This is a genomic window from Gymnodinialimonas phycosphaerae (genome assembly GCF_019195455.1).
In the GTDB taxonomy this organism is placed as follows: domain Bacteria; phylum Pseudomonadota; class Alphaproteobacteria; order Rhodobacterales; family Rhodobacteraceae; genus Gymnodinialimonas; species Gymnodinialimonas phycosphaerae.
This window is the reverse complement of the sequence record NZ_JAIMBW010000001.1, coordinates 4,157,236-4,211,242: the sequence shown is the minus strand read 5'-3', so window position 1 is coordinate 4,211,242 and position 54,007 is coordinate 4,157,236. Positions and strand designations below refer to the sequence as shown.

Genomic DNA, 54,007 nt, shown 5'->3' with positions numbered 1-54,007 from the left:
CAAAAGCACGTTGGCCTCCACGTTGCCGACGCTTGGCAGCGTCATGATGCGGCGGCGCAGGACACGTTCGAAATCCGCCAGATCGCGGGCAACGACGCGGAGGCGGTAATCGTAAAGGCCAAGGACGTGTTCTACCGTCTGCACCTCGGGGATCGCAGAGATCGCGCGTTCGAAATCCTCAAGGCTGACGCGGGATTTTGTCGCCAGCTTGACGCCGAGAAACACGGTAACCCCGAAGCCCAGAGCGGCAGCATCCAGATCAAGGCGGCGCCCCGCGATGATACCCGCCTCGGTCAGTCGCTTGATCCGCCGCCACGCGGCGGGTTGGCTGAGGTCCACGCGACGCCCGACCTCAGACGCCTTCAGCGTCGCATCCGCCGCCAACAAGCGCAGGATGGCGTGGTCGGTCTGATCCAGATCCATCATATCGGGAAACTCGTGGAGTTCTTGATCTCGGCCACCTGCATCAGCGCCTCGATATCCGCCATATGGGGCAAGTTGAGGATACTGTTGCGATAGACCTGCTGATAGGCCGCGAGGTCGCGCGCAATCACCTTCAGGCGCGCATCCACGCGGCCAAGGAAGGTCTGGATCTCGATCACCTCGGGGACCTTACGGGCGGCAGCGAGGAATTCGTCAAAGGCACGCGGGTTGGTCTTGTCCAACGTGATGCGCAGGGAGACCTCAACCTCGAACCCCAAGGCGCGCCAGTCGATCACCGCGCGTTGGCCCCGCAACACGCCGCTGGATTGCAACTTTTCCAACCGTTTGTAGGCACTGGCCAGCGGCACACGGGCCGCTTCGGCCAGATCACCGACCGATTGCGCCGGATCGGCTTGCAGGTGCCGCAGAAGGCGACGGTCGATGTCGTCAAGCATGAAAATATCCAAAATCTCTTATTAGAGGAATAATTTTCTCACTTATCATCAAATTTCATCCAAGTCGAATGGCGATTTCCTCCTTAAACCTCGCCATGTTCGCCGCAATTCATACACCTCAAGGAGAGAGACATGCGCGTTTACTATGATCGCGATTGCGATGTGAACCTGATCAAAGACATGAAAGTCGCCATTCTGGGCTATGGCTCCCAGGGTCACGCCCACGCGTTGAACCTGCGGGACAGCGGTGCGAAGAACGTCGTCGTGGCGCTGCGCGACGGCTCCGCTTCGAAGGCGAAGGCCGAGGGTGAAGGCCTCAAGGTCATGGAAATCGCCGAGGCCGCCGCCTGGGCCGACCTGATCATGTTCACCATGCCCGATGAATTGCAGGCCGAGACGTACAAGAAGTACGTGAAGGACAATATCCGCGACGGTGCCGCGATTGCCTTCGCCCATGGGTTGAACGTGCATTTCGGCCTGATCGAGGCGTCCGACAAGGTCGACGTCATCATGATGGCCCCCAAGGGCCCCGGGCACACCGTGCGCGGCGAATACACCAAAGGCGGTGGCGTGCCTTGCCTTGTGGCAGTTCACAACGACGCATCGGGCCGCGCGCTGGAAATCGGCCTGTCCTATTGCTCCGCCATCGGTGGCGGGCGCTCGGGCATCATCGAGACGAACTTCCGCGAGGAATGCGAAACCGATCTGTTCGGTGAGCAGGCCGTGCTGTGCGGTGGCTTGGTTGAGCTGATCCGCATGGGCTTCGAGACGCTGGTGGAAGCCGGATACGCGCCCGAGATGGCCTATTTCGAGTGCTTGCATGAAGTGAAGCTGATTGTGGACCTGATCTACGAGGGTGGCATCGCGAACATGAATTACTCGATCTCCAACACGGCCGAGTATGGCGAGTATGTCTCTGGCCCGCGCATCCTGCCCTACGACGAGACGAAGGCGAAGATGAAAGCGGTTCTGCGCGACATCCAGACCGGCGCATTCGTCCGGGACTTCATGCAGGAAAACCAGGCGGGCCAGCCGTTCTTCAAAGGCACGCGCCGCTTGAATGACGAGCATCAGATCGAGCAGGTCGGTCAGAAACTCCGTGACATGATGCCGTGGATCTCTGCTGGCAAGATGGTCGACAAAGCCAAGAACTGATCGCCCAATAATTGCGCACGAACGAAGGGCAGGCCCACAGCGGCCTGCCTTTTTTGTGCTTTTCGGGATAAATTGGCCCCGAAAGGAGCACTCCGATGGAAATCACACGCAAGACACTCCCCGCCCAACCCTACCTCTACGTGGATCGCGAATGTCCCTTCGGCCCTGAAATCGCTGACGCGATGGGCTCCGCCTTTGGCGAATTATTCGCCTTCGTCGGGCAAGCCGGGGTAAGCCCCATGTCGATGCCGATGGCTATCTATACCGAGATGGACCCGAAGATCATGCGTTTTCGCGGGGCCGTTGCCGTGTCGACTGAAGATGCGGAGAAGGCCACCGGCACGGTCAAATCCGATACCCTGCCCGGCGGCGACGTGATGCACGTCACCCACACCGGCCCTTATGACCAGCTGCGCCAGACACATGAAACGTTGTTGGCACATATGGAAGCAGAGGGGATCAAGGGCACCATGCCCACCTGGGAGCACTACATCGACGATCCTGGCGACACCGCGCCCGAGGACTTGCGGACCGAGATCTACTACAAGATCGGATAGTTCAAAGCCCTTGGTTGACGCCCCGGACACCGCGGGCCAAGTCATCGGGTATGAATGACTTTTCCAGTTTTGGCCGTCGCGTGGTTCTTTGTAGCGCCCCGTGCCTTCGCGAAGGCCCCCTATGACGGCCCCCTCACCCACAAGTCCCGGCGTCGCCAATACGCTTTTGATCCTGCTGCTTGGCGTGATCTGGGGCACCGTGTTCATGAGCACCACGCTGGCGCTTGAGGGGATCAGCCTGTGGTGGGTCGCGGCCGGGCGGCTGGCGATCGCTGCCGCGTTCCTGCTGCCGTTGGGCGCCCTCATGGGACAAGGCCTCGGCACCCTCAACAGCGCGCGCGCGTGGGTGTTTTCAACGGTGATCGGCGTCGGGGCCTATGCGTTGCCGTTGACGTTACTGGGCTGGGGGCTGAGTTATGTGCCCTCGGCATTTGCGGGCGTCGCAATGGGGGCGATCCCACTGATGGTGCTGCCGCTTGTGGCGATCTTCTCCCGCGAGGAAGGCATCGGACCGCGTCGGATTATCGGCGTGTGTCTCGGCTTTGTCGGTCTGGTTCTATTGGTCGGGCCGGGGGCGTTGGAGGACGGAACCCTGTCCGGCCGCGTGGCCTGTATCGGCGCGGCGGCGTGCTATGCGGCGGGCTCCGTGTTGACCCGGCGCGCGCCGAAGATCCCACCCGTGGCCTTCGCCGGGGCGACGCTGTTGATGGGTGCCATTGCGATGGTGCCGCTGGCCTGGATCATCGACGGGCCACTGCAGATCACCGAAACATCTGCCATGTGGGCGCTGCTTTATACGGCGATCTTCCCCACCGCGCTGGCCGCGATCCTGCGCGTGCGCGTGATCACCACAGCGGGGTCGGTGTTCATGTCATTTACCAGCTACATGATCCCGGTCTGGGCGGTGCTGTTCGGCGTCACCCTGATGGGCGAAGCCCTGCCGCCGCAATTGTTCTGGGCGCTTGGGCTGATCCTTGCGGGCATTGCCATCAGCCAGTCGCGTACGTTGCTTCAGCAACTGCGCCCAAGGACCAGAACCGAATAGCCACCCGCGCGGGCAAACCCGAATTGCGTGGCCTCCGCCGCCAGGATGTTGCGGCGATGCCCGCCGGAGCCCATCCAATCCTCGAACACTTCGGCGGTATTGGCCTGTCCGGCGGCGATGTTTTCGGCCGCGAAACAGGCCGAATACCCGGCAGCGCGCAGGCGAGACGTCAACGTGGATCCGTTTGAGCCGGTATGGGACAGGTTGCCTGATTGCGCCATGTCATCCACGTGGGCCTGGGCCGCCGCTTGCAACGCCGCCGAGTGACCCAAGGGGCGGGCTAATCCCTGCCCCGCGCGCAATGTGGACAGGCGCGCGCCGACGGCAGCAATGTCCACGCTTTCCCCAAGGCTGAGGCGTTGAACACCGCCGACGCCTGTGGGTGCACAGGCGGCAAGCGCCAGCGACAGGGCCAAAAGCCCGCTCGCAAGATGGATCTTCATGGTCGTGATCCTTTTTCAGGTTTGCTCGATAGAACGAAGAATGCCCGAGCGTGGCGGAGGCAGCAAGAGGGCCCGACATCGCACATCACAGCCTGTGGATAAAGCTGGGGATAAAAATTCGGCACATGGGATTAGATCAATCCTTTGGTCCCATTCAACGAAAATTCCAACTTTCGCCTTCCAAAAAGGTAATTACCTCGCCTCAGCGAGGCCCCGCGCAAGGTGCCTTTGGCGGGCGAGATGCGGCGCCAAATCAAGGGTTGCCATTTCACCGTCTCGGACCACCACGCGCCCCTCCACGATCAGATCGCGCACACGGCGGGGGCCTGCCAGCAACAACGCCGCGAGGTCCCAACTGCCCGCCGCCTCTACCCCCGACATGTCCCAGATCGCCAGGTCGGCGCGGAAACCCACTGCGATCTGCCCGATCTCGGCACCCCGGCCCAGAACCTCGGCGCCGCCGCGCGTGGCGATGCGCAAAGCCTCGCGGGCAGACATGGCATCTGGCCCCCGTGCCACCCTCTGCAACAGCAGCGTCTGCCGCGCCTCGTCGATCAGGGATCCGGCATCATTGGATGCCGATCCGTCCACGCCAAGGCCCACCTTCACCCCCGCGTCCCGCATCGCCCGCACCGGCGCGATGCCCGACGCGAGCCGGCAATTGGAGCACGGACAATGGGCAACCCCGGTGCCCGAGCGGGCAAACAGATCAATCTCGGACCCATCAAGCTTGACGCAATGGGCGTGCCACACATCGTCCCCGGTCCAGCCGAGATCCTCGGCATATTGGCCGGGTCGGCAGCCGAATTTCTCCAGCGAATAGGCGATGTCCTCGTCGTTTTCGGCCAAGTGGGTGTGCAGCATCACGCCCTTGTCGCGGGCCAGGATCGCCGCGTCGCGCATCAACTCGCGGCTGACCGAGAAGGGCGAGCAGGGTGCTACGCCAACCCGACACATGGACCCCGGTGACGGGTCGTGGAACGCATCGATGACGCGCAGGCAATCTTCAAGGATCGCGGCCTCCCCTTCGACCAGCGCATCTGGCGGCAAGCCACCGTCGGACACGCCGATAGACATCGCGCCACGGGTGGGATGAAACCGCAGGCCAACCTGTGCCGCCGCCGCGATGGTGTCGTCCAATCGTGCGCCATTCGGGAACAGATACATGTGGTCAGAGGACGTCGTGCAGCCCGATAGGGCCAGTTCGGCCAATCCGATGACGGCAGAGGTCTCCATATGGTCCGGGGTGAACCGCGACCAGATCGGGTAGAGCGTTTGCAGCCAGCCAAACAGTGCCGCGTCCTGCGCGCCGGGCACCGCGCGGGTGAGCGTTTGAAACAAGTGGTGATGGGTGTTCACAAGGCCCGGGGTCACCAGACAATCGCGGCAATCAAGCGACGGCGCGCTCGACACAAGCCCTTGCCCCACCTCGACAATCTTCCCGTCACGCAACAGGATGTCGGCGTCGCGCACCTCGCTTCCCGCGTCATCCATCGTCAGGCAATGGGCCACGTTGCGCAGAACCAATTCAGACATTCAAAGCCCCCTTCACCAATGCCATCGCCTCGGCATGCAAAGCGGACGAGGACGCCGCAATGACGCGCCCGCCCCCGTGGACCGGGCCGCCTTCCCAATTCGTGATCACGCCTCCTGCCGCCTGTATCAGCGCCACCGGGGCGGCGATGTCGTAGCTTTGCAAGCCCGCCTCGATCACCAGGTCGATCTGACCCGCCGCCAGCATCGCGTAGGCGTAGCAGTCGCAGCCATAGCGGGTGAGTTGAACCCGGTCACGCACGGCATCGAACGCGCGGCGCTCGGCCAGGCTGCCCACTTCGGGGAAGGTCGTGAACAAGGTGGCCTCTGCCAACGTGGCCGCCGGTTCCACCCCCAACGCGGCCTCCCCCAAGGGACCCGCCACCAAGGCGCGCCCGAAGCCGCCCTCGAACCGTTCGCCGATGTAGGGTTGGTCGATGATGGCGTAAATCGGACCCGACGCATCACACAACGCGATCAAAACACCCCATGTGGGCGTGCCGGAGATGAACCCGCGCGTCCCGTCGATCGGGTCGAGAACCCACGTCAGGCCGCTCGTGCCCTCTTGCGTGCCTTCTTCCTCGCCCAGGATCGCATCGTCTGGTCGCTGCTCGGCCAAGACGGCGCGCATGGCGGCCTCTGCGGCGCGGTCAGCGACGGTCACCGGGTCATAGCTGTCGACTTCCTTGGAAATCGTTCCCAAACCGCCCCGCCGGAAATGCGGCAGGATCGCCGCGCGGGCGGCGTCGGCCATGGCGTGGGCCGTTTCCATCAATGCCTCTTGATCCGCCATCCCAATCCCTCGCGATCCATTCAGGGGCGGGCGTGACACGGCGGGCGCGCAGGCGTCAAGGTTCAGGCGGCGGCGTCCGACAATACCCGCGCCAGATCGAACAGGCGGCGCCGCTGGTTTTCCGGGATCGCGTAGTAGGACCGAACCAGTTCCAACGCCTCGCGGTCCCCCAGAAGATCGCCTGGCAGGACCTCTCCGGTGGCGCTGGTGGCGGCTTCTTCGGCCTGGCCCATGCCTTCGAAGAAATAGGCGACGGGCACGTCCAGCGCCGCGCCGATGTCCCAAAGCCGAGACGCCGAAACACGGTTCATCCCGGTTTCATATTTCTGGATTTGCTGGAACTTGATACCAACGGTTTCGGCCAACTGCTGCTGCGTTCGACCTACCATCCAACGGCGCTGGCGGATGCGTTTACCTACATGTACGTCCACGGGGTGTGTCACGGGCGTCTCCCTGAAAAGGGCAAGGGTCGTTGCTGTCGAAGCCTTGTTTTCCTGCGCTGCTGTCTGAAGGCGGCGCCACATCGTGACATCTAGGGTAGTTCCCGGCCTTGCCAATTCAATGGCAGGTTGTGCGAAAAACATCAGGCATCTGGCGGCGCGGGCGGCAAGCCGTTAGGACCAAGGGGAATACTCTGCGACAGGAGGCGACCATGCGCGCATTCGTGGTAAGCGATCACGGGGTGCCCCCCAAGATTAAGGATCTGCCCGAGCCCGTGCCCGGCCCCGGCCAGGTGCGCATCCGCATCCACGCCTGCGGGCTGAACTTCGCGGATCTCTTGATGGCCAAAGGCACCTACCAGGAGACGCCCGCCCCGCCCTTTACCTTGGGTATGGAGATCGCCGGCGTGGTGGAGGCCTTGGGCGAAGGCGTCACCGCGCCAGCGCTCGGCAGCCGCGTGGCGGTGTTCGAGGGCTCGGGCGGATTGGCAGAGGCGGGAGTTTTTTCCGCCGCGCGCTGCGTGGTGATCCCGGACTCCATGCCGTTCAATGAAGCGGCGGGGTTCCTTGTCGCCTATGGCACGTCACATCTGGCCCTGACGGACCGTGCACGGCTGCAAAAGGGCGAGCGTTTATTGGTTCTGGGGGCCGCAGGCGGCGTGGGCCTGACGGCGGTGGAATTGGGCGCCGCGATGGGGGCCGAGGTGATTGCGGTCGCGCGCGGCGCCGACAAGCTCGCCGTCGCGAAGGCCGCAGGCGCGACCCATGTGATCGATAGCGACACTGCCGATCTCAGGGCCGAGGTGAAAGCCCTTGGCGGCGCTGATGTGGTCTACGATGCGGTGGGCGGTGACGGCTTCAAGGCCGCGATGCGGGCGACGAACCCCGGCGGGCGGCTGATCGTCATCGGGTTCGCCAGCGGCGACGTCCCTCAGATTCCGGCCAACCACCTGTTGGTCAAGAACATCGACGCTATCGGCTTTTACTGGGGCGGCTACCTGAAATGGGCACCCGAGCGCCTGGCCGCCAGCCTTGCCGACCTGATGCAGATGTATGAGGCGGGACAGCTATTGCCCCACATCGGCGCGCAACGACCGCTAAGCGACGCCGCCGACGCGCTGGAGCTTTTGCGGTCACGCAAAGTGTCAGGCAAGGTCGTCGTGACGATTTAGGCAGCTCTAGATGGCGTGGAAGGCCTGCCGGATCAGGTTCACCAACGCGTCCACAGGCTCGGATCGCGACAACTCCGAGCGGTACATGTTGATGCGAATGCGCGGCAGCGTCGGCAGGGCACCGTGATGCGGGATTATCGCGGTATAGGGCGATTCGGTCCCTTCGATCACCGCGTGGACGGCCAGATCCGCGCTGACCGTGGCCTCTACCGTGCGGATTGAGTCGGCCTCCACGCCGACCTCCCACGGGATCCCCGCCGCGTCGAGCGCCGCCAAGGCGGGGCCGCGAAAGATGCAGGCGTCTTCCAGGGCAAGCCGCAGGGGGCGTTGCTTCCACATCTGGCCCTCTTTCGCGCCCACCCACACCATGGGCCGCTCCAGCAGGGTCTCTCCGCCGCGATCCACGTCTTCTTCTGTCGTTAGAATCACATCCGCCTCGCCACGTTCCATCGCGGCCTTGAGGTTCAGGGTTCCCATCGACAGAAGCGTCACACGCATGCGGGGATAGGCAACGTTGAACCGTTGCAGGACCTCCGGGATCGCCGGATAGACAACGTCGTGGGGCGCGCCAAGAAGGATCTCGCCCTCGAACTCCGTGGCGGTCAGGCGGCCCAGAACTTCGTCGTTCAACTCCAGCATCCGACGCGCATATCCCAACATCTGCTCTCCTGCGCCGGTGAGGTGCAGCTTGCGCGTCGTGCGGTCGAACAGCGCCACGTCCAGCGCCTCTTCCAGACGCTTGAGCTGCATCGAGACCGCCGATTGCGTCAGGTTCAGAAAGCCCGAGGCTTTCGTAACGCCCCCTGCATCCACGACCGTCACGAAGGCCCGCAAAGCTGTAAGATCAAGGTTTCGCGCCATCCATCAATTCCCGTGATAATAAACTTCAATAACATTCACTATCAAAATGTGGATCTCTCGTCTATACATCACACATCGGAATGACGGAAGCACACTTCGTCACAAAAATAAAAGGAAGCGCCGTGGCACATTTGCCCCTCTCCCGCCCGCAACAGGCCTCTCTCTCCCGTGCCGTGGCGGCCTGCGCACCCAAGGTTCAATTGACGTTGCTGCAACGCCTTCTCGGCGTCTGGCGCCAGCGTCAGCACCTTGACCGCCTCCCCGATCACCTGCGCCACGACATCGGGTTGAGCGACGCCGAGATCGCGCAAGAAGTGAAGCGCCCGATCTGGGATGTGCCGCACACCTGGCGGCGCTAAGGCATCCGCAGGCCCCACCATAGGAAAAAACTATCGACCCTTGCAGCACCTGCAGGGGTCGTTTGCTTGAAAAAAGCCGTATTCTACCCAATATGCTTTCGCGAGAGGCTCGATCACCGAGCCCGCAGTTATTTGGAGGTACCCATGGCTGACTATCAGACGATGCGTTCCCAAGGCATGGCCGGCTCCGCCGCGGAGATCGACCAGGGCCTGCGCGCCCATATGAACAAGGTCTACGGCACGATGTCGATCGGCCTGTTGATCACCTTTGCCGCCGCTTGGGCGTTCGGGTCAAACCCGGCGCTTCTGTCGATCCTGAACGATCCGGTGACGCTGCAGCCTACGATTCTAGGGTGGATCGTGATGTTTGCCCCCCTCGGCATGATCTTCGCCTTCGGCGCGATCATCACCCGCGCGTCGTCTGCGGCAGCGCAGTTGTTTTTCTACGCCTTCGCCGCCGTAATGGGCATGTCGATCAGCTACATCTTCGCCGTCTTCACCGGCGCATCGATCATCCAGTCGTTCCTTGTGACGTCAATCGCCTTCGCGGGCCTCAGCCTTTGGGGCTACGCGACCAAGAAAGACATCTCTGGTTGGGGCGCGTTCCTGATCATGGGTCTGATCGGTGGTATCGTGCTGATGCTGCTGTCCTTTGCCTTGTCGGCGTTCTGGGGCATCGTGATCCCCGGCTTTGATCTGGCGCTGTCCGCGCTGCTGCTTCTGGTGTTTGCGGGCCTCACCGCCTACCACACGCAGACGATCAAGCAGGACTACATCGATCACGCACAGCATGGCGACAGCGAGTGGCTGGCGAAGTCCGCAATCATGGGCGCGCTGAACCTCTACATGTCGTTCATCAACATGTTCTTGATCATCCTAAGCTTCCTGGGCAACCGCGAGTAAGCTGACGGAATACTCCATTGGAAAGGGCCGCATCACTGCGGCCCTTTTTCGTTTCCCGTCCGTCCGAATGGGCCCATGATGACCGCAGTTTCCCCTCCATGGGCATTTGAGTGTTGACTCCCCCCATGGCCGGGGTACAAGGCGCGCTCTACATGAACACTGCGTGAGCGGCGATAGCCCTCCGCCCCGACACTAAGGAGCCTCTCCATGGCGAAGCCAACAACGATCAAGATCCGTCTCAACTCGTCCGCCGGCACGGGTCACTTCTACGTGGCCAAGAAGAACGCGCGCACGATGACCGAGAAAATGGTCGTACGAAAGTACGACCCCGTGGTGCGCAAGCATGTCGAGTACAAAGAAGGCAAGATCAAGTAAGCCATCTTCGAAACACAAGACATCAAGGGCCGCGCCGAGCAATCGACGCGGCCCTTTTTCTTTGCCTGAACGTCTTTCGACTCCAGGCAAGCCAATGGCAAACGGGAGGAACCAGCCATGGTGCATGAGATGACGATACGCGCAACAAACACGGGCGACCTGGCCCGTGTGGATGCGCTTTTGGCAGCGAGCTATCCGGTGCTTCTGAAGCCCGACTACGCGCCGTCGACGCTTGTCACATGCCTGCCGCTGATCACCCGCGCACAACCCGAGCTGCTGCGATCGGGCACCTACTACATTGCCGAGGATGACGACGGCCCGCTGGCGGCGGGCGGCTGGACCCATGGCGCGCCGCAGGGCGGTGTCGGCCCCCGTGACGTAGGCCATATCCGCCATGTTGTGACCCACCCCAAGGCCCTGCGCCGCGGTCTGGCGCGTGCCCTGCTGGAGCGCAGCTTTCGCGCCGCGCGCATGTCGGGCGTGCGGTGGATGATGTGCCAATCAACCCGCACCGCAGAGCCGTTCTACGCCTCCATGGGGTTCCAGCGGCGGGGCGAGATCGAGATCCGCCTGCGCCCCGGAATAGGCTTCCCCGCTGTCGAAATGATCCGACCGCTGTGACATGAAATGATGATGGATCGCGGCCCTCTGCGCCCAAGACGGTCGCGAATCGATGGGCCCGACGCCTGCCGAACGGCACAGGCGGGCGGGCAATCGAGCGGACTTGAGCAAGAGAGAAGCTAGGCGTTGCCTATTCGGCCGGGTGCAAGTCCGGCCGAGGGGCGGCCTTGTCACGGGCCTGAAAAAGCAGGTTGATCACAACCGCGAGCCCGCCCGTCACGACCACGCCGATGTAAAAGTACGTCGGAAAGCTCACGCCCCAGTGCACAAGCTGCGGCAGCAGGAAGTAGTGAACGGCCAGATAGGAAGCGGTCCCGGACATCACAACACGCGAGATGTCGCGCAGATCGATTTCGGTCTTATGTATCATGAAGGGACCCAGTTCTTGGCTTCGACACCGTCGGAATGCCGTCACAATTGGACGAAACTGGGGCGCGGATGTGAAAATCGTGGACGACGCCCCGCGCCGCGCTTGCGACACCCCGCGCCCGCAGGTAAACCGCCCATGATTTCACGAGAGGATTTGGCCGATGTCCATCGATGTAGCGACCGCCGCAAAGGTCGCCAAGCTTGCCCGTATCAAGGTTGAAGACGACGCGCTGCCTGCCCTGGCGCAGGAATTCAACGCGATCCTCGGGTTCATCGAACAGCTTGAAGAAGTGGATGTGGAGGGCGTGGAGCCCATGGTCTCGGTCACGCCGATGGCCCTGCCCCGCCGCGAAGACGTGGTGACGGATGGCAACCAGCAGGCCAAGGTTCTGGCCAACGCGCCCGACGCGCGCGAAGGCTTCTTCTCGGTCCCGAAGGTAGTTGAATAATGTCTGATTTGAATGCTTTGACCATCGCCGCCGCCCGTGACGCCCTGCGCACAGGGGAGGTCACATCGGTCGACCTGACGCAGGCATGCCTGTCCGCGATCGACGCCGCAGACGCGCTTGGGGCCTTCGCGCACAAGACGCCCGAGCTGGCGCTGGAACGTGCCGCGGCTGCCGACAAGCGGATCGCAGCGGGGGATGCCCCCGACATGTGCGGCATCCCCGTGGGCATCAAAGACTTGTTTTGCACCGAAGGCGTGCCCTCCCAGGCCGCCTCCAAGATTCTTGAAGGGTTCAAGCCGGAATACGAATCCACCGTTTCGGGCAAGTTGCGCGATGCCGGTGCGGTCATGTTGGGCAAGTTGAACATGGACGAATTCGCCATGGGCTCGTCGAACGAGACCTCGGTTTACGGCAATGCGGTGAACCCCTGGCGCGCGGGCAATTCCGACGCGGCGCTGACGCCGGGCGGGTCTTCGGGCGGCTCGGCCAGCGCTGTTGCCGCGGACTTGTGCCTTGCGGCGACCGGTACGGATACCGGCGGGTCCATTCGTCAGCCTGCGGCCTTTACCGGCACGGTCGGATTGAAGCCCACGTATGGGCGGTGCTCTCGCTGGGGGATCGTGGCCTTCGCCTCGTCCCTCGACCAGGCCGGACCAATGACCAAGACGGTGCGCGATGCGGCCATCATGGGCCGGGCGATGATGGGCCATGACGCGAAGGACAGCACCTCTGCCAACCATGGCGTGCCGGATTTCGAATCCATGCTGACCGGCAACGTCAAAGGCATCGTCATTGGCATTCCCAAAGAATACCGGATGGACGGGATGCCCGCCGAGATCGAGAAATTGTGGGCCGATGGCACCGCGATGCTGAAGGACGCAGGCGCGGAGATCCGCGATATCAGCCTGCCCCACACGAAATACGCCCTACCCGCCTACTACGTGATCGCCCCCGCCGAGGCGTCGTCGAACCTTGCGCGTTATGATGGTGTGCGCTTCGGCTACCGTGCCAAACTGGCACCGGGCGACGGCATCACCGAGATGTACGAAAAGACCCGCGCCGAAGGCTTCGGGGCCGAGGTGCAGCGCCGCGTCATGGTCGGCACTTACGTGCTATCCGCTGGCTTCTACGACGCCTATTACAACCGCGCCCGCCGCGTGCGCGCGCTGATCAAGCGCGACTTCGATGAGGTTTTCGCAGCGGGCGTCGATGCGATCTTGACACCCGCCACCCCAAGCGCGGCTTTCGAATTGGGCAAACAGGTCTCCGACCCGGTGGAAATGTACCTCAACGACGTGTTCACCGTGACGGTGAACCTTGCGGGTCTGCCGGGCGTAGCCGTGCCAACGGGGCTGGATCGCGACGGCTTGCCGTTGGGTTTGCAGCTGATCGGCAAGCCCTGGGAAGAAGGCGAACTGCTGAACACCGCCTATGCCCTGGAAACCGCTGCGGGCTTTGTGGAAAAGCCGACGCGTTGGTGGTAGGCTACGCGCCAACAACAAGATTCAAGAGGCTTGAGTGATGGTTTCCTTGCGATTTCTCGCGGTAGCGTGCGTAGCCCTTTCGGGCTGCGCCACTGTGCCCAATGACGTGTCTCCGACGCAACAGACACTGGACCAGCAGGGATTGCAGGGCCGCCAAACCGCGCTGAATGGCCAGATCTCGACAGAGGTCATCGACACGCCCTCGACCGGCGTGGGCATCGAGGCCGGGGCGACGGGGGACGTGACATTCCTCGATCCCAGTAACCTTGAGGCGATGGCCGAAGGGGCCATCGCGGAATCCGAGCAGGCCGCAGGCGGCGTGTTCGACAACTTGCAGCCGCAACAGGCAGGCGACGTTCTGCCGCCGCCGCTGATCCCACGGGTGGCCGCCTTCGCGCTACGCACCACGCACCTACCCGGCCAGCGCCAGTGGCGGCGCAATCCCCTGCGCGCCGACGGGCAAGCCATGTGCGCGCAATTCGCCAGCCGCGATGAAGCCCAAGACCGATTCCTGAGGGACGGCGGGCCGGAACGGGACCCCAACGGGCTGGACCCCGATGGCGATGGCTTTGTCTGCGGCTTCGACCCCAGCGCGCTGCGTGCCTCGGCCAATGCACCGGCCGAGACCTTCGAGGCGCTACCCGCCATTGAAGGCTAGCCCCTTGAAAAGTCAAAACTTCGGGGAGCGGCGCGACGGCCTGCGCCCTGAGTTGGTGGTGATTCATTATACAGCGATGAAGGATTGTGCAGCGGCGGCGAAAGCACTGTGCGACCCGCTGCGACAGGTCTCGGCCCATTACTTGATCGGGCGGGATGGTGAGGTGTTTAACCTTGTCCCCGAAGCGATGCGCGCGTGGCATGCGGGGGCGGGGGAATGGCGCGGGCGCGGGGATGTGAATTCCCGCTCCATCGGGATCGAGTTGGACAATGACGGCCTGTCGCCCTTTTCCGAGCCTTTGCTGACAGCTTTGGAGACGCTCCTCGGCTCGCGCCTCCTCGCGGATTGGGGAATCGGGCCGGAAGGGGTGATCGGGCACTCTGACATGGCCCCGGGGCGCAAGATCGACCCGGGACGGCGGTTCGATTGGCAAAGGTTGGCGCGGCAAGGTTTGGCCGTGTGGTCGGAGGCCACGGGCAAGGCGGTGGACGCGGCGCGATTTCGGACAGATGCCTTGGCCTTCGGGTATCCGGATGTTGAGGCGGACCTGCTGTTGGAGATCGTGCGCATGCGGTTCCGGCCTTGGGCACACGGGCCGCTCGATGGTGATGATTGCGCCGTGATGGCCGATTTGGCGGCGCGATATGGGTACGGCTCCTAATTTCCTTGACCGGGACGCGCACGCGCCGTAGCCGGGGCCTTGCGTGGAGGGCTGGATGGCCGCGCTGTCGCATCTTCGATGCGATGGCGAGGAAAGTCCGGACTCCCTGAAGAGAAGGTGCCGGGTAACGCCCGGGCGGAGCAATCCGACGGAAAGCGCCACAGAAAACAAACCGCCATGCATGTCGTGGCAAGGGTGAAACGGTGGGGTAAGAGCCCACCGGGGGGCTGGCAACAGCGCCCGCATGGCAAGCCCCACCTGGGAGCAATGCCGAATAGGGATCGCATCATGGGGCACTTCACCCCTGCGGTCCGGGTTGGCAGCTAGAGCTTGCGCGCAAGCGTCGGCCGAGAGGAATGGTCATCCAACCCGCGGGGCAACCTGCAGGGGGACAAAATCCGGCTTACAGGCCCTCCACGCATTTTTTTGCCATGATCTGACGGCAGCGCCTTGGGGCGGGCGTTGGCGTGAGTCGTATTTGGCAAGATGAACGGGGGAGAGCGTTAGCGCTTGGAGGCGAAGAAGGCACGCAGAAGGGCGGCGGATTGGTCTTCGAGAAGACCGGAGTAGACCTCAGGCGCGTGGTGGGCCTGGGGGTGCGTGAAGATCCGGGGACCGTGGCAGACGCCGCCGGATTTTGGATCCGGGGCAGCGTAGTAGAGGCGTTTGAGGCGGGCCGCCGAAATGGTGGCGGCGCAAGCGGGGCAAGGTTCCAGCGTGACCCAGAGGTCGCAGTCGGGAAGACGCTCGGATTTGAGAGCTGCGCAAGCTTCGCGGATGGCGAGGGTTTCAGCGTGGGCCGTGGGGTCGTGAAGTTCGCGCGTACGGTTGCCCGCCCGCGCGATGATCTGGCCGTTCCGGGTGATGACAGCGCCCACGGGCACCTCACCACGGGCGGCGGCAGAGCGGGCCTCGGCCAAGGCCGCGTCCATGAAAGAAGTGAATTGGCTCGTCTTTTGCGTCATGGGAGCCTTGGTTGCCGCTTTCCACGGCGCTGTCAAACTTGTAGCGAGGGGCATGGTTGATGGTGAACGAATAGCAAAGCGGCTGAGCCGCGCGGGTGTGGCATCGCGGCGCGAGGCGGAGCGGATGATCGCGGCCGGACGCGTGAGCGTCAACGGCGCGGTGATCGAGAGCCCGGCGTTGAACGTTACCGAGACGGACGTGATCCTTGTCGATGACGCCCCCCTGCCCGCGTTGGAACGCCCACGTCTGTGGATGTATCACAAGCCCACGGGGCTGGTGACAAGCAATTCCGACGAGAAGGGCCGCGAGACGGTGTTCGACAAGCTGCCGGACGGGTTGCCGCGGGTGATGTCGGTGGGGCGGCTGGACATGAACTCGGAAGGGTTGCTGCTGCTGACCAACGACGGCGGGGTGAAACGGCAGTTGGAACTGCCCTCCACCGGCTGGCTCCGGAAGTATCGCGTCCGGATGAAGGGCAATCCGAAGGACGAGGATTTCGCCCCCCTGCGGCGCGGGATCGTGGCCGAGGGTGAGCGGTTTCAACCCATGGAGGTGTCACTCGATCGGGTGCAGGGAGCCAACGCCTGGATCACCGTGGGCCTGCGAGAGGGCAAGAACCGAGAGATCCGGCGCGCCATGGCCGAGTTGGGGTTTGAGGTGAACCGCTTGATCCGCGTGTCCTACGGCCCGTTCCGCCTGGGAGAGTTGAAGGCGGGCGAGGTCGAAGAGATCAAGAGCCGCGTCTTACGGGACCAACTGGGACTGGACGCCGCAACCGAAGGCCATGCGGAAGCAAAGCCCAAGCCTGCTTTCAAGGGCAAGCGCCGGAAGGCACCGCCAAAAGGCGCCGCGCCAGGGGGCGCCCACCGGGTAGGGTCCCGTTCGGAGGGCGGAAAGCCGAAAGCCGCAAAAGCTGGCCGCGCTGACCTCGGCGGGCGCGGGGCCGGAAAACGCGGGGGCAGTTCATCTAAGACGGATCGCCCGGGCTCTGGTCGTCCTCCCCGTCGGGGAGGCTGAACCGCTCGATCAATGGGGCCTGCGACATGAAGACGACAAACAGGAACGCCGGAAGCGCGAAGGTCTCGAACGTGACCCAGAATTGATCCGATTGTGTGCGCCAGACGATTTCGTTGGTGACGCCCATGGCGACAAAGGCCAGTGCAAGGCGTTTCGTCATGATCATCCAGCCCTCGTCCGCCATCGGCAGGCGGTCACCCATCAGGAATTTCAGGTAGGATTGGCCGCGCAACAAGCCGATTCCCAGGGCACCCGCGAAGAAGGCGTAGACGATGGTGGTCTTCATCTTGAAGAACCGATCGTCGTTAAACCAGATCGTGAGTGCGCCAAAGAAGACCACAAGGATCGCGGTGAAGACCTGAATCCGTGAGATGACACCCGTAAGCTTCCACAGGATCGCGGTTGAGGCCAGCAGGATCGGCACGAAGATGGCCGTGGCGAGTATGAAGCCGTCATAGTCGGTGCCCGCCACAGTGACGGTTTTGTCCTGCAAGCGCAGGTACGCGATGAAAAACAGTAGGGGCGGGCCCAGTTCCAAGCCGTTTTTCAGCCAGGGGTTGATCTGTTTTTCAGCCATTGAGCACTCCTATCCTCCGGCTTCAACTATCACCGCGCCCGCCGCGATCAAAGCCATCAAAGCGGCGCGGACGGGACCAACGGGTTCGCGCAGGAAGAGCCAGCCAATCAGCGCCGCGAAAACCGTTGAGGTTTCGCGCAGAACCGCCGCCTCGCCCACTTGGTCAAGGCGCGTGGCAAGCATGATAGAGCCGAAGGAGGCGAAAGCGATAAAGCCCCCCGCGATGCCCCTGAGTGCCAAGGGGCCAAGGGTGGGTTTGGTGGGCAGGCGCAGGTAGAAGCGCGTGGCGAGAACGGGGAAAAGCAGGCCGTCGATGAAGAAAAACCATGCGAGGAAGGTGAAGGGGTCAGCCGTCGCACGGATCCCGTAGGCGTCGTAGGTGGTGTAGAGCGCGACGAACACGCCCGTCAGCACCGCGAAGAGCAGCGCGTTGACAAGCGTATCGCGGGCAACCGTGACGCGGGCCATGTTGTAGGCCGCAAGCCCGTAAAGCCCTGCGAGAAGGACAACGACGCCAAACCATTGGGTGCCGCTGAAGGTCTCATCAAAAATCAGCCAAGCTCCGATAACGGTGAAGAGTGGCCCGGTGCCGCGCATCACCGGGTAGACGACGGTGAAGGCACCACGACGGAATGCGGCCAGGACGGCGAATTTGTAGAAGCTGTGAATGATGAACGCGCCCGCGAAGATCGGCCACATATGCGGTTCGGGCCAAGGGACAACGAAAAGCGCGATCGGCGCGGCCATCAGGCCGTAACTGGCATCAATGGCACCGCGCGCCAACATGGGGTCGTGTCGGCCCTTTTGCAGGGCACCGAACACGGCGTGCAAGACAGCGGCTGTCAGCGCGAGGATCAAGGCAACCGTGGCGCCCTGCTCTGTGCCCTCGATGCTTTGAAGCCAAGCGCCCACTTAGTTCAGCGAATCCCAGGACGCGTCGATCGTCAACGTATCCGGCACGGCCGTGGCGAAGGGGACGCCCGTTCGCAAATCAATGGCAATGCGCTCCAGCGAGATCGGCGCATCATTGGTCAAGCCGAGGCCAAGATTGCCACGCGGTGTGGGCAGGCTTCGAAGAAAGTCGACCATGGCAAAACGCGCCTCTGCAGACACCAGCCGCGGCGGCGCATAGACCAGCAGACCATCGGCCATTGCCGCCAGAACCGCCATGGAGTCGGGCGACAGGTCATTTCCGTTTTGCACGATCGGCGGCGCAATCGCCTGTTCAAACAGGCCGTTAAATTCCACGTCCAGCGCCAGCTCGGTTATCCCGAAATCCGGCGTTGGCGTGTTATGAGCCTGCCATCCAACCGCGCGCCCATCGAGGGTCACGGTTACGATATTGCGATCCCCCAGATCAATGCGCAGGGGCAGGATTTGAAGCCGTTGCGTGGCCTCGCGCCACGTCGCGCTCAGAGCAATGCTTTCGGCACGGACATCGCGCAGCCACGACAGATCGTCGGGGATGGGACGGTCGGGGTCCACGGCAAGCCCGTCGATCCGAATATCCAAGGTGGCGGGCAACACAACATCACCCCGCACCCATTCCGTCAGGCCGCGACCGGAATATTCCAGCTGCGCCGCACGGTAGCTGACACCCAGGGCCTCGACATAGATCTCCAGATCACTCACCCGGCACCCATTCAGGCCGCTGGTCGCCACAGAACTCGCGCTTTGTGTCACCTCAATGCCGAACTCGGCGTCCAGAACCGTTGTCATCTGTTCCTCAACCGCGCCACAATCGGCGAAGGTCAGCACCTGGGCCTGCGCCGTGGTCGCCCCAGTCAGCAGGCTACACACAGCAAGGGTCTTGAGGCAGTTCTGCAGCATCATAGGCTCCGGTATGTTATCCACACGCCCTGTGGGCAAAAGTCAGGAACGGTCAAGCCCCACAAGGGCATCAGCAAATTCTTCCGGGTCAAATGGCTGCAAATCATCAATCTGCTCTCCGACGCCAATAGCATGTATGGGCAAGCCGAACTTGTCCGCCAGAGCCACCAGGACACCACCCTTTGCGGTGCCGTCCAGCTTGGTCATCACAAGCCCCGAAACGTCGGCCATCTGGCCAAACAGCTCCACCTGACGCAGGGCATTCTGGCCGGTGGTCGCATCCAGCACCAGCAGCGTGTTGTGCGGCGCGTCGGGGTCTTTCTTGCGGATGACACGCACGATCTTGGCCAGCTCTTCCATCAGATCGGTGCGGTTTTGCAATCGGCCTGCGGTGTCAATCATCAGCAGATCTGCCCCGTCGGCCTCGGCCTTGACCATCGCGTCATAGGCCAGCGCGGCAGGGTCCGAGCCTTCGGGCGCGGTCAGCACGGGCACGCCTGCACGCTCCCCCCAGACCTGAAGCTGTTCCACCGCGGCGGCACGGAAAGTATCGCCAGCCGCGATCACAACCTTCTTGCCGGCGGCGCGGAACTGGCTGGAGAGCTTACCGATCGTCGTCGTCTTGCCCGAGCCATTCACGCCAACCACAAGCACCACTTGGGGCGTCTTGGGGTAGATCGGCAGGGGGCGGGCGACGGGTTCCATCACGCGGGTGATCTCGGCCGACAGCAGTTCCTTGATCTCGGTCGCGGACAGCAATTTGCCATAGCGCCCCTCGGCCATGTTGGCGGTGACGCGCAAGGCAATGTCGACGCCCATGTCCGAGGCGATTAGCAGCTCTTCAAGCTGCTCCAGCATGTCATCGTCCAGAGCACGCTTGGGCTCGACCGTGCGGCCCAGAAGGCGGCCCAAAAGGCCGGGCTTTGCACGGGACCGGGTCTCAGGAGCCTCGGGTTCGATCTCTGGCGTAGGGGTCGGCTCTGGGTCCGGCGCAGGCTCTGGGTCCGACCCGGGCTCAGGGTCCGGGATAGGCTCAGGGGTAGGCTCCGGTTCGGGCGTGGACTCAGGGGTCGGCTCCGTTTCAGGGGCAGGTGTCGGTACAATCTCCGGCGTGGGCGCGGGGGTCGGCACCTCGACCTCGCGGGCGGGGACGGGCATTTCGACATCGGGCGCAGGCACAGGCATCTCGACGTCAGGCACAGGTGCAGGCATTTCGACATCCGGCGCAGGCGCGGGCATTTCGACGTCAGGCGCAGGCGCCGGGACTTCAGGCGGCGTGTCCTGCTCATCTCCGGCCGCCACGGCGCCCTCTTCGATGATCGCATCCAGCCCCTCGTCCAGTTTCGACGAGGATTTGAACATCCGTTCCTTCATTTTGCGGAAAAAGGACATGGGCACCCTATGTTTTGCCTTGCAAGTCCCACCTAATACTCAACGGCGCGCTTGGAAAGGCCGTCCGCGTGCGCCATTGTTTCGCCAGATTGCCGTGCTAGGCCCGACGCGACCCGAAATCGACCAGAGGACGCCTGACCCAATGCCTGTCATCGCCCGTTACGCCGCGATCACATTGCCCCCGATGTTCCTGCTTTTGTTGGCAGGTACCGCTTGGGGCGGCTTCGCGTGGATTGCCTTTTTATGGTTAACCGTTGTCACCGCCGTCGCCGACCGCCTGCTAACGCCGCCCAAGGCCACTCCTGCGGAAGAAGAGACTGTGCCGTGGTCAGACGTCTTGTCGGTGGGCCTCGCCTTCGGGCACGTGCTGGTGCTTTTGTCGACGGCCTCGGCGCTGACGTCGGGCGCGTTGACCTTTTGGCAATCCGTCGCGCTGTTTTTCGCCACGGCCTCTTTCTTCGGCCAGGTCAGCCATCCCAATGCTCATGAGTTGATCCACCGTGTGCCCATCGGGCTGCGGGCGCTTGGCGCGGCCGTCTATACCTCTGTGGGCTTCGGCCACCACGTCTCGGCCCACCGTCTTGTGCACCACCGCCACGTGGGCACCGAGGCCGATCCCAACACCCCCCGGCCCGGCGAAAGCTTCTGGGAGTACCTGCCCCGCGCCTGGCGCGGCTCGTTCGAGGCAGGCGCGGAATGCGAGGTCGACCGGTTGGAGCGTAAAGGCCGCGGCGCCAACCACATCACCAATCCCTATTGGGTCTGGCTTGGTGGCGCAGGCCTTACCCTGGTGATCGTGACGCTGATGACCGGCGTTGGCGGCGCGCTGGTGCTGGTGGGCCTCTCGGCGCTGACAGGTGCGCAGATCCTGATGTCGGACTACGTGCAGCACTATGGGCTGCAACGTCTCATCTTGCCCAATGGCCGGTACGAGCCCGTGGCCGCCCATCACAGCTGGAACGCGCCCAAGGGCTTCTCCACATACCTGATGATGAACGCCCCCGCCCATTCGGAACACCACATGCACCCCGACCGCCCCTATGAACGGCTCAACCCCGAGGCCGAGGTCCCCACCCTACCCTTTTCGATGCCCGTCATGGCGATGATCGCCATGCTTCCCGGCATCTGGTCACGGATGATGGACCGGCGCGCACTGAAGGTGATGGAGGCGGCGGAAGCGATGCACATCGCGGCCCTCACACCGGCCCCGGACCCCGCCCCTGCGACGGACCCCGCCCCTGCGACGGACCCCGCCCCTGCGACGGCTCCCTCCCCTATTCACCCTAACGAATTGCGCGATCAGATGGCGGCTGCACAATCCAGCCCCAAGGCTCCCACCACGCCCATGGCAGCGAGGGCACCTGCGCCCACCGTGTCGCCCAAGGTGGACGACGAAGATCAGGACCTGCTCCAAAAGATCCGCGCCGCAACGCAATAACGCGGGCGGGCAGCGCTCGGCGGCTCCTTCATCTTGCCAGATACAACTCCGGGGGGGGCGCTCCTGAAGGAGCGCGTGGGGGGCTGGCCCCCCTTGCGTCCTAACCGTTCAGCACAACGCCCCGACGGCCCGCCAAGTCGGTGAAGTATTGCCACGCCACCCGGCCTGAACGCGACCCGCGTGTCGCTTGCCATTCCACGGCTTCGGCGCGCATTTCCGCGTCGGAAATCGCCACGCCGTAAGCGTCGCAGTAACCTCGGATCATCGACAGGTAAGCGTCCTGGTCGCAGGTGTGAAACCCAAGCCATAGGCCGAAACGGTCGGACAGGGACACTTTTTCTTCCACCGCCTCAGCCGGATTGATGGCCGAGCCGCGCTCGTTCTCGATCATGTCACGCGGCATCAAGTGGCGTCGGTTCGACGTTGCATAGAACACCACGTTGTCGGGCCGCCCCGTCACGCCGCCATCCAGCACCGCTTTCAAGGATTTGTAATGTTGGTCATCGTGGCTGAACGACAAGTCGTCGCAATACAGGATCACCCGCGCATCGATACCGCGCAGAAGCGCCAGTAGCCGCCCGACAGAGGGCAGATCCTCGCGCTGAATCTCCACCAGTTTCAGGCCGGTCTCTTCCTCGGAAATCGCGCCGTGCACCGCCTTGACCAGCGAGGATTTCCCCATGCCCCGCGCGCCCCAGAGAAGCGCGTTATTGGCCGGCAATCCACGCGCAAACTGGCGCGTGTTGGCCATCAGCGTATCGCGGGCGCGGTCGATGCCGTGCAACAGGCCAAGGTCTACGCGGTTAACGTTGGCCACCGGCTCCAACGCATCGGGATTGGCATGCCAGACGAAAGCCTCGGCTGCGGCCAGATCGGGCACTATTGCAGGGGGCGGGCGCAGACGCTCCAACGCGTCGGCGATCCGGGTCAGAATCTCGTCAGACACGGGTTAGAGTTCCTCTCCTTCGTCGAGGATCCCCTCCGCGCGCAACCTCTTGTTGCGGGAATGCTCGACCCAACGCACCAGTTGGATGGAGATCTCATACAAACCATAGACAACCGTAAACAGGATCACCTGGGTGATCACGTCCGGCGGTGTCACCAGGGCGGCGAGCGTCAGGATACCGACGACGGCCCATTTTCGCACATCCGCCAGCCCCTGTGCGGATACAAGGCCCGCCTTGCCCATCAGGGTCAACAGCACCGGAAGCTGGAAGCAGAGGCCGAAAGCGAAGATGAATTTCAGCGCCAGATCCAGGGATTCCTTGACCGAGCCAAGGAAGATCGTCTGCAACTCACCGTCGTTGTCGGGGTTCTCAAACGTGCCATCGCCCGCAATCAGGTTGGCCAGGGCCGGGATCGCATCGGAAAAGCCGATGAAGAAGTTCATCGCCAGCGGCGTGACGACATAATGCGCAAAGGCCGCGCCGATGGTGAACAGTACCGGAGACGCCACAAGGAAGGGCAGGATCGCGCCTTTCTCAGACTTGTAGAGGCCCGGCGCCACGAAGCGCCACAGCTGATGCGCAATGACCGGAAAAGAGACCGCGAAACCCATGATGATGGAGATGCGGATCAACACGAAAAACTTCTCTTGCGGCGCGGTGAAGATCAGGCGCGCGTCCTCACCGCGCGCACGCAGCACGTCGGCAAGGGGTTGCGACACGAAGTTGAGGATCGGCTCGGCCACGGTGAACATCAAGATGATGCCCACAACGAAGGCCAGCACGGAACGGATCAGCCGCGTGCGAAGTTCGGCCAGATGCTCGACAAGGGGGGCGGCGCTGCCTTCCAGTTCTTCTTCCTCGGTCTCATTGGAGCCGATCTGGGCCTGCGCATCGGTCTGGGTCATGGGCGGCTTGCCTGCGGCTCGGCCTTTGCGGGCGCTTCAACGTCCGCCGGGCCGGGATCTGTGGTGACGGGATCTGCTGCGGCGGCAGGGGCCTCGGCTGTGGCGGGAGCCTCTTCCGGCTCACCGCTCAACTCGGCTGCCTCCGCCGCTTTCGCGGCACGGGCTTCACGGGCCTTGGCGGCAAGGGCTTTCGCCTCGGCCTGAGCGGTGGCTTTCTTCTCGGCGATCACGCGCGTGGCCGAGCCCTCTTCGTACTTCGATGGATCGATGTCATCCATGACATCGCCCATCATGTCTTTCGCCATCGCCTTGGGGTTGGTGAACTTCGAGGCCGCGCGCAAATCACGGGACATCTCGGTCATGCCGGTCTCGTCGGCGGCGGCGTTCATCGCATTGGTGAACTCCCGCCCCATGGCACGCACACGGGCGACCATCTGTCCAAGTTTCTTGAACATTGCGGGCAGGTCTTTCGGGCCCACGACGATCAACGCCACGATCCCGATAACCAATAGCTCCATTCCGCCGATGTCAGGCATACGCCGTTAACCCCTTTGCCGTCATGTTAGGGTTCAAGGGCCCGATTACGCGTTGTCGCGGTCAGCGCGCTCTTCCGGCGTGACGTCGCGCGCGGTGGCGACATCTGCCGTGGTCGACGAATCTTCAAGCTCGCGGTCAGGCGATTTCACGCCGTCCTTGAACGCGGTGATGCCTTTGCCGACTTCGCCCATGAGACCGGCGATCTTGCCCCGGCCAAACAGCACAAGCACGACGACGGCGATCAGGATAAGACCGGCGGGTCCGATGTTGTTGAGCATGATTTTCTCCCTAATTCAGGCGCGAGGACGCCCGATGATCCGTAAAGCTGGTGCATAGGTATGATCTTGCAGCGCCAGATCAAAGCCCAAAAACGTAAATCCTTGGCGTTCCTCGCAGGTTTGCGCCTGTCCTGGCCCCAGTTTGCGGCGTCAGGGCCGGTTTGGGAAGACGAAACAGCGGTCGCGCCGGATCGTCAGCCACAGCGGCGTGCCCGGTTTGGGCAGGAAAACGGCAGGAACAGTGACCTTCACGATGCCCCCATCGAAGTCCATCCGGAACTCCACAAGGCTCTCGTGCCCCATGAACCGCGCGCGCTTGACGTGGCCAAGCGCGGGCACACCGTCCTGGGGCGTGGGGTTAGGGCCGCGCCCGCCGCGATCGAAGTCGATCTTGACGTGCTGCGGGCGAAAGACGATGTCGACCAGGCCGCCGTCGGGCACGCCGGGCGCAAGGAACTGACCGAAAGGTGTTTCGATCAGGGCACCGTGAACTTCACCCGATATAACGTTGATATCGCTGAAAAAGGCTGCGGCATCCTTGTCACAGGGGCTGGTATAGATGTTGTAGGGCGCGCCCGTCTGGACCACGCCACCGTCGCGCATCAGCGCGATCTGGTCGGCCATGCGCATCGCCTCTTCCGGCTCGTGCGTCACAAGGACGACGGCGGTGCCTTCCTCTTTCAAAAGCGCCAGCGTCTCGTCCCGAATGCCATCGCGCAATCGGTTGTCGAGGCCCGAGAACGGCTCGTCCATCAGCATAATGCGCGGACGCGGCGCAAGCGCGCGGGCCAGCGCCACGCGCTGCTGCTCGCCACCCGACAGCATGTGCGGCGCCGTGTCACCGTAGCCCTGCAAATCGACGCGCTCCAGCAATTCATCCACCCGCGCGCGATTCTGGGCGGCGGTCCCACGCAAGCCGAAGGCGATGTTCTGGGCGACGCTCAGGTGCGGAAACAGCGCGAAATCCTGAAAGATCAGGCCGATTCCCCGGGCCTCCGGCGGCAGATGGGTGGTCGCATCTGACAACACCTCGCCATCGGCGCGAATGATGCCCCGGCTGGGACGTTCGATGCCCGCGATCATGCGCAAGGTGGTGGATTTGCCGCAGCCCGAGGGGCCCAGCAGGCACAACACCTCACCGGCGCGCACCGTCAGATCGATACCGCAGACGACTTCGCGGCCCTCGAAGTGACAGCAAACATGCTCCATCTGAAGACGCGGGGCGGACATTCACATATTTCCGATTGTTTCGCTCGGGAACGGGAGGTAACAGGTTCCCCCCCGCTCGCCAAGGACCGTTAGATCGTCTTGTCGCAATCGTCGCGCCTAAATGGTGGCATTCGTCCCGCCGCCGTCGCACAGGATGTTCTGCCCCACGATGAACCCCGCATGTTCCGAGCACAGGAACGCGCACATCGCGCCGAACTCGGCCCTTGTCCCATAACGCCGCGCGGGGATGGTCAACTCGCGCCGGGCCTTGGCCTCTTCCACGGTGATTCCCTCTTTCTGAGAGACCCCGCCATCAAGTTGGATCGCCCGGTCCGTGGCGTGGATACCCGGCAGCATGTTGTTGACGTTCACGCCGAAGGGCGCCACCTGCCGCGAGGTTCCCGCAACATAACCGGTCAGGCCGGTGCGGGCGGCATTCGACAGGCCCAACGCGGGGATCGGCGCCTTCACCGATTGCGAGGTGATGTTGACGACGCGGCCCCAGCCCTTGTCGATCATCGCAGGCATCAGGGCCGTCATCAGCGCGATGGGTGTCAGCATGTTGGCGTCCAGCGCAGCGATGAAATCATCGCGCGTCCAGTCCGACCACATGCCCGGCGGGGGGCCGCCCGCGTTGGTGACCAGGATGTCGACATCACCCGCTGCTTGCAGCACCCGCGCGCGGCCGTCCTCGGACGTAATATCGGCCGCCACCGCCGTCACCGACACGCCGTAGGTGTCGCGGATCGCCTGCGCCGTTTCCTCCAACGCCTCTGCCCCGCGGGCGTTCAACACCAGGTCCACGCCTGCTTCGGCCAGCGCCTCGGCACAGCCGCGGCCCAAGCCTTTCGACGATGCACATACCAATGCCCGTCGGCCCTTGATCCCCAGATCCATCCGCATCTCCTCTTGAAACCTTCGTTCTGCCCTGACTAACAGCCGCCCCGCCCCGCCACCAGTCTTGACCACCCCGCGCGGCCCTTGTCTAAGCGGGGGGCACCCCCACGAAGGACCTTTGCCCCGTGTCAGCCCACCCACCTCTGTTCCGGTTTCAGACCTATCCCGCGCAAGCCCTGCGCGTGGTTTCGGGCGCCAACATCGGCGATGGGATCGGGCTGGAGGACGATGCCCTGCCCGGCGATATCTATCGCCTCGCCACCGGCCATCAGACCAAGCGGCTGGCAATTTCCGATGCCGACGAAGGGGGGCAGCACCGCGTCGCCGACGGATCCGATGTGGGCACCGCTGGAGACGCCCTGGCGATTTCCGCCTGCCACATGCTGATGGGCCCCTCGGGCGAGGTGGTGGAGGTGCTGATCCTGACGCATCAGTCGGGCACCGGCGAACACTTGCATATCCTGCCCCTCTCCACCTTGAAGGAGGACACGGAGTACGAGCTTGTCGGCACCGAAGTCGCCAGCGCGCCCGAGCGGTTTGCCGATATCGCCAGTGTCAGTTTCCTTTCCGGCACCCATCTGACGCTTGCCAGTGGCAAACAGGTCCCGGTGGAGCATCTGAATGTGGGCGACGTGCTTCTGACCCGCGAAAACGGGCCGCAGCCTGTGCGTTGGATCGGTTTCCAGACCCGCCGCGCCATAGGCGCCGCTGCCCCCGTTCGGATCACCGAGGGCACGCTCAACACCTCACGCGATCTGCGCCTGTCGCCGCAGCACCGCCTGTTCATCTGGCAACGCCGGGATGAGTTGGGCACCGGCCGGGCCGAGATCTTGGTCAAGGCCGAACTGCTGGTCAACGGTGATACCGTGGTGCGCGAAGAGGGCGGCCATATCGACAGCTACCAGATCATTTTCGACGGCCATGAGATCATCTATGCCGAGGGCATTGCCGTGGAATCCCTGCTGGTCACGGGCCAGACGCGGGCTTTGTTGCCGCAAGACCTTGCTCTTACCGGGTCCGCGGGTGCTGCTGCCAGCGCTGCCGCGATGGAACTTGGCGACGATGCAGGCGATGATGTGGTAGAGCGGCTCTCGCGCGCCTCGAAGGGAGAGGCGGAGGGTTAGACCCACGGCCCCGCCCCCGTGACTTTGTCAAACTGACAGGACGCTTTGAGCCTTGAACAGGTTTAAAAAGGGGCCTCCCGGATATCCAGTTCCGGAGGCCACTTTCAGCGTGATGTTTCCCTTGTGGCAGCGGCGTCCATGCCCCCGGATCAGCCGCGATCCGGGCGGCTTAGCCGGTCAAGCGCGGCGGTGCCTTCTCACGAAGCCCGCTGCGGCAAGCGCGCTGAAAAAAAGCGCCCGTGCGCCTGCTAGCGCCAAGAGTGATGTTCACATTTTCCATCGATTTCAAAAAAGCCGTCACAAACGTACCGACGCATGACATGAAGTCAACTTTACTCGAAGCTGCCAAAGGGCATTGCGGCGGGGAAAATGGCCGCCCGCGTCCAAGGGGGTCAGGGAGGAGTGAGCCCGGCTCACCCGGTGCCGAAGAACTCTTCGCGCACGATCTTTCCGTCGGCGACCGTGTAGACCGCGACTTCGGTCATATCCATCCGCTCGCCCGAGGCCTTTTCGGTGCACTCGATGGAGAAGATGACGGCAAACCGATCGTCGCCATGCAGAAACGGCCCCTGAACGTCGCCACCGTGGGTTTCGAATGTGTCGTTCCACCAGGCGTGCTTTCCACGAATGCCCTCCACGCCCCGCGTCTCGCGCCCGGAGCCGGAATAATCGGCGGCCTCCACAGAGACCGCGTCGGGATGGTAGTGGGCGTCCAGCAGAGCGGCCTCGCCCTGTGTGCGGCATGCCGTGACAAGCGCGTCAGCAATGTTCTTGAGGTCCATGACCCGTCTCCCCGTTGTGCGTTCACTTAATGTTCACATCATGCCCGAGTCGTGCACCCCTGTCACGCGCCGCCCCTGTCACGCGCCGCCCCCGGCACTGTCCTGTCGGCAGCCATCGGCACGTCCCTGCCGACTAGTGTGGGCTTCCCCATACCGCGTCGCTGGGACATTCCGCGTCCTGGGCTCACGCTTGGGACGCAATTTTAACCCAGAGGAACTTTTCAATGACACGATTGATGACACGCATTATTGCCCTCACCATCATTGCACCGCTGGCCCTCGCGCCCGTGGTGGCCAGCGCCCAACAGCAAGGCGCAGGCGGTGCCGTCTCCTCTTCCCGCGGCGGCGACACGTCCCCGGACCGCGGCGATGACGGACCGGTCCGCTTGGTCGTCGAAAGCAACGTCGGCATTACCAGGAATCACGGCGCTATCAACAACTCGATTTGCCCGCCCGGCGGTTCCCTGCACTGGGAGATCGTCGCCCCGCCCGAACCGGGCCAGGCTTGGCACCCCAGCGGCTACCTCCTGAGCTGTAGCTGACGAGGAAAGGCGATTGTCCCCATGCCCCGCGCCCAATATATGGCGAAGCATGTTGGACAATCGCCCCCCCCTTCCGCCCGAGATCGCACGCCGCCGCACCTTTGCGATCATCTCACACCCTGACGCCGGGAAAACGACGCTGACCGAGAAGTTCCTACTCTATGGTGGCGCGATCCAGATGGCCGGACAGGTGCGCGCCAAGGGCGAGGCGCGGCGCACGCGATCGGATTTCATGCAGATGGAGAAGGACCGGGGCATCTCTGTCTCGGCTTCGGCGATGTCGTTTGATTTCCACACGCCAGAGGTGAATTTCCGTTTCAATCTGGTGGACACACCCGGCCACAGCGACTTTTCGGAAGATACCTACCGCACGCTGACCGCCGTGGATGCCGCGATTATGGTGATCGACGGCGCGAAAGGCGTGGAAAGCCAGACCCAGAAGCTGTTCGAGGTCTGCCGCCTGCGCGATCTGCCGATCCTGACGTTCTGCAACAAGATGGACCGCGAAAGCCGCGACACCTTCGAGATCATCGACGAAATTCAGGAAAATCTTGCCATCGACGTCACACCCGCCTCTTGGCCCATCGGCGTGGGTCGCGATTTCCTGGGCTGCTATGATCTGCTGCACGACCGTCTGGAATTGATGGACCGCGCCGACCGCAACAAGGTTGCCGAAACCGTGTCGCTCAAGGGCCTCGACGATCCGGCCTTGGCGACCCATGTGCCCGCCGACCTTTTGGAGAAACTGAAGGAAGAGGTCGAAATGGCGCGCGAATTGCTGCCCGCCATGGACATCGAGGCATTCCAGCAGGGCACGCTGACGCCGATCTGGTTCGGCTCCGCGATGAATTCGTTCGGGGTGAAAGAGCTGATGGACGGCATCGCCGAATACGGGCCCGAGCCGCAGATTCAGAATGCCGATCCGCGCCAGGTCGCGCCCGAGGAAAAGAAGGTCTCTGGCTTCGTGTTCAAGGTGCAGGCCAACATGGACCCCAAGCACCGCGACCGCGTGGCGTTCGTGCGCCTCGTCTCGGGTCACTTCAACCGGGGCATGAAACTGACCCATGTGCGGTCGAAAAAGCCGATGGCGATCAGCAACCCGGTGATGTTTCTGGCAAGCGACCGCGAATTGGCGGAAGAGGCCTGGGCAGGGGACATCATCGGCATCCCCAACCACGGGCAGTTGCGCATCGGTGATGCGCTGACGGAGGGCGAGGCCCTGCGTTTCACCGGCATTCCATCGTTTGCGCCGGAACTCTTGCAAAGCTGCCGCGCGGGCGATCCGCTGAAAGCCAAGCACCTGGACAAGGCCCTTATGCAATTTGCCGAGGAAGGCGCGGCCAAAGTGTTCAAGCCAACCTTCGGGTCTGGCTTCATCGTGGGCGTCGTGGGTGCATTGCAGTTCGAGGTCCTGGCCTCCCGGATCGAGCTGGAATACGGCCTGCCCGTCCGGTTCGAGGCCTCGCAATTCACCTCTGCCCGTTGGGTGCATGGCAACAAGGACGCGGTCGACGCCTTTGCCAACGCCAACAAGCAGCACATCGCCACCGACAATGACGGCGACCCGGTCTACCTGACGCGCCTGCAATGGGACATCGATCGCGTGGGGCGGGATTATCCCGACATCACACTTTCGGCGACAAAAGAACTGATGGTGTAGCGATTGCCCACAAACGCGCAACAATAGGGCTGCCCTCCAGGCCAAGCGCCCCGATTGTTTGATTGATTTTTGGTTAATTTCTGATAGAAATCCCGCACATTTTATGGGGGGCACCATGAAGATTCTTGCATTTCTATCCACCGCCGCAGTCATTTGCATGGGCAGCGCGGCAGCCGCCGACACGATCACATTAGACGATTTTACAGTCGATGGTGAGTACGAAGGGTTCGGCGAAGCCGTAACCGACACGCCACTAGAGTTCGATTTTGTCGGGTTTGGCTTCGACAGCTTTTCCTTTGACGGACCCGATGGCCAAACCGATCTGACCATCACATCGACCTCCATCGAGGTGGAAGGGTTCCGTCCGATTTACGGCGCGGATGTGCCGACGATCCAATTCGGCGGGTTCGCCTACAGCGCAGCCTCAGGTGGCACAGAGCCCGTGTTGTTTGAAATCGGGGACACGGTCGAGAACAATTTCTCTGAGTGGAACTTCCGATCCGGGCCCATCGACATCGCCTCTGTGCTGTCGCAAGGGCAAACAGGGATCTTTGGCTTCGTCATGGATTTCGCCGAGCTGCTTCCACCCGACGGTCCGCTGGACGGGTTTGATAACGCCTTAGACTACTGCGTCGAGCTGCCAGAGAACTGCGACAACGCCGTGTATGAAAGCTACTTCGGCTGGATTCAGATCACGCGCGGCTCTGTCATTCCGGGATTGATCGGCTTCAGCGGTAACCCGAACCAGACGGCCTTGGTCACCGCGCCAAGCACAGTGGCCGCCATTCCGCTGCCTGCCGGTGGTCTTCTGCTACTTGCAGGGCTTGGCGGCTTGGTCTCCCTGCGCCGTCGCGCCAAAGCGTGACCGCCTGATGGCGACACTTTTCGACTGGGGGCGAACCTTTTGCCCCCAGACCGACAATTCTGGGTTTTGGTCGGAACTACCTGCGGTGCAGCTGGTCCAGCCGCTGCATGTAATTGTCCAGATCGTGGCCTGGCGGCAATGTCACACCGCTCAACCGACGGCGCTTACGCTCATTCGATCCACCGTTGAGCAGAAGAAACACCACGCAACTGCATAGCAGAATGATCCCTGCCGTAAGGGGATCCAGGTTCGCAAGCCTCCAACCAAGGTTGAGAACGGCACTCGGGTCAAATCCGACAAGCTGGGTCATGGTGAGTCGCGCTCCTGTTTTACTTAACTAAATGACCGTGGCACCGGATTGTGTGTATTCTTCGTCCAGAATACAGCAGAAGTAAGGAATCTCGTGATGACCTTGCGCAATCGGGTTCTGCCGACCGGCGACATAACGGCCGACCCCGCGCGGGGCACCCTGACGGGGAACCGGGGCATTCTGGTGGCCCCTGATGGGCGCATGATGAACCGCCAATGGGCGGGCAAAGCGTGGATCACCTGCGTGCTGGAGTTTCGCGGGCGCAAGCGTCCGGTGGCGCAGCCCCATACCTGGACCGAACTGTTCTTTCTGGACGAGGCCGTGGCCCTTTCAGCAGGCCACCGTCCCTGCGCCTATTGCAGGCGGGCCGATTATACCGCCTACCGCGACAGGTTCCCCCGTGCCACCAAGGCCCCGCAGATGGACACCGTGCTGCACGCCGAGCGCCTGAACGGTCGCAAGAAGCGCCTGCATGCCGTCCACATGGACGACCTCCCCGATGGCGCTTTCATCGACCACAGCGCCGCGCCGCATCTTGTCTGGGGCGACAGCCTGCTGCGCTATGGCCCGGGCGGGTACGGGCCCGCGATCCCCCGGCCCACCGGGCCGACGCAGGCCCTGACCCCGCCTGCCACGTTGGCGGTCCTCTCCAAGGGCTACCGCCCGATGCTTCACCCATCGGCAAGCGTCCCGTTAACCGCCCCTTAACAAAGCCCCGCTATTTTGACGCAATGTGGCGCCTCTCTCTCGTTCTTCTAATGTTTCTCGTGGCCTGTGTGCCGCAATCCGGGTCACTGGTGTCCCCCGATACCGGGCTGTCGGGACACTATTCGCGCCAAGTCGTGATCTTCAACGACGCGCACCACGTGCTTTACGGCCATGTCCTGATCACCCACCGCAATGGAGAGACCCTGCGCACCCTGGTCGTGTCCCAGCGCCGCGACGGCGTGCATCGTCTGCGTTTCTCAGAGGCGTGGAGCGGGGGCATACAATTGCCGTTCCGCCGCGCCAGCGCATTGGACGGATGCAGCCACGGCCACTGCCTGAATCACCACGCCGGGCTGATCTTCCTGTCCGAGGCCCTTTTCACCCATGCCCAGTCCCACGGACTGCACGCCCGGCTGGTGTCAGGCACTACCAATTTGGACATTTCCGTTCCGGCATCTCTCTTCCACCTCCCCCCGACGTGACACTTCAGCACCGCACCGCCCGTGAGGGACGTCCTTTGTTTGACGACTCTCGTCGAATGGCATAAGTGCGATGCGAGCCCGCGAACGCGCGGGGCTCTTTATCGCGGAGCGCGTTGTCAGGTTGCGCTCCATCACCCCGCCGAACGGCCCATAGGCCGCGGCAAGATTGGACGCACATGACGACTTTCGCTGACCTCGACCTCAATCCCAAAGTGCAAAAAGCCATCAAGGAAGCGGGGTATGAAACGCCCACGCCGATTCAGGCCGGCGCCATCCCCCCCGCCCTGCTTGGCCGCGACGTCCTTGGCATCGCCCAGACGGGCACCGGGAAGACCGCATCATTCACTTTGCCGATGATCACCATGCTGGCCCGTGGCCGCGCTCGCGCACGCATGCCCCGGTCGCTGGTGCTGTGCCCGACCCGCGAACTTGCCGCACAAGTCGCTGAAAACTTTGATATCTATGCCAAGCACGTGAAGCTGACCAAAGCGCTTCTGATTGGTGGCGTGTCGTTCAAGGAACAGGAACAGGCCATCGACAAGGGCGTCGACGTGCTCATCGCCACGCCCGGTCGCTTGCTGGACCATTTCGAACGCGGCAAGCTGATTCTGAACGACGTGAAAGTCATGGTCGTGGATGAAGCCGACCGCATGCTGGACATGGGGTTCATTCCCGATATCGAGCGGATCTTCGGCCTTGTTCCCTTCACCCGCCAAACGCTGTTCTTTTCCGCCACCATGGCGCCCGAGATCGAGCGGATCACCAACACGTTCCTGTCAAACCCCGAAAAGATCGAGGTAGAGCGTCAGTCAACGACCTCCGAACAGATCGAGCAGCGATTGATCGAGTTCAAGGCACCGCGCCGGGACGCACAGGCAAAGATGAAGCGCGACATGCTGCGCGCCGCGATCACGGCAGAGGGCGACACCTTCCGCAACGCCATCATCTTCTGCAACCGCAAGGTTGATGTGGATGTTGTCGCCAAGTCCTTGAAAAAGCACGGCTTGAATGCCGAGCCGATCCACGGTGATCTGGACCAATCCCACCGCATGCGCACGCTTGCGGGCTTCCGCGATGGGACGATCACCTTCCTTGTGGCCTCGGATGTCGCCGCACGCGGCCTTGATATTCCGAACGTGAGCCACGTGATCAACTACGATGTCCCCTCCCACGCGGAAGACTATGTGCACCGCATCGGGCGCACCGGTCGCGCGGGCAAGACCGGTGTGGCAATCACGCTTTGCGTGCCGTCGGACGAGAAATACCTCAACGCGATCGAAGCGCTGATCAAGCAGCCGATCCCCCGTGTGGATGCCCCGCTTGACGCCGGAAACGCGCCCGCAGCGCCCGCTTCGGACACCGAGGAAAAGCCCCGCCGCGCGCGGCGCAGCCGCCGCTCGGAAGAGATGAAGCCAGCAGAGGCCAAGCCAGCCGATGCCAAGCCTGCCGAGGCGAAGCCCGAAGAGGCGAAAGCCGATCCCGTGCCAACACCGGCGCGCGAAGCGCGGCCCCAGCCCCAGCCCGAGCCGCAACCCCGTCGTGAGCGCAGCGAGCATGGGGACCGTGGCGGCCGTGGTCGCGGACGCGACCGCGGCGACCGGGGCCCACGCGTTGTCGGCATGGGCGAATTTACCCCCGATTTCATCGGCCTCAGCTTTGACGAACGCCGGGGTGGCCCCGCCCGTGAAATGAACATGGACGAAGACGCGCCCTTTGAAGAGGGCACCGTCACGCCCCCCGAAACGGAAGCGGAAGCGGAAGCGCCCGCCGAGGCCCCCAAACGTCGCCGCACGCGTAAACCGAAAGCCAAGCCTGAGGCCACCGCAGAGGCGCCGACCGAAGCGGCGCAAGCCCCCGAGGTACAGGCAGAGCCCGCTGCGGAAGAGAAGCCAAAGAGCCGCCGCGCGCCGCGCAAGAAGAAGACTGACGAGGCCCCCGTTGAGGCCGCAACCGAGGTCGAAGCAACGGACGCAACACCGCCCGAGGCAGCCCCCGAGGAAAAACCCAAGCGTCGCCGCGCGCCGCGCAAGAAGAAAACCGATGAGGCCGCCACCGAAGCCATAGTGGACACGCCCGCCCCCGAATAAATTCGGATCGCAGAAACAAAAGCGCCGCGTGAAGCACAAGCCTCACGCGGCGCTTTTGTGTTTTAGAACCGGCGCTTACTCCGCCATCAGACGGCTTACCAGCAGCGCCACTTCAGGCTTCTTGCCAATCTCTTGCAAGCAGACCTTACGCGCCACGCGCTTCACGGCCTCTTCCAGCTTGTCGTCATCATCGATGACTTTCGCATCCAGACGCGGCAACAGGCGGCCGATCTCATCCTCGACCAGTTCCTGCAAGTTCACCCCAGAGGACCCCGCCTCGGGCAAGCCCTTCAGCTGCACCCAGGCATCCTCCAGCACCTCGTCACCCTCATCCACGATCACCGCGACCACGACCATGCCGTTCATCGCCATCTTCATCCGCTCGCGGATGACACCATCGTATTGGCCGACGAAAGCGTCGCCATCCAGATAGGTGCGCCCGATCTCGAAATGCTCGGTCACACCGGGCGCATTGCCCGACAGTTCCACCAGCATTCCATTGGCCGCGACAACGCCCGTCATGCCGTTGGACATGGCCAACCGCGCGTGTTCGCGCAGGTGGCGGTATTCACCATGGCAGGGCACGACGATCTGCGGCTTCAGGATCTCGTGCATCATTTCGATGTCAGGCCGGTTGGCGTGGCCCGAGACGTGGTAGAAACCGGAATTGTCATCGACAATCTCCACCCCAATCTCGGCCAGCGCGTTCTGGATGAAGCCCACGGAAACCTCATTTCCGGGGATTGTCTTGGAGGAGAACAGGAAGGTGTCACCCTCTTTCAACTCATGCCCCAGGTATTTGCCGCGCGACAGGGACGCCGACGCCGCGCGCCGCTCGCCCTGTGATCCGGTCACGATCAGCATCAGGCTTTCGCGTGGGATATCAAGCGCATCCTCCGGCGAAACTGTGGTGGGGAAATCAGTCAACACGCCCGCCTCGCGGCCCGCTTTCACCATCCGTTGCATGGCACGGCCCATCAAACAAATCGACCGCCCTGCCGCGATGCCCGCATCCGCCAGCGTTTGCAGCCGCGCGATATTCGACGCGAATGTCGTCGCCACGACCATGCCGCGCGCGTTGGCCACCAGTTCGGTGATTTGCGGCGGCAGCTCGGACTCCGAGCGGCCCGTATGGCGCGAGAACACATTCGTCGAATCGCACACATAGGCCAGCACGCCATCCGCCGCGATCTGGCGCCACATGTCCTCGTCGAATGCCTCTCCCACCACGGGATGTCGGTCGATCTTGAAGTCGCCTGAGTGGATCACGCGGCCCGCCTTCGTGTCGATCACAAGGCCCGAGGCTTCGGGGATCGAATGCGCCACGGGGGCGAAGGACACCTTGAACGGGCCCAATTCGACAACCTCGGGATACGCTTCGACAACGTGCACATTCGCAAGGTCATGCCCCGCCTCGTCCATCTTGCGCATCGCGTGGATCGCGGTGAACTTGCGGCAATAGACCGGCGCTTCCAAGCGGCCCCACAGATGCCCAATCGCGCCCACGTGATCCTCGTGGGCGTGGGTGATGAAAATGCCGTCGATCCGGTCCTTGCGGTCCTCCAGCCATTCCACGTCGGGCAGGATCAGATCCACGCCCGGCTGCCCGTCCATGTCCGGAAAGGCGACGCCCGTGTCGACCACGATCAACCGCTCCTGCCCCTCCGGCCCATAGCCGTAAACATAGCAGTTCATCCCGATCTCCCCGGCGCCGCCAATAGGGAGATAGATGAGGCGGTTGCGATCCGTCATGAGGGGTTTTTATCCTTGTTGTATTTGTGGATGACGGTCAGGCCGTGCATCGTCAGATCATCTTCGATTTGGTCAAATAGCACATCCCCGCTGGAGAACAACGGGGCGAGGCCGCCTGTGCCGATCACACGCATCGGCGCGTCATATTCGTCGCGAATCCGATCGCAGATGCCGCGCACAAGGCCGATGTAGCCCCAGAAGACGCCCGATTGCATGCACGCCACCGTGTTGGTGCCAATCACGACTTGGGGTTTCGTCACGTCGATATGCGGCAGCGCGGCGGCGGCCTGGTGTAGCGCCTCCAGCGACAGGTTCACCCCCGGCGCGATGACACCGCCGATATAGGCGCCGTCATGGGCGACCACATCGAAGGTCGTCGCCGTCCCGAAATCCACCACGATCAAGTCACCGCCATGGCGGTCGAAGGCGCCGGCCGTGTTCACCAGGCGGTCCGGGCCCACGATCGTGCCCTCATCCACACGCGCTTGCGCAGGCAACAGGCATTCGGGTTTGCCCACCACAAGGGGCCGTGTCTTGAAATAGCGGTCACACAGGACGCGCAGGTTGAACACGACCCGCGGCACGGTGGAAGAAATGATCACCTCGGTCACATCAACAGGCACCTTGTGGTGCGCCATCAGCGTCGAGAACCAGACGAAGTACTGGTCCGCCGTGCGGGTGTGTTCCGTAGAGGTGCGGAATGTGGCGATGAAGGCCGTTCCGTCCCAAACGCTGAAGACCGTATTGGTATTGCCAGTGTCGATACAGAGGAGCATGCAAGGGCCTCCCTTAGAAATAGATATCCGCCGCCGCAATCGCGCGGCGGCCCTTGGCGGTGTCGAGGATCAGATTGCCCTCGTCGTCGATGGTGCGAAAGGTGCCGATGATCTCTTCATTCGGCAGGCGCGCGGTTATGACCTCTCCCAAGCGGGCGGCATGGGACAGCCACTCGGTCCGGGTCGGCCCGAAACCATAGGTTGCAAGGCTGTGCTCACGGGTGGCGAAAGCGGGGGCAAGCGCGTCCAGAAATGCCTCGGGCGTGACATCAAGGCCAAGGGCCACGGGCGTCACGGCGTGCGGCTCAACCTGCGCCGAGGACGGGGCGTGGGCAAGGTTCACGCCGATGCCGATGATCAGGTGCGAGACGCCACCGCGCCCGTCGCCGAGGCTTTCCAGTAGGATCCCCGCCAGCTTGCCACCGTTCAGCAAGACGTCATTGGGCCACTTCAACGACAACGCATCTTCCGGACAGCCCACCGCCACCAGCGCGGCGCGAAGCGCAGTGGCGGCCGCGAAGGAGCGTAAAGCGATCTGAGGCACACCGCCCGTCGGACAAAACGTCAGCGATGCTGCAAAATTGCCCTCTGGCATGGCCCAGGCGCGTCCGCGTCGGCCCTTGGCGGCGGTCTGCTGCAAGGCCAAAACCCATTCCGGTCCGGCCAACGCGGGCGCGGCCCGCGCGGCTTCCAGCATGGTGCTATCGGTGGACGCAAGGACGCGCCGGCCCACCCCTGTGGGCCAATCTGCCATTCAGCGCGTCAGCATCGCGGCAGCCGTTTCCGCCGGCGCTTCGATCCCGAAAAGGTTGATACCCGGCACCCAGCCCAGGCCGATGATCACGGCCATACCGATCAAGCCGACGTAGGGCACCAGCCCCATCTTGCCGTCCAACGCACCTTCGCCCGCCTCACCGAAATACATCAGGTACACGATACGGATGTAGTAGAAAGCCCCGATGACCGAGGCGATAACGCCCGCAACCGCCAGCCACGTCAGCCCCGCATCGACAGCGGCCACCAGCACGGCGTACTTACCGAAGAACCCCAGAAGTGGCGGCACCCCCGCAAGGCTGAACATCAGGACCAGGATCGCCAGCGCCTTCGCGGGCTCTTTTGACGCGAAGGCCGACAGTGACGAGATCTCCGTCACATGGCGTCCGTCCCGTTCCATCGTCAGGATGAAGGCGAATGTGCCGATATTCATCGCCACATAGATCGCCATGTAGATCAGCATCGCTTCCACGCCCTGCGCTGTGCCTGCCGACAGACCCATCAACGCGAAACCCATGTGCGAGATCGAGGAGTAGGCCATCAGGCGTTTGATATCCGTCTGGCCGATCGCCGCAATCGCGCCAAGGAACATCGACAGCACCGCCAGGAACGCCACGATCTGCTGCCAATCGCCGATCACCCCGCCGAAGGCGTCGTGCACAACCCGCGCGAACAGCGCCATCGCAGCAACCTTGGGGGCCGTGGCAAACAGCGCTGTGATCGGCGTGGGGGACCCCTCGTAGACGTCCGGCGTCCACATGTGGAACGGCGCGGCCGAGACCTTGAAGGCAAGGCCAGCGGCAATGAACACTAGACCAAAGAGCAGACCAAGGGGCATATCCCCGCCTTGCGTCGCCTCGATGATGCCCGCGAACTGCGTGGTGCCCGCGAAACCATAGGTCAACGACGAGCCATAAAGCAGCATGCCCGACGACAGCGCGCCGAGGACGAAGTATTTCAAGCCCGCTTCCGTGGACCGCACGCTGTCACGGCGCATGGCGGCAACCACGTAGAGGGCCAGCGATTGCAGCTCCAAACCCATGTAAAGCGCGATCAGGTCGCCCGCAGAGACCATCATCATCATGCCGACAACAGCCAGGATGATCAGGATCGGGAACTCGAACCGCAGAAGGTCGGCCTTGGCCATGTAATCCTGCGAAATCATCAGGATCGCGGCAGCCGACAGAAGAATCGTCACCTTGGCAAAGCGTGAGAACGCATCATCCACGAACATGCCATTGAACGCTTCCTGCGATCCGCCGCCCGTCACGCCGATGTAGAAGGCCATGATGATGAACAGCGCCGCCGTGCCCCAGCACATGGCCGAGGCGAGCCCGTCCTTGGTCGTGTAGACGGCCCCCAGAAGCCCCGCCATCGCGAACAGCGACAGGACAATCTCGGGCGTCAGAATAGCAAGATCAGCGGAGATCATGGCGTGGTGTCCTTAGTGCGATGCAGCGACTTGGGCGTGGGACGCGAAGTCCGCCACGGCAAGGTCGTAGTTTTCAACAAGGGCGCTGACCGAGGGGCCGATGATATCGGTCACAAGGCTCGGGTAGACGCCCAAAAGAAGGGTCATGATGATCAGCGGCGCGAAGATCGCACGCTCGCGGGTGGTCATGTCGGTGATGGATTTCAGGCTTTCCTTGATCAGGTCGCCAAAGACGACCCGGCGGTAAAGCCATAGCGCATAGGAGGCCGACAGGATCACGCCGGTGCACGCCAGCAGGCCGACCCAGGTGTTGACTTGGAAGACGCCGATCAGGGTCAGGAATTCGCCGACGAACCCGGACGTGCCTGGAAGGCCGACGTTGGCCATGGTGAACAGCATGAACACGGCGGCATAGGCGGGCATCCGAACCACAAGGCCGCCGTAGGCGTCGATATCGCGCGTGTGCATCCGGTCGTAGATCACGCCAACACACAGGAACAACGCCCCCGAGATGAACCCGTGGCTGATCATCTGGAAGATCGCCCCATCCACACCGTTCTGGTTCGCGGCGAAGATGCCCATCGTCACGAAGCCCATGTGCGCGACGGACGAATAGGCGATCAGCTTTTTCATGTCCTCCTGCACCATCGCAACCAGCGAGGTGTAGATGATCGCAATCACGCTCAGCCACAGGATCAGCGGCGCCATGATGTCAGAGGCCACCGGGAACATCGGCAGCGAAAAGCGCAGGAAGCCGTAGCCGCCCATCTTCAACAGGATCGCCGCCAGCACGACCGAGCCCGCCGTGGGGGCCTGAACGTGCGCGTCAGGCAGCCAGGTGTGCACCGGCCACATCGGCATTTTCACCGCAAACGACGCGAAGAAGGCAAGGAACAGCATGGTCTGCAAGCCACCGACGACGGTGAAGCCCAAGACGCTGAACGTCTCCGTCCCGAAATTGTGGTTCAGCAGCGTCGGGATATCCGTGGTGCCTGCATCCACATACATCATCACCATGGCCACCAGCATCAGGACCGAGCCCAGGAAGGTGTAGAGGAAGAACTTGAAGCTCGCATAGATGCGGTTCGCCCCGCCCCAGATGCCGATGATCAGGAACATCGGGATCAGGCCAGCCTCGAAGAACAGGTAGAACAGCACCATGTCGAGGGCCACGAAGACACCGATCATCAACGTCTCAAGGATCAGAAGCGCGATCATGTATTCCTTGACCCGCACCTTCACGCCCCAGCACGCGGCAATGGTGATCGGCATCAGGAAGGTGGTCAGCATCACGAACAGGATCGAGATGCCGTCGACACCTACCTTGTAAGTCAGCCCGAAAAGCCACGGCGTTTCTTCGACAAGCTGGAATCCGGTGTTGGACGCATCGAATTGCACCAGCAGGAAGATCGACACCAGGAATGTCGCGGCAGTCGCGGCCAGAGCCAGACGTTTGGCATTCAGCTGCGCGGCCTCATCCTCGCCGCGCAGGAACACGGCCATGATGATCGCTGCCACCAGCGGCAGGAATGTGACGATGGAGATCAGGTTATCCATGATGCCTTACCCCGCGCTCAAGCTGACGAAGGTGATCAGGACGACAATGCCCAGAACCATCGCGAACGCGTAATGGAAGATGTAGCCAGACTGGGCGCGGCCCGCGAGGCGGGTGAAGAAGGGGATGATCCCCATCGCCAGCCCGTTGATACCGCCGTCGATCGTGTCGGTATCGCCGCGCTTCCACAGGAAGCGGCCGATGGCCTGAGCGGGCTTGATGAAGAGGAACTCATAGGCTTCGTCAAAATACCACTTGTTCAGCAGGAAATTGTAAAGCGGCCTTTGCTGCTGCGCGAGGCGCCCGGGGATCGACGGATTGTGGATGTAGAAAAGGTAAGCAGTCATGAAGCCCAGAAGCATCGCAAAGAACGGTGCCAGCTTGACCCAGGTGGGCACGGAGTGGGCGTCGTTAAGCACGTGGTTGTCGGGTGCCGCGTGAATGGCCCCCTCACCGGGCGCGCCGGTGAAGACGTAATGAGGCTCGGCGTCATGGCCGCCCTCTTCCGCCTGTTCGTCGCCGTGACCCTCGTCTGCAGGCGCTTCATCTGCATGCTCATCCGCGCCGTGCGTCTCTTCCACCGCATAGGGCACGCCGAAGAACTGCGCGACGTAATTGGTCTTGCCGAAGAAGCTGCCGTACCAGACCATACCCGCAAAAACCGCCCCAACAGCCAGCGCGCCAAGGGGCACGGTCATGGTCCAGGGGCTTTCATGGGCGTGATCATGGGTATGCTTGTCGCCGCGCGCCTCGCCGTAGAAGGTCATGAACATCAGGCGCCATGAATAGAAGCTGGTGAACAGCGCGCCGATGACCAGCGCCCAGAAGGCGAATTGGCCAAGGTCGCCGCCGAAGGCGTAGGCCGATTCAATCACCGCATCCTTGGACACGAAGCCCGCAAAGCCGATGGGGAAACCGATGTAGGCCAGCGGGATGCCAACGCCGGTGATCGCCAGCGTGCCGATCATCATGGCGGCAAAGGTATAGGGGATCTTCTTTCGCAACCCGCCATAGTTCCGCATGTCCTGCTCATGGTGCATCGCATGGATGACCGAACCGGCCCCGAGGAACAGCATCGCCTTGAAGAAGGCGTGGGTCAGCAGGTGGAACATCGCGACCGAGTAGACGCCGACGCCCGCGGCCACGAACATGTAACCCAACTGCGACATCGTCGAATAGGCGATCACGCGCTTGATGTCGTTCTGCACGAGGCCGATGGTGGCCGCGACAAAGGCCGACAAGGCGCCGATGATGATGATGAAGTTGCCTGCCAAAGGCGCGTATTCGATGATCGGCGACATGCGGCAGACAAGGAACACGCCCGCCGTCACCATGGTTGCCGCGTGGATCAGGGCGGAAACGGGCGTCGGGCCTTCCATGGCGTCGGGCAACCAGACGTGCAGCAACAGCTGCGCCGACTTGCCCATCGCGCCGATGAACAGCAGGAAGGCGATGGTCTCGGCCGCGTTCAACTCCATGCCCACGAACGACATGGTCATGGAGGCCAGTTCCTCGCCCATTGGCAGGATGACGTCGAACTGGATCGAGTCCGTCATCCAGAACAGCGCGAAGATGCCCAGAAGGAAGCCGAAGTCACCCACGCGGTTGACGATGAACGCTTTCATCGCCGCCGCGCCAGCGGACGGCTTGCGGTAGTAGAAGCCGATCAGAAGGTACGACGCCACGCCAACGCCTTCCCAGCCGAAGAACAACTGCAACAGGTTGTCAGCCGTCACCAGCATCAACATCGTGAAGGTGAAGAACGACAGATAGGCGAAGAACCGGGGGCGGTAGCTTTCGCCCTCCTTGAAGTTTTCGTCATGGGCCATGTAGCCGAAGGAATACAGGTGCACGAGCGCCGAGACAGAAGTGATCACGATCAACATGATCGCTGTCAGACGGTCGATGCGAATGGCCCAGTCGGTGAAGAGCGTGCCGCTCTCGATCCAGGTGAAAAGGCTGCGGGTGTAGGTCTCACCGTCAAAGCCGAGGAAGACGACCCACGACAAAAGGCACGACAGGAACAGGAAGCCCGTGGCGACAACGCAGGCCGCTTGCTCGCCAATCAGCCGCCAGGAGAAGCCGCAAATCAGCGCACCGACGAGGGGGGCGAAGAGAAGGATCGTTTCCATGGTCTCTTAACCCTTCATGTTGGCGACGTCTTCGACGTCGACCGTGCCGCGGTTGCGGAAGTAACAGACCAGGATGGCAAGGCCGATCGCGGCCTCTGCGGCGGCGACCGTCAAGATGAACAGCGTGAACACCTGCCCCGTCAGATCGCCCAGGAACGACGAGAACGCGACCATGTTGATGTTCACCGACAACAGCATCAGCTCCAACGACATCAAGATGATGATGACGTTCTTGCGGTTCAGGAAGATGCCAAAAATACCGATGACGAACAGCGCAGCCGCCACCGTCAGGTAATGTTCGAGACCTATGGTCATTCGTTGTCCCTCCGGGCTTTGTCGCCCTTCTTCGTCGTGCAGCCGTGCGCGCGCGCCCCGGTCGTCAAATTCTCTTCAATCGGTCAGAGGCCCTGCCCCGGCTTGACGTCTTTCAATTCCATCGCCGTCTTTGGATCGCGCATCATCTGCGCAACGACATCCTGCCGCTTCACATCCACCCGGTGGCGGAGCGTCAGGACAATGGCCCCGACCATGGCAACCAGCAGGATCAAGCCCGAAAGCTGGAACGCGAGGAAATACTGGTCGTAGACGATCAGCCCAAGCGCCTGCGTATTATGCGCCACATCCAGCGGTGGTGCGGGGTTGCCAAGACGTGAGTCGATCCCGTCAGAGTAGGTCCAGGACCCAAACGCCAGCGTCAACTGCATCAACAAGATCACGCCGATCAACCCGCCAAGGGGCACGTATTTGGCCATTTCGGCCTTCAACTCGGCGAAATCGACGTCCAGCATCATCACCACGAACAAGAACAGCACCGCGACCGCGCCCACGTAGACGATGATCATCAGCATCGCTACGAACTCCGCCCCCAGAAGGACGAACAGACCCGCCGAGGACAGGAACGCAAGGATCAGCCACAGAACCGAATGCACCGGGTTTTTCGACGTCACCGTGAACAAGCCGCCCGCGATCACCGACAAGGCAAAGAGGTAGAAGGTGAAATCCGCAATGGTCATGTCAGTCATCCTCTCCATCACCGTCGATGGCCTGCCGGGCCAGTTCCATCGCCTTGGTCATCGCAGGCGCGCCGCCAAAAAGGCTCGCGAGGCCAATGGTCTCCGCGATTTCCTGGGGCGTGGCCCCGACCGAGATCGCCTGCCGCACGGTCGTGCGGATCTGCATCTCGGCCAAAGCGCCCTGAATGGTCAGCCCCTGCAAGGTCAGCAGCAGGCGCGTCTTGGCTTCCAGCCCCTCGGGGTTGAATTGCTTGCCAAGGAACGCCTCCAGCATCTCTGGCGGGACCTCGGGCCACATCTTGTCAAAGCGACCGCTCGCCAAGGCCGGTGCCGCAGCCTTCAGCCACGCCTCCGTCATCTCTTGCGTCTGTTTGAACAGCGACTCGAAAGGGTTATGCGGGGCGTCACTCATCGGTACGGCGCGTCCAGTTCGAGGTTGTGGGCAATCGCCGATTCCCAGCGCTCCCCGTTATCAAGCAGCTTCTGCTTGTTGTAGTACAGCTCTTCGCGGGTCTCGGTCGCGAACTCGAAATTCGGGCCTTCCACGATGGCATCCACCGGGCAGGCTTCCTGGCAGAAGCCGCAGTAGATGCACTTGGTCATGTCGATGTCATAGCGCGTCGTGCGGCGGGATCCGTCTTCGCGCGGCTCTGCATCAATCGTGATCGCCTGCGCGGGGCAGACGGCCTCGCACAATTTGCACGCGATGCACCGCTCTTCGCCGTTCGGATAGCGACGCAGCGCATGTTCGCCCCGGAAACGCGGCGACAAAGGCCCCTTTTCGTGCGGGTAGTTGATCGTCACCTTGGGGGCGAAGAAGTACTTCATCCCCAGCTTGAAGCCGACGAAAAAATCCCAAAGCAGGAAGTATTTCGCGGCGCGGGTATAGTCGATCTGCGTCATATTACCCTCCTACGGCGAAGCGGGCCCAGAAGCCGCCAAGCACTTCGTAACGGGCCATGAAGGCCACAAAGACAACCCAGAAGAGCGAAAACGGCAGGAACACTTTCCACCCCAGTCGCATCAACTGGTCGTAGCGGTAGCGCGGCACGATCGCCTTCACCATCGAGAACATGAAGAACACACCCAGCATTTTCAGGATCATCCAGAAGATGCCATCGGGCAGGCCGGGGATCGGCGACAGCCAGCCACCGAAGAACAACAGCACCGTCAGCGCGCACATCAGAACGACGGCGACAAGCTCACCGATCATGAACAACAGGAACGGGGTCGAGGAATATTCCACCTGATACCCCGCCACCAGCTCGGCCTCTGCCTCTGGCAGGTCGAACGGCGGGCGGTTCGTTTCGGCCAGCGCCGAGATGAAGAACAGGAACAGCATCGGGAAGTGCGGCAGGAAGTACCAATTCAGCAAGCCGAAATCACCGTCCTGGGCGCGGACAATCGCGGTGAAGTTCATCGATCCGGTGGAGATGATCACACCGATGATGATCAAGCCAATGGAGACCTCATAGGAAATCATCTGCGCGGCAGAGCGCAAAGATCCAAGGAACGGATATTTGGAGTTTGATGCCCACCCGCCCATGATCACGCCATAAACCTCCAACGAGGACACGGCGAAGACGTATAGAACGGCGACGTTCAGGCTGCTCAACACCCAGCCATCGTTGAACGGAATGACCGCCCAGGCGATCAGCGCCATCACAAGGCTGACAATCGGGGCCAGGAAATAGACCGCACGATCCGCACCCGCAGGCACCACGATTTCCTTGACGATATACTTCAGGAAATCCGCGAAACTTTGCAGCAGGCCGAAAGCGCCCACCACGTTGGGGCCCTTGCGCATCATCACGGCGGCCCAGATCTTGCGATCGGCGTACATCAGGAACGCCAAGGCGACCAAAAGCGGCACAACCAGAAGCAGACACTGCAACAGGATCAGCAGGCCCATGCCCAATGTTGTCTGCGTGAAAAACTCTACCATGGGGCGTCCCTTAAACCGTCGGTATCCCTTGCTCTGCGCAATCGGCCGCAACAATCTCCGCTTCCAGGGTTTGCAACCCACGCGGGAGGTCCGGCGAGATGGTGTAAACCGCATCTGCGGCCCAAACGCCACCCTCTTCCGTGATACTTGTGCGAACATGTCGCGCAAAGGAATAACCGCGGATCAGCGTGTATTGTGCGGCGGCACACCGCGCGTAGGCATCCAGATCCGCACGTGTGGCCACGCCGGTCATCTGCGCCCGGAAATTCACCAGATCATCATCCAGCAGACGCGTCTCGATCCCGTCATAACTTGCCGGAGGCGCATCTTGCAGCGTCGGGCCGTCGGCGGCGGGCTGACACCCCGCCACCAGCAATGCTGCGAAGACACCCGCAAGGGTGGATGAGGGGAAAAGGCAAAGCGGAGCGACCCGCACGCCCCTTACTCCGCCGCGATTCTGGACTGACCGCGCGCCTTCGCGCCCGCGCTCAACTCCGCCATCAGCTTGGAGGCCCGTGTGATCGGGTTCGTCAGGTAATGATCCGTAATCGGAGAGGCAAATGCCCCCTCGCCCATCTCAGTCACCTCCAACGTCTCGCCCTCGTTCTCGGCGACCTCGTCGATCAGCTTCAACTGCGGCGCGTCTTTCGCCATTGCCTTGCGAAGCGCTGCGATCGTGTCGAAGGGCAGCGTCGCGCCAACCTCGGCCGACAATGCCCGCAGGATCGCCCAGTTTTCGCGTGCGTCGCCCGGCGGAAAGCTGGCGCGCTGCGCCATCTGGGGCCGGCCTTCGGTGTTCACGAAGATGCCCGTCTCTTCCGTATAGGCCGCACCTGGCAGAATCACATCGGCGCGGTGCGCGCCGCGATCCCCGTGGGATCCCTGATAGATGACGAAAGCGCCATCGGGCACCTGCATCTCATCGGCACCCAGGTTGTAGACCACATCCGCACCGGCCAGCGCGGCATCAACGCCGCCCTCGGTCACCGCGCCCACGTCCATCGCGCCGACACGACCCGCCGCCGTGTGAAGCACCAACAGCTTCGAGTCTGTCTCTGCACAGAACTGCTGCACATGGGCCAGGACCGCCGCGCCGTCCGCGCCGGTCAAGGCGCCTTGGCCCACGATCATGACGCTGGCCTTGCCGTTCAGTTTCGGATGATCCACGCCCAGTTGCGCGGCAAGCGCCGCCCGGTCGGTGCCCAGGTGGTCGTAGTCGTAGGTCAGGTCGACCGCCTCGCCGATCAGGCCCACCGCGGCCCCCCGCGTCCAGGCCTTGCGGATGCGGGCGTTAAACACCGGCGATTCCGCACGCGGGTTGGTGCCGATCAGCACGATCGTCTCGGCGTCGTCCAGGTCCTCGATGCTCGCCGTGCCCACGTAAGCGGCACGGTTGCCCGCAGGCAGCTTTGCGCCATCGACACGGCATTCCACGGCGCCGCCCTGCCCTTCGACCAGCGATTTCAGCGCAAACGCAGCCTCGGTCGAGGCCAGATCACCGACCAGACCGGCCACTTTCGCAGCCCCTTTGATCTTTTCGGCCGCCAGACCCATCGCCTCGCCCCATTTCGCGGGGCGCAACTTGCCGTTCTCGCGAATATACGGCTGGTCCAGGCGTTGACGCCGCAAGCCGTCCCAGACGTAGCGGGACTTGTCGCTCAACCATTCCTCGTTCACGCCATCATGGTTGCGCGGCAGGATGCGCATCACTTCGCGGCCCTTGGTGTCGATGCGGATGTTGGAGCCGAGCGCGTCCATCACGTCGATCGACTCGGTCTTGGTCAACTCCCACGGGCGCGCCGTGAAGCTGTAGGGCTTGTTGGTCAACGCGCCCACCGGGCACAGGTCCACGATATTCCCCTGCATCTCTGATTCGAGCGTCGCGCCCAGGTAGCTGGTGATCTCGGCATCCTCGCCGCGGCCCGTCTGGCCCATTTCGGGCATGCCCGCGACTTCACTGATGAAGCGGACGCAGCGGGTGCACGAGATACAGCGCGTCATCGCCGTGCCGACCAGCGGCCCCAGTTCCAGGTTGTCCACGGCGCGCTTGGGCTCGCGGAAGCGCGAGAAATCGACACCATAGGCCATCGCCTGATCCTGAAGATCGCATTCGCCGCCCTGATCGCAGATCGGGCAATCCAGCGGGTGGTTGATCAGCAGGAACTCCATCACCCCCTCGCGGGCCTTCTTGACCATGGGAGAGTTGGTTTTGACCACCGGCGGTGCGCCCTCGGGTCCGGGGCGCAGGTCTTTCACCTGCATCGCGCAGGACGCGGCAGGCTTGGGGGGGCCGCCGACGACCTCCACCAAACACATCCGGCAGTTGCCCGCGATGGTCAGCCGCTCGTGATAACAGAAACGAGGGATCTCGACCCCGGCCTGCTCACAGGCCTGGATCAGGGTCATCGCGGGATCGACCTCTACCTCTTTGTCGTCGATGATGATCGTGCGCAGGTCGGTCATTCTGGTCGGTCCCTTGTATTTCTCGCGCAGATGCGCGCGGTCGTTTGACCCGCTTCTACCCCTACCGAAGCAATCTGCCAATCTGCGTGCCTGCGGTAATTTCGTCGCGCCCCACGCGGCACACGGCCTCTGGGTCGCGATGATCCACACCGCGCGCTGCAAACCAGGCGTGCATGACCTCGCGATAGCGCTGCTGTTCGCCCCGATCATCGATAAAGGCGTGAATATCACGCCGCGGCACGCCAAGCTCCAGGCCGCGGTCGCCCAGTCCTTCGGCGAATCCCAGGGCCCGCATCAGGCGCGGGCTGATATCATCGCAAACGCTCTGAATCTGGCGGCCCACGGCGATCACCGTCAGACCCTCATGGATCACTGGATCATCGCGCAGCACCTGCCAGCTGGCGTTCTGGGCATGGCCCATTGTCGTGAAAAGGCCGGTCACCAGAAGCACTCCGGCGGCAGCGACGATACGGAAGGGGGTAATCATGTCGTTCTTCGTTCCTTGAAAGGTCAGCCCGTTTTCCCGACAACCTGCATGGCGCGGTTGCGCCCGGTTATTCAATGTCACAAAGGAGTTATCGCCCGGATCGGCGTTATTCCGCCCCGGAATAGGCGCCGGGATCGTCGGCTGGCACCTGACAGCCGGCAGCCGACCAAACGCCTTCGTCCCCGGTCTCTCTCCAACCGAAGAATAGCGGCACCTGGGGCGTCGCCTGATCCAGGCAATGGGCCTCCAGCGCCTCCAACGCGGCGTCGCGGGCCTCGAACGGGACGGCGCGGCCATTGACCGTGCGCACCACAAGGCCGCCCCGGATCGGCGTCGGTTCAATGACCGAGCCGTCAGGAAGCGCGACCGGAGTGAAGATTGTCACTTCAGGATCGGGCAGCACCCGCAAAGGGCCAATAGAGGTCACATAGACCTGAGCCGTCACGCAGGCGGCAAGACACAAGGGAAGCAGCCAGACAGGTTTCATATCCGCACGCCCCAGAACGTCACGATCAACCAGACCAGAAGCGTCAGGAACAACAGCGCCAGCACGATGTAGATCGCCGATTCCATCCGTTCCGGTGTGTTCAGCACAATCGCGATCCCTGATGCGACCATGCCGCCCACCACCGCGCCAAGGATGCCGCCGCCCAAGCCCCATTGGCCATAGAACATCGCCGCGCCCAGGATCGCGCAGGCCAGATAGATCAATGCCAGAGAATACCAGTAAACACGCACCATCGCGCCGCCCTTTGCCCTCGGATTGCCGGTCCAGTGCCATGGGCCCGTCCGGTCATCTTGTCGCCAGATTAAGCAAATGCGGGTGATGCGGCAAGTTCCCGCACAGAGGGCCGTTCGCAGAGTGAGTCCGCAAGGTCACAGCTGGTCAGGCAAAGGAATAAAGGACCAGTCCGATCACGACTGACACCACAAGCACCTTTAGGTCGAGACGGTTAAGAAAGGTCTTTGAGAACAATCGCCTTTCAATGGGATCGGTATAGACGACGGCGTTGCAGTTCGCGCAGCGGATCTCGCCATATGTCGGGCCATTCTCATGATCACACCGGTAGCAACGCCCGTTGTTAAGCGGGGTTCTGATATAGCCGACCATGCCGCGTCCTTCTGTGTGATCCTATGGCGAGCATAGAGCACACTCGAAGAGTTCGGCCAAAATATGACCGGGTTACGCAGATGAGCGCGGCCGCTGCCCGGTAGACACTGGACCAACCGCGTCCAAACCCCGCGCAGACCGCCCATCCGTTCGGGCTGGACCTGGCCATGCCTGACCCCGTCCGTTTCGCGCACCACCCCCGCTTGGCGCAGCCTGCATCAGGGATTTGGGATCAATCGAGCCGTGGCACACTCTGGCCTACTCCGCCGCGATTTCCACCGTTCCGCCGCGTTTCACGCGGATGCGATCCTCGATTTCGTCGCGGAAGTTGCGAATCAGGCCCTGGATCGGCCAGGCCGCCGCGTCGCCAAGGGCGCAGATCGTGTGGCCTTCCACTTGCTTGGTGACGTCGAACAGCATGTCGATCTCCTCGACCCGCGCCTCGCCCTTCACCAGACGTTCCATCACGCGCATCATCCAGCCGGTGCCTTCGCGGCACGGCGTGCATTGGCCGCACGACTCGTGCTTGTAGAAGGCCGCCAGACGCCAGATCGCCTTGATCATATCCGTCGAGTTATCCATCACGATGACCGCCGCCGTGCCGAGGCCCGACTGAAGTTCATTGCGCAGGTAGTCGAAATCCATGATCGCGTCTTTCATGTGCTCTCCGCGCACACAGGGCACCGAGGATCCGCCGGGGATCACCGCCTTCAGGTTGCCCCAGCCGCCGCGAATACCGCCGCAGTGCTTGTCGATCAGCTCTTCGAACGAGATGCTCATCGCCTCTTCCACGACGCAGGGCTGGTTCACGTGCCCGCTGATCGCGAACAGCTTGGTGCCCGCATTGTTTGGGCGACCAAAGCCCGCGAACCATTCAGCACCACGGCGCAGAATCGTCGGCACGACGGCAATCGATTCGACGTTGTTCACCGTGGTCGGGCAGCCATAAAGGCCCGCCCCCGCCGGGAACGGCGGCTTCATCCGGGGCATGCCCTTGCGGCCTTCCAGGCTTTCCAGCAGCGCTGTTTCCTCACCGCAGATATACGCCCCCGCACCGTGGGCGAGGTACAGGTCAAAATCCCACCCGGAATCGGCAGCGTTTTTCCCCAGCAACCCATCATCATAAGCCGCGTCGATGGCCGCTTGCAGCGCCTCGCGCTCGCGGATGTATTCGCCTCGGATGTAGATGTAGCAGGCGTTGGCGTTCATCGCGAAAGACGCGATCAGGCACCCCTCGATCAGCGTGTGGGGATCATTTCGCATGATCTCCCGGTCTTTACACGTCCCGGGCTCGCTCTCGTCGGCGTTGACCACCAGGTACGCCGGGCGCCCATCCGATTCCTTCGGCATGAAGGACCACTTCAGGCCCGTCGGGAAGCCCGCGCCCCCGCGACCGCGAAGCCCCGAGGCTTTCATGATCTCGACGATCTTGTCACGACCCAGACCAATCAGATCCTTGGTGCCATCCCAATGGCCACGCGCCTTGGCGCCTGCCAACGTCCGGTCGTGCATGCCGTAGATATTGGTGAAGATCCGGTCTTTATCTTGCAACATGGGCGGTCATCCTTGGTCGTCGCGGCTGCGCTTTCGCTCTTTCCACACCCAATACGTCACGATGAGCGCCCACACCAGTGCCGCAAACGCCGCAATGTCGAAGAGAAACACGATGCGCACGGGCCAGCCCATCTGGCCGCCGATGTATTGCAGGGCAATCCAGAGGATCATGGTGACAGACATCACGATCGCCGCCCGCCTGATTTGGCGCACAAGCTGGCGGTCACGCTCAGTTATGGGTTTTGCTTTTGACATCGCCCCAAAGCCTAGTGCGACAAGGGCGGAGGCGGGAGGGGGATGCGCGACTTGGCCGCACATCCCTTCACAGGCCCTCAGTCTTCGCAGGCCCTCAGTAGACGTTGCCGTCGTCGACCTTCCTGGAGAACTCGGTCTCGCCACCCGACGCAAGCAGGCTTGCCTGGTTCACCCAATCGTCGCGGGTCACGCGGCCCTTGAAGCCTTGCAGGTTCTGGTCGACCCAACGCACTTCGTCAGGGGTCCAGGCGGCGATCTGGTCGAAATGATAGAAGCCAAGCGAGTTGCAAAGCTGCTCCATCTTCGGGCCAACACCCTTGATCCGCTTGAGGTCATCGGCGGTGCCCCCCCGGGGGCCATCAAGGGCGGCGGGGCGGGTGCCCTCTTCTTCTGACGCGGCGGGCGCGGCGGCCACATCCTCGGCGGCGGCACTGGCGGCTTCGGCGCGCGTTTGTGCCTCGGCTTCTGCCTGTGCGGCGGCGGCGGCTTTTGCCTCGGCGGCAGCGGCGGCCTCGGACGCACGGGCGGCCTCGGCGCGGGCTTGTTCGGTGCGCTCCACCTCGGCGTTGGCGGCGCGGTCAGCCTCCATCTGCGCGGCGCGCGCCGCTTCGGCTTCGGCGGCATCGGTGTTTTCCGCCGCCGTCGTGGCGTCAGCCTCTACCGCATCAGCGTGGGCCGCGACCTCGTCCGTGATGCCCGCAGGCGCAGATGCTGTGGACGGCGCGGCAGTAGCCGCCGCACGCGCGCCCGTGCTTCCGGCCTGCACCGGGCCCGACGACCCACGGCACATCATCAGCGTCAGCAATGCGCCCAGGATCAGCAAGCACAACACGCCCATGAACGCGCCCTGCATGAACGTCCAGCTAAACAAGCCCCACAACATGGCGGCGACAAAGCAGCCCACCAAAATCGCAATGCCCCACGTCCACGCCAGGCATTCTACCCCACCGGATTTGTTCATGATCTAACCCCCAGGTTCGTCAAGTGTTATTTGTCGAACATGACTTTAGCGCACACCAACGCCGGAGTCTTCCACCGAGTTGACATTTTGCCGCAGGGGGTGCCGCGCGGTGTGAATGCAAAAGCACACCTCAGGGGGTGGGCTCAGCCCTCGACTGCGAATGCTGCCGCTTGGCTGACCCAATCGTCGCGCTCGATGCGGCCCTTGAACTTCAGGCGCGCATCGACCCAGGCGATCTCGGCCGGGCCCCAGGCCGCGATCTGATCGAAGTGGTAAAAGCCCAAGTCGTTCAGCACGCCCTCCAGCTTCGGCCCGACGCCGGAAATTCGCTTCAGGTCATCGGCCCCGCCGTCGCGGGCGGCGGTCAACAACTCGGGCGCTTGCTCTTCAACCTCGGCTGTCGGCACCGGATCGGCCTTCGAGGGCGGCTTGGCCTTGGACTTCGCGGGCGCTTCGGCTTTCGCCACGCCGGTTGTATCTGCGGGCTT

Annotated in this window: 63 protein-coding genes and 1 other RNA gene (2 of these 64 running past the window's edge); 22 read left to right on the top strand and 42 right to left on the bottom strand. The window is 62.8% G+C overall.

All coding sequences use genetic code 11. The features are described 5' to 3' along the window. A protein-coding gene (locus tag KUL25_RS21200; RefSeq protein ID WP_068362469.1) for an Lrp/AsnC family transcriptional regulator crosses the window boundary here: on the bottom strand, positions 1-426 show its 5' portion. The gene continues 30 nt to the left of window position 1, outside the view; 426 of the gene's 456 nt are visible here — the first part of the coding sequence; its start codon is at positions 424-426; its stop codon lies off the left edge, out of view. After that, positions 423-878, bottom strand: a complete 456-nt coding sequence (locus tag KUL25_RS21195) for an Lrp/AsnC family transcriptional regulator (protein ID WP_257894707.1) — start codon at positions 876-878, stop codon at positions 423-425. Before KUL25_RS21195 ends, KUL25_RS21200 begins: the two co-directional genes overlap by 4 nt. Positions 879-1,010: 132 nt before the next feature. On the opposite strand from KUL25_RS21195, the gene ilvC reads away from it, so the two are divergent. The 3 genes from ilvC (at position 1,011) to KUL25_RS21180 (ending at position 3,635) form a co-directional block, all read left to right on the top strand. Continuing rightward, the gene (gene ilvC / locus KUL25_RS21190) at positions 1,011-2,033 is read left to right on the top strand and encodes a ketol-acid reductoisomerase (RefSeq protein ID WP_257894706.1); all 1,023 of its coding nucleotides are present in this window, start codon (positions 1,011-1,013) and stop codon (positions 2,031-2,033) included. Positions 2,034-2,128: 95 nt separating this feature from the next. Continuing rightward, positions 2,129-2,590 (top strand): GyrI-like domain-containing protein, encoded by a 462-nt coding sequence (locus KUL25_RS21185; RefSeq protein ID WP_257894705.1) that lies wholly within the window; start codon positions 2,129-2,131, stop codon positions 2,588-2,590. Between the two features lie 121 nt (positions 2,591-2,711). Next, on the top strand, positions 2,712-3,635 hold the full coding sequence (locus KUL25_RS21180; RefSeq protein ID WP_257894704.1) for a DMT family transporter: 924 nt from the start codon (positions 2,712-2,714) through the stop codon (positions 3,633-3,635). Here KUL25_RS21180 and KUL25_RS21175 read toward each other — a convergent pair. The 4 genes from KUL25_RS21175 to KUL25_RS21160 form a co-directional block, all read right to left on the bottom strand. Next, a complete protein-coding gene (locus KUL25_RS21175; RefSeq protein ID WP_257894703.1) occupies positions 3,602-4,078 on the bottom strand; it encodes a CAP domain-containing protein in 477 nt (158 codons plus the stop codon). The genes KUL25_RS21180 and KUL25_RS21175 overlap by 34 nt on opposite strands. Positions 4,079-4,270: 192 nt before the next feature. Beyond that, the gene (locus tag KUL25_RS21170) at positions 4,271-5,614 is read right to left on the bottom strand and encodes an 8-oxoguanine deaminase (RefSeq protein ID WP_257894702.1); all 1,344 of its coding nucleotides are present in this window, start codon (positions 5,612-5,614) and stop codon (positions 4,271-4,273) included. Then, the gene (locus KUL25_RS21165) at positions 5,607-6,404 is read right to left on the bottom strand and encodes an inositol monophosphatase family protein (protein WP_257894701.1); all 798 of its coding nucleotides are present in this window, start codon (positions 6,402-6,404) and stop codon (positions 5,607-5,609) included. Before KUL25_RS21165 ends, KUL25_RS21170 begins: the two co-directional genes overlap by 8 nt. A 62-nt stretch (positions 6,405-6,466) precedes the next feature. Then, entirely contained in the window at positions 6,467-6,847 is a 381-nt protein-coding gene (locus KUL25_RS21160; protein WP_257894700.1) for a helix-turn-helix domain-containing protein, read from the bottom strand. 209 nt (positions 6,848-7,056) lie between these two features. Here KUL25_RS21160 and KUL25_RS21155 point away from each other — a divergent pair, with 209 nt between their 5' ends. Continuing rightward, positions 7,057-8,016, top strand: a complete 960-nt coding sequence (locus KUL25_RS21155) for an NADPH:quinone oxidoreductase family protein (RefSeq protein WP_257894699.1) — start codon at positions 7,057-7,059, stop codon at positions 8,014-8,016. A gap of 6 nt (positions 8,017-8,022) precedes the next feature. Here the strand turns inward: KUL25_RS21155 and KUL25_RS21150 are convergent, their stop codons facing one another. Further along, positions 8,023-8,877: a LysR family transcriptional regulator gene (locus KUL25_RS21150; RefSeq protein ID WP_257894698.1), complete on the bottom strand. Its 855-nt coding sequence runs from the start codon at positions 8,875-8,877 to the stop codon at positions 8,023-8,025. 122 nt (positions 8,878-8,999) lie between these two features. On the opposite strand from KUL25_RS21150, the gene KUL25_RS21145 reads away from it, so the two are divergent. The 4 genes from KUL25_RS21145 to KUL25_RS21130 all read left to right on the top strand — a co-directional run bounded on the left by KUL25_RS21145 (position 9,000) and on the right by KUL25_RS21130 (position 11,135). Continuing rightward, positions 9,000-9,236 carry a DUF1127 domain-containing protein gene (locus KUL25_RS21145; RefSeq protein WP_257894697.1) on the top strand — a complete coding sequence of 79 codons (237 nt, stop codon included), beginning with the start codon at positions 9,000-9,002 and terminating at the stop codon, positions 9,234-9,236. 144 nt (positions 9,237-9,380) lie between these two features. Further along, positions 9,381-10,139 carry a Bax inhibitor-1/YccA family protein gene (locus tag KUL25_RS21140; protein ID WP_257894696.1) on the top strand — a complete coding sequence of 253 codons (759 nt, stop codon included), beginning with the start codon at positions 9,381-9,383 and terminating at the stop codon, positions 10,137-10,139. A 207-nt stretch (positions 10,140-10,346) separates the two neighbouring features. Then, complete coding sequence (rpmG, locus tag KUL25_RS21135) at positions 10,347-10,514, top strand: 50S ribosomal protein L33 (RefSeq protein WP_068362429.1); 168 nt, start codon at positions 10,347-10,349, stop codon at positions 10,512-10,514. Positions 10,515-10,643: 129 nt separating this feature from the next. After that, complete coding sequence (locus KUL25_RS21130) at positions 10,644-11,135, top strand: GNAT family N-acetyltransferase (RefSeq protein ID WP_257894695.1); 492 nt, start codon at positions 10,644-10,646, stop codon at positions 11,133-11,135. Between the two features lie 130 nt (positions 11,136-11,265). On the opposite strand, the gene KUL25_RS21125 is transcribed toward KUL25_RS21130, so the two are convergent. Then, positions 11,266-11,505: a hypothetical protein gene (locus KUL25_RS21125; protein WP_257894694.1), complete on the bottom strand. Its 240-nt coding sequence runs from the start codon at positions 11,503-11,505 to the stop codon at positions 11,266-11,268. Between the two features lie 160 nt (positions 11,506-11,665). On the opposite strand from KUL25_RS21125, the gene gatC reads away from it, so the two are divergent. From gatC to rnpB, 5 genes are all read left to right on the top strand, one after another. Continuing rightward, a complete protein-coding gene (gatC, locus tag KUL25_RS21120) occupies positions 11,666-11,953 on the top strand; it encodes an Asp-tRNA(Asn)/Glu-tRNA(Gln) amidotransferase subunit GatC (RefSeq protein WP_068362421.1) in 288 nt (95 codons plus the stop codon). Then, positions 11,953-13,437, top strand: coding sequence for an Asp-tRNA(Asn)/Glu-tRNA(Gln) amidotransferase subunit GatA (gene gatA, locus KUL25_RS21115; RefSeq protein WP_257894693.1), 1,485 nt, complete (start codon positions 11,953-11,955; stop codon positions 13,435-13,437). Before gatC ends, gatA begins: the two co-directional genes overlap by 1 nt. A 106-nt stretch (positions 13,438-13,543) precedes the next feature. Beyond that, entirely contained in the window at positions 13,544-14,095 is a 552-nt protein-coding gene (locus tag KUL25_RS21110) for a hypothetical protein (protein ID WP_257894692.1), read from the top strand. Beyond that, positions 14,049-14,756 carry an N-acetylmuramoyl-L-alanine amidase gene (locus tag KUL25_RS21105; protein WP_257894691.1) on the top strand — a complete coding sequence of 236 codons (708 nt, stop codon included), beginning with the start codon at positions 14,049-14,051 and terminating at the stop codon, positions 14,754-14,756. The genes KUL25_RS21110 and KUL25_RS21105 overlap by 47 nt, the downstream gene beginning before the upstream one ends. 43 nt (positions 14,757-14,799) lie before the next feature. After that, positions 14,800-15,178: RNase P RNA component class A (gene rnpB / locus KUL25_RS21100), an RNA gene on the top strand. An 81-nt stretch (positions 15,179-15,259) separates the two neighbouring features. On the opposite strand, the gene KUL25_RS21095 is transcribed toward rnpB, so the two are convergent. Then, complete coding sequence (locus KUL25_RS21095; protein WP_257894690.1) at positions 15,260-15,721, bottom strand: nucleoside deaminase; 462 nt, start codon at positions 15,719-15,721, stop codon at positions 15,260-15,262. Positions 15,722-15,773: 52 nt separating this feature from the next. Here KUL25_RS21095 and KUL25_RS21090 point away from each other — a divergent pair, with 52 nt between their 5' ends. Beyond that, entirely contained in the window at positions 15,774-16,739 is a 966-nt protein-coding gene (locus tag KUL25_RS21090) for a pseudouridine synthase (RefSeq protein WP_257894689.1), read from the top strand. On the opposite strand, the gene KUL25_RS21085 is transcribed toward KUL25_RS21090, so the two are convergent. From KUL25_RS21085 to ftsY, 4 genes are read right to left on the bottom strand one after another with little or no spacing between them, the layout of a single operon-like run. Beyond that, a complete protein-coding gene (locus KUL25_RS21085) occupies positions 16,690-17,316 on the bottom strand; it encodes an inner membrane-spanning protein YciB (protein ID WP_068362399.1) in 627 nt (208 codons plus the stop codon). The two genes, KUL25_RS21090 and KUL25_RS21085, sit on opposite strands and share 50 nt — an antisense overlap. 9 nt (positions 17,317-17,325) lie before the next feature. Next, a complete protein-coding gene (locus tag KUL25_RS21080; RefSeq protein WP_257894688.1) occupies positions 17,326-18,228 on the bottom strand; it encodes a DMT family transporter in 903 nt (300 codons plus the stop codon). Further along, entirely contained in the window at positions 18,229-19,149 is a 921-nt protein-coding gene (locus KUL25_RS21075) for a hypothetical protein (protein WP_257894687.1), read from the bottom strand. A 39-nt stretch (positions 19,150-19,188) separates the two neighbouring features. After that, complete coding sequence (gene ftsY / locus KUL25_RS21070) at positions 19,189-20,538, bottom strand: signal recognition particle-docking protein FtsY (protein WP_257894686.1); 1,350 nt, start codon at positions 20,536-20,538, stop codon at positions 19,189-19,191. A gap of 142 nt (positions 20,539-20,680) precedes the next feature. Here ftsY and KUL25_RS21065 point away from each other — a divergent pair, with 142 nt between their 5' ends. Further along, the gene (locus KUL25_RS21065) at positions 20,681-21,976 is read left to right on the top strand and encodes an alkane 1-monooxygenase (protein WP_257894685.1); all 1,296 of its coding nucleotides are present in this window, start codon (positions 20,681-20,683) and stop codon (positions 21,974-21,976) included. 100 nt (positions 21,977-22,076) lie between these two features. Here KUL25_RS21065 and KUL25_RS21060 read toward each other — a convergent pair whose 3' ends face one another. From KUL25_RS21060 to KUL25_RS21035, 6 genes are all read right to left on the bottom strand, one after another. After that, on the bottom strand, positions 22,077-22,922 hold the full coding sequence (locus KUL25_RS21060; protein WP_257894684.1) for an ATP-binding protein: 846 nt from the start codon (positions 22,920-22,922) through the stop codon (positions 22,077-22,079). Positions 22,923-22,925: 3 nt separating this feature from the next. Beyond that, positions 22,926-23,828: a twin-arginine translocase subunit TatC gene (gene tatC / locus KUL25_RS21055; RefSeq protein ID WP_068360149.1), complete on the bottom strand. Its 903-nt coding sequence runs from the start codon at positions 23,826-23,828 to the stop codon at positions 22,926-22,928. Then, a complete protein-coding gene (tatB, locus tag KUL25_RS21050) occupies positions 23,825-24,364 on the bottom strand; it encodes a Sec-independent protein translocase protein TatB (protein ID WP_257894683.1) in 540 nt (179 codons plus the stop codon). Before tatB ends, tatC begins: the two co-directional genes overlap by 4 nt. Before the next feature lie 45 nt (positions 24,365-24,409). Then, on the bottom strand, positions 24,410-24,643 hold the full coding sequence (locus KUL25_RS21045) for a twin-arginine translocase TatA/TatE family subunit (RefSeq protein WP_257894682.1): 234 nt from the start codon (positions 24,641-24,643) through the stop codon (positions 24,410-24,412). Between the two features lie 150 nt (positions 24,644-24,793). Further along, complete coding sequence (locus KUL25_RS21040; protein ID WP_257894681.1) at positions 24,794-25,873, bottom strand: ABC transporter ATP-binding protein; 1,080 nt, start codon at positions 25,871-25,873, stop codon at positions 24,794-24,796. A 96-nt stretch (positions 25,874-25,969) separates the two neighbouring features. Beyond that, complete coding sequence (locus KUL25_RS21035) at positions 25,970-26,749, bottom strand: SDR family oxidoreductase (protein ID WP_257894680.1); 780 nt, start codon at positions 26,747-26,749, stop codon at positions 25,970-25,972. Positions 26,750-26,874: 125 nt separating this feature from the next. On the opposite strand from KUL25_RS21035, the gene KUL25_RS21030 reads away from it, so the two are divergent. Beyond that, a complete protein-coding gene (locus tag KUL25_RS21030; protein ID WP_257894679.1) occupies positions 26,875-27,873 on the top strand; it encodes a Hint domain-containing protein in 999 nt (332 codons plus the stop codon). A gap of 413 nt (positions 27,874-28,286) precedes the next feature. On the opposite strand, the gene KUL25_RS21025 is transcribed toward KUL25_RS21030, so the two are convergent. Beyond that, positions 28,287-28,655 carry a nuclear transport factor 2 family protein gene (locus tag KUL25_RS21025; RefSeq protein ID WP_257894678.1) on the bottom strand — a complete coding sequence of 123 codons (369 nt, stop codon included), beginning with the start codon at positions 28,653-28,655 and terminating at the stop codon, positions 28,287-28,289. Positions 28,656-28,891: 236 nt separating this feature from the next. Between KUL25_RS21025 and KUL25_RS21020 the strand changes: the two genes are divergently transcribed. The 3 genes from KUL25_RS21020 to KUL25_RS21010 all read left to right on the top strand — a co-directional run bounded on the left by KUL25_RS21020 (position 28,892) and on the right by KUL25_RS21010 (position 31,722). After that, positions 28,892-29,197 (top strand): hypothetical protein, encoded by a 306-nt coding sequence (locus KUL25_RS21020; protein ID WP_257894677.1) that lies wholly within the window; start codon positions 28,892-28,894, stop codon positions 29,195-29,197. Positions 29,198-29,246: 49 nt separating this feature from the next. Beyond that, positions 29,247-30,857 carry a peptide chain release factor 3 gene (locus KUL25_RS21015; RefSeq protein ID WP_068360170.1) on the top strand — a complete coding sequence of 537 codons (1,611 nt, stop codon included), beginning with the start codon at positions 29,247-29,249 and terminating at the stop codon, positions 30,855-30,857. Between the two features lie 115 nt (positions 30,858-30,972). Next, positions 30,973-31,722, top strand: coding sequence for a VPLPA-CTERM sorting domain-containing protein (locus tag KUL25_RS21010; RefSeq protein ID WP_257894676.1), 750 nt, complete (start codon positions 30,973-30,975; stop codon positions 31,720-31,722). Between the two features lie 76 nt (positions 31,723-31,798). Here the strand turns inward: KUL25_RS21010 and KUL25_RS21005 are convergent, their stop codons facing one another. Then, complete coding sequence (locus tag KUL25_RS21005; protein WP_257894675.1) at positions 31,799-32,032, bottom strand: hypothetical protein; 234 nt, start codon at positions 32,030-32,032, stop codon at positions 31,799-31,801. A 96-nt stretch (positions 32,033-32,128) separates the two neighbouring features. Here KUL25_RS21005 and KUL25_RS21000 point away from each other — a divergent pair, with 96 nt between their 5' ends. The 3 genes from KUL25_RS21000 (at position 32,129) to KUL25_RS20990 (ending at position 35,309) form a co-directional block, all read left to right on the top strand. After that, a complete protein-coding gene (locus tag KUL25_RS21000) occupies positions 32,129-32,740 on the top strand; it encodes a hypothetical protein (RefSeq protein WP_257894674.1) in 612 nt (203 codons plus the stop codon). A gap of 50 nt (positions 32,741-32,790) precedes the next feature. Next, positions 32,791-33,222, top strand: a complete 432-nt coding sequence (locus KUL25_RS20995; RefSeq protein WP_257894673.1) for a hypothetical protein — start codon at positions 32,791-32,793, stop codon at positions 33,220-33,222. 176 nt (positions 33,223-33,398) lie between these two features. After that, entirely contained in the window at positions 33,399-35,309 is a 1,911-nt protein-coding gene (locus KUL25_RS20990) for a DEAD/DEAH box helicase (RefSeq protein ID WP_257894672.1), read from the top strand. A 75-nt stretch (positions 35,310-35,384) separates the two neighbouring features. On the opposite strand, the gene KUL25_RS20985 is transcribed toward KUL25_RS20990, so the two are convergent. From KUL25_RS20985 to KUL25_RS20885, 21 genes are all read right to left on the bottom strand, one after another. Further along, positions 35,385-37,061 carry a ribonuclease J gene (locus KUL25_RS20985; protein ID WP_257894671.1) on the bottom strand — a complete coding sequence of 559 codons (1,677 nt, stop codon included), beginning with the start codon at positions 37,059-37,061 and terminating at the stop codon, positions 35,385-35,387. Beyond that, positions 37,058-37,837, bottom strand: a complete 780-nt coding sequence (locus tag KUL25_RS20980) for a type III pantothenate kinase (protein WP_257894670.1) — start codon at positions 37,835-37,837, stop codon at positions 37,058-37,060. The genes KUL25_RS20985 and KUL25_RS20980 overlap by 4 nt, the downstream gene beginning before the upstream one ends. Before the next feature lie 13 nt (positions 37,838-37,850). After that, complete coding sequence (locus KUL25_RS20975; RefSeq protein ID WP_068360187.1) at positions 37,851-38,591, bottom strand: biotin--[acetyl-CoA-carboxylase] ligase; 741 nt, start codon at positions 38,589-38,591, stop codon at positions 37,851-37,853. Next, on the bottom strand, positions 38,592-40,043 hold the full coding sequence (nuoN, locus tag KUL25_RS20970; protein WP_257894669.1) for an NADH-quinone oxidoreductase subunit NuoN: 1,452 nt from the start codon (positions 40,041-40,043) through the stop codon (positions 38,592-38,594). A gap of 12 nt (positions 40,044-40,055) precedes the next feature. Then, positions 40,056-41,600 carry an NADH-quinone oxidoreductase subunit M gene (locus KUL25_RS20965; protein WP_257894668.1) on the bottom strand — a complete coding sequence of 515 codons (1,545 nt, stop codon included), beginning with the start codon at positions 41,598-41,600 and terminating at the stop codon, positions 40,056-40,058. A gap of 6 nt (positions 41,601-41,606) precedes the next feature. Beyond that, positions 41,607-43,730, bottom strand: coding sequence for an NADH-quinone oxidoreductase subunit L (nuoL, locus tag KUL25_RS20960; RefSeq protein ID WP_257894667.1), 2,124 nt, complete (start codon positions 43,728-43,730; stop codon positions 41,607-41,609). Positions 43,731-43,736: 6 nt separating this feature from the next. Continuing rightward, positions 43,737-44,045, bottom strand: coding sequence for an NADH-quinone oxidoreductase subunit NuoK (nuoK, locus tag KUL25_RS20955; RefSeq protein WP_011454317.1), 309 nt, complete (start codon positions 44,043-44,045; stop codon positions 43,737-43,739). Positions 44,046-44,128: 83 nt separating this feature from the next. Continuing rightward, on the bottom strand, positions 44,129-44,743 hold the full coding sequence (locus KUL25_RS20950) for an NADH-quinone oxidoreductase subunit J (protein WP_257894666.1): 615 nt from the start codon (positions 44,741-44,743) through the stop codon (positions 44,129-44,131). Between the two features lies 1 nt (position 44,744). After that, a complete protein-coding gene (locus tag KUL25_RS20945; RefSeq protein ID WP_257894665.1) occupies positions 44,745-45,155 on the bottom strand; it encodes a carboxymuconolactone decarboxylase family protein in 411 nt (136 codons plus the stop codon). Continuing rightward, the gene (nuoI, locus tag KUL25_RS20940; RefSeq protein ID WP_257894664.1) at positions 45,152-45,646 is read right to left on the bottom strand and encodes an NADH-quinone oxidoreductase subunit NuoI; all 495 of its coding nucleotides are present in this window, start codon (positions 45,644-45,646) and stop codon (positions 45,152-45,154) included. Before nuoI ends, KUL25_RS20945 begins: the two co-directional genes overlap by 4 nt. Position 45,647: 1 nt before the next feature. Then, complete coding sequence (gene nuoH, locus KUL25_RS20935; protein WP_257894663.1) at positions 45,648-46,688, bottom strand: NADH-quinone oxidoreductase subunit NuoH; 1,041 nt, start codon at positions 46,686-46,688, stop codon at positions 45,648-45,650. 10 nt (positions 46,689-46,698) lie between these two features. Continuing rightward, positions 46,699-47,124: a hypothetical protein gene (locus KUL25_RS20930; RefSeq protein ID WP_427854472.1), complete on the bottom strand. Its 426-nt coding sequence runs from the start codon at positions 47,122-47,124 to the stop codon at positions 46,699-46,701. A gap of 5 nt (positions 47,125-47,129) precedes the next feature. Continuing rightward, complete coding sequence (gene nuoG / locus KUL25_RS20925) at positions 47,130-49,151, bottom strand: NADH-quinone oxidoreductase subunit NuoG (RefSeq protein ID WP_257894662.1); 2,022 nt, start codon at positions 49,149-49,151, stop codon at positions 47,130-47,132. A gap of 61 nt (positions 49,152-49,212) precedes the next feature. Next, positions 49,213-49,638, bottom strand: a complete 426-nt coding sequence (locus KUL25_RS20920) for a DUF5333 domain-containing protein (protein WP_257894661.1) — start codon at positions 49,636-49,638, stop codon at positions 49,213-49,215. A 106-nt stretch (positions 49,639-49,744) separates the two neighbouring features. Next, positions 49,745-50,125, bottom strand: a complete 381-nt coding sequence (locus KUL25_RS20915) for a hypothetical protein (RefSeq protein ID WP_257894660.1) — start codon at positions 50,123-50,125, stop codon at positions 49,745-49,747. Further along, the gene (locus KUL25_RS20910) at positions 50,122-50,379 is read right to left on the bottom strand and encodes a hypothetical protein (RefSeq protein ID WP_257894659.1); all 258 of its coding nucleotides are present in this window, start codon (positions 50,377-50,379) and stop codon (positions 50,122-50,124) included. The genes KUL25_RS20915 and KUL25_RS20910 overlap by 4 nt, the downstream gene beginning before the upstream one ends. A gap of 145 nt (positions 50,380-50,524) precedes the next feature. After that, complete coding sequence (locus tag KUL25_RS20905; RefSeq protein WP_257894658.1) at positions 50,525-50,749, bottom strand: hypothetical protein; 225 nt, start codon at positions 50,747-50,749, stop codon at positions 50,525-50,527. A 258-nt stretch (positions 50,750-51,007) separates the two neighbouring features. Then, the gene (nuoF, locus tag KUL25_RS20900) at positions 51,008-52,303 is read right to left on the bottom strand and encodes an NADH-quinone oxidoreductase subunit NuoF (RefSeq protein WP_068360218.1); all 1,296 of its coding nucleotides are present in this window, start codon (positions 52,301-52,303) and stop codon (positions 51,008-51,010) included. A 6-nt stretch (positions 52,304-52,309) separates the two neighbouring features. Beyond that, positions 52,310-52,558, bottom strand: a complete 249-nt coding sequence (locus KUL25_RS20895) for a DUF5337 domain-containing protein (RefSeq protein WP_257894657.1) — start codon at positions 52,556-52,558, stop codon at positions 52,310-52,312. A gap of 94 nt (positions 52,559-52,652) precedes the next feature. Then, a complete protein-coding gene (locus KUL25_RS20890) occupies positions 52,653-53,519 on the bottom strand; it encodes a hypothetical protein (RefSeq protein ID WP_257894656.1) in 867 nt (288 codons plus the stop codon). 143 nt (positions 53,520-53,662) lie between these two features. After that, positions 53,663-54,007, bottom strand: partial view of an NADH-quinone oxidoreductase subunit E gene (locus tag KUL25_RS20885; RefSeq protein ID WP_257894655.1) — the end only. It continues 768 nt past the right edge of the window; only the last 345 of its 1,113 coding nucleotides appear in the window; its start codon lies beyond the right edge, outside the window — the gene reads right to left on this strand; the stop codon is at positions 53,663-53,665.

Excerpts from the sequence above, each read along its gene's own strand:
- KUL25_RS21195 (WP_257894707.1), bottom strand. The coding sequence starts at position 878 with ATGCTTGACGACATCGACCGTCGCCTTCTGCGGCACCTGCAAGCCGAT.
- ilvC (WP_257894706.1), top strand. The coding sequence starts at position 1,011 with ATGCGCGTTTACTATGATCGCGATTGCGATGTGAACCTGATCAAAGAC.
- KUL25_RS21185 (WP_257894705.1), top strand. The coding sequence starts at position 2,129 with ATGGAAATCACACGCAAGACACTCCCCGCCCAACCCTACCTCTACGTG.
- KUL25_RS21180 (WP_257894704.1), top strand. The coding sequence starts at position 2,712 with ATGACGGCCCCCTCACCCACAAGTCCCGGCGTCGCCAATACGCTTTTG.
- KUL25_RS21175 (WP_257894703.1), bottom strand. The coding sequence starts at position 4,078 with ATGAAGATCCATCTTGCGAGCGGGCTTTTGGCCCTGTCGCTGGCGCTT.
- KUL25_RS21170 (WP_257894702.1), bottom strand. The coding sequence starts at position 5,614 with ATGTCTGAATTGGTTCTGCGCAACGTGGCCCATTGCCTGACGATGGAT.
- KUL25_RS21165 (WP_257894701.1), bottom strand. The coding sequence starts at position 6,404 with ATGGCGGATCAAGAGGCATTGATGGAAACGGCCCACGCCATGGCCGAC.
- KUL25_RS21155 (WP_257894699.1), top strand. The coding sequence starts at position 7,057 with ATGCGCGCATTCGTGGTAAGCGATCACGGGGTGCCCCCCAAGATTAAG.
- KUL25_RS21150 (WP_257894698.1), bottom strand. The coding sequence starts at position 8,877 with ATGGCGCGAAACCTTGATCTTACAGCTTTGCGGGCCTTCGTGACGGTC.
- KUL25_RS21140 (WP_257894696.1), top strand. The coding sequence starts at position 9,381 with ATGGCTGACTATCAGACGATGCGTTCCCAAGGCATGGCCGGCTCCGCC.
- rpmG (WP_068362429.1), top strand. The coding sequence starts at position 10,347 with ATGGCGAAGCCAACAACGATCAAGATCCGTCTCAACTCGTCCGCCGGC.
- KUL25_RS21130 (WP_257894695.1), top strand. The coding sequence starts at position 10,644 with ATGACGATACGCGCAACAAACACGGGCGACCTGGCCCGTGTGGATGCG.
- KUL25_RS21125 (WP_257894694.1), bottom strand. The coding sequence starts at position 11,505 with ATGATACATAAGACCGAAATCGATCTGCGCGACATCTCGCGTGTTGTG.
- gatC (WP_068362421.1), top strand. The coding sequence starts at position 11,666 with ATGTCCATCGATGTAGCGACCGCCGCAAAGGTCGCCAAGCTTGCCCGT.
- gatA (WP_257894693.1), top strand. The coding sequence starts at position 11,953 with ATGTCTGATTTGAATGCTTTGACCATCGCCGCCGCCCGTGACGCCCTG.
- KUL25_RS21105 (WP_257894691.1), top strand. The coding sequence starts at position 14,049 with ATGCACCGGCCGAGACCTTCGAGGCGCTACCCGCCATTGAAGGCTAGC.
- KUL25_RS21095 (WP_257894690.1), bottom strand. The coding sequence starts at position 15,721 with ATGACGCAAAAGACGAGCCAATTCACTTCTTTCATGGACGCGGCCTTG.
- KUL25_RS21090 (WP_257894689.1), top strand. The coding sequence starts at position 15,774 with ATGGTTGATGGTGAACGAATAGCAAAGCGGCTGAGCCGCGCGGGTGTG.
- KUL25_RS21085 (WP_068362399.1), bottom strand. The coding sequence starts at position 17,316 with ATGGCTGAAAAACAGATCAACCCCTGGCTGAAAAACGGCTTGGAACTG.
- KUL25_RS21075 (WP_257894687.1), bottom strand. The coding sequence starts at position 19,149 with ATGATGCTGCAGAACTGCCTCAAGACCCTTGCTGTGTGTAGCCTGCTG.
- ftsY (WP_257894686.1), bottom strand. The coding sequence starts at position 20,538 with ATGTCCTTTTTCCGCAAAATGAAGGAACGGATGTTCAAATCCTCGTCG.
- KUL25_RS21065 (WP_257894685.1), top strand. The coding sequence starts at position 20,681 with ATGCCTGTCATCGCCCGTTACGCCGCGATCACATTGCCCCCGATGTTC.
- tatC (WP_068360149.1), bottom strand. The coding sequence starts at position 23,828 with ATGACCCAGACCGATGCGCAGGCCCAGATCGGCTCCAATGAGACCGAG.
- tatB (WP_257894683.1), bottom strand. The coding sequence starts at position 24,364 with ATGCCTGACATCGGCGGAATGGAGCTATTGGTTATCGGGATCGTGGCG.
- KUL25_RS21045 (WP_257894682.1), bottom strand. The coding sequence starts at position 24,643 with ATGCTCAACAACATCGGACCCGCCGGTCTTATCCTGATCGCCGTCGTC.
- KUL25_RS21040 (WP_257894681.1), bottom strand. The coding sequence starts at position 25,873 with ATGTCCGCCCCGCGTCTTCAGATGGAGCATGTTTGCTGTCACTTCGAG.
- KUL25_RS21035 (WP_257894680.1), bottom strand. The coding sequence starts at position 26,749 with ATGGATCTGGGGATCAAGGGCCGACGGGCATTGGTATGTGCATCGTCG.
- KUL25_RS21025 (WP_257894678.1), bottom strand. The coding sequence starts at position 28,655 with ATGGACCTCAAGAACATTGCTGACGCGCTTGTCACGGCATGCCGCACA.
- KUL25_RS21020 (WP_257894677.1), top strand. The coding sequence starts at position 28,892 with ATGACACGCATTATTGCCCTCACCATCATTGCACCGCTGGCCCTCGCG.
- KUL25_RS21015 (WP_068360170.1), top strand. The coding sequence starts at position 29,247 with ATGTTGGACAATCGCCCCCCCCTTCCGCCCGAGATCGCACGCCGCCGC.
- KUL25_RS21010 (WP_257894676.1), top strand. The coding sequence starts at position 30,973 with ATGAAGATTCTTGCATTTCTATCCACCGCCGCAGTCATTTGCATGGGC.
- KUL25_RS21005 (WP_257894675.1), bottom strand. The coding sequence starts at position 32,032 with ATGACCCAGCTTGTCGGATTTGACCCGAGTGCCGTTCTCAACCTTGGT.
- KUL25_RS21000 (WP_257894674.1), top strand. The coding sequence starts at position 32,129 with ATGACCTTGCGCAATCGGGTTCTGCCGACCGGCGACATAACGGCCGAC.
- KUL25_RS20995 (WP_257894673.1), top strand. The coding sequence starts at position 32,791 with ATGTTTCTCGTGGCCTGTGTGCCGCAATCCGGGTCACTGGTGTCCCCC.
- KUL25_RS20990 (WP_257894672.1), top strand. The coding sequence starts at position 33,399 with ATGACGACTTTCGCTGACCTCGACCTCAATCCCAAAGTGCAAAAAGCC.
- KUL25_RS20985 (WP_257894671.1), bottom strand. The coding sequence starts at position 37,061 with ATGACGGATCGCAACCGCCTCATCTATCTCCCTATTGGCGGCGCCGGG.
- KUL25_RS20980 (WP_257894670.1), bottom strand. The coding sequence starts at position 37,837 with ATGCTCCTCTGTATCGACACTGGCAATACCAATACGGTCTTCAGCGTT.
- KUL25_RS20975 (WP_068360187.1), bottom strand. The coding sequence starts at position 38,591 with ATGGCAGATTGGCCCACAGGGGTGGGCCGGCGCGTCCTTGCGTCCACC.
- nuoN (WP_257894669.1), bottom strand. The coding sequence starts at position 40,043 with ATGATCTCCGCTGATCTTGCTATTCTGACGCCCGAGATTGTCCTGTCG.
- KUL25_RS20965 (WP_257894668.1), bottom strand. The coding sequence starts at position 41,600 with ATGGATAACCTGATCTCCATCGTCACATTCCTGCCGCTGGTGGCAGCG.
- nuoL (WP_257894667.1), bottom strand. The coding sequence starts at position 43,730 with ATGGAAACGATCCTTCTCTTCGCCCCCCTCGTCGGTGCGCTGATTTGC.
- nuoK (WP_011454317.1), bottom strand. The coding sequence starts at position 44,045 with ATGACCATAGGTCTCGAACATTACCTGACGGTGGCGGCTGCGCTGTTC.
- KUL25_RS20950 (WP_257894666.1), bottom strand. The coding sequence starts at position 44,743 with ATGACCATTGCGGATTTCACCTTCTACCTCTTTGCCTTGTCGGTGATC.
- KUL25_RS20945 (WP_257894665.1), bottom strand. The coding sequence starts at position 45,155 with ATGAGTGACGCCCCGCATAACCCTTTCGAGTCGCTGTTCAAACAGACG.
- nuoI (WP_257894664.1), bottom strand. The coding sequence starts at position 45,646 with ATGACGCAGATCGACTATACCCGCGCCGCGAAATACTTCCTGCTTTGG.
- nuoH (WP_257894663.1), bottom strand. The coding sequence starts at position 46,688 with ATGGTAGAGTTTTTCACGCAGACAACATTGGGCATGGGCCTGCTGATC.
- nuoG (WP_257894662.1), bottom strand. The coding sequence starts at position 49,151 with ATGACCGACCTGCGCACGATCATCATCGACGACAAAGAGGTAGAGGTC.
- KUL25_RS20920 (WP_257894661.1), bottom strand. The coding sequence starts at position 49,638 with ATGATTACCCCCTTCCGTATCGTCGCTGCCGCCGGAGTGCTTCTGGTG.
- KUL25_RS20915 (WP_257894660.1), bottom strand. The coding sequence starts at position 50,125 with ATGAAACCTGTCTGGCTGCTTCCCTTGTGTCTTGCCGCCTGCGTGACG.
- KUL25_RS20910 (WP_257894659.1), bottom strand. The coding sequence starts at position 50,379 with ATGGTGCGTGTTTACTGGTATTCTCTGGCATTGATCTATCTGGCCTGC.
- KUL25_RS20905 (WP_257894658.1), bottom strand. The coding sequence starts at position 50,749 with ATGGTCGGCTATATCAGAACCCCGCTTAACAACGGGCGTTGCTACCGG.
- nuoF (WP_068360218.1), bottom strand. The coding sequence starts at position 52,303 with ATGTTGCAAGATAAAGACCGGATCTTCACCAATATCTACGGCATGCAC.
- KUL25_RS20895 (WP_257894657.1), bottom strand. The coding sequence starts at position 52,558 with ATGTCAAAAGCAAAACCCATAACTGAGCGTGACCGCCAGCTTGTGCGC.
- KUL25_RS20890 (WP_257894656.1), bottom strand. The coding sequence starts at position 53,519 with ATGAACAAATCCGGTGGGGTAGAATGCCTGGCGTGGACGTGGGGCATT.